Origin of the sequence: Pseudomonas sp. SJZ131, assembly GCF_007828705.1 — a bacterium.
In the GTDB taxonomy this organism is placed as follows: Bacteria; Pseudomonadota; Gammaproteobacteria; order Pseudomonadales; family Pseudomonadaceae; genus Aquipseudomonas; species Aquipseudomonas prosekii.
The window spans coordinates 1-57,671 of the sequence record NZ_VIVC01000002.1; the positions used below are offsets into that span (position 1 = coordinate 1).

A 57,671-nucleotide genomic window follows, 5' to 3' on the forward strand; every position below is an offset into this window, starting at 1 on the left:
CGATGGTAGTGTGGGGTTTCCCCATGTGAGAGTAGGTCATCGTCAAGATTAAATTCCGAAACCCCTATCTGCGTATGCAGGTAGGGGTTTTGTTTGTCCGCTAGAAAATTTCCTACAACATTCTCGGACGCCTTGCGGCTGTCACAGCCCCTCGACAGTGCTAAGGTTCGGCCCTAGCTTTTGTATTTACCCAAGGAAGCATTTATGCCGGACGCAGCGTCTCTCAATGCCGGGTTTATGGTGGTTCAAAGCAACAGTCTTGATGAACTGCGCAGCCTGGTGATCGGCGTAATGCGGCATTACCCGCTGGCCCCCCTGGAAAATGAAATAGCCTTGGTCCAGAGCAACGGCATTGCTCAATGGCTGAAGCTCGCACTCGCCGAAGATCCTGAAGATGACGACATGGGCGGCTGCGGTATCGCCGCGGCAATCGATGTGCAATTGCCGGGCAGCTTCATGTGGCAGCTCTATCGCATGGTCCTTGGCCGAGACGAAATCCCGGTCAAATCCCTGCTCGATAAAGCACCACTGACCTGGCGTTTGATGAGACTGCTGCCGCAGTTAATCGATCAACCTCACTTCGAACCTCTGCAGCGCTTTCTTACCCACGACACCGATCTGCGCAAACGCTATCAGTTGTCTGAACGTCTCGCCGATCTGTTCGACCAATATCAGGTCTACCGGGCCGACTGGCTCGAAGATTGGGCGGAGGGAAAACATCAACTGAGGAATGGCAGAGGCGAAGCGAAGCCGCTGACCCCAGCCAATTGCTGGCAAGCGGAGTTGTGGCGCGCGTTGCTTCTGGATGTCGGCGAGCAAGGCATGGCGCAAAGCCGTGCCGGTGTCCACCAGCGTTTCATTGAGCGCATTAACAGCCTCGATGAAGCGCCTGCCGATTTACCGTCCCGAGTAATCGTCTTCGGGATTTCTTCGCTACCCGCACAAGCACTTGAAGCTCTTGCCGGATTGGCGCGATTCAGTCAGGTCCTGCTCTGCGTGCACAACCCATGTCGTTACCATTGGGCAGACATCGTCGCCGATAAGGACTTGCTGCGGCATCAATACAAACGACAGTCGCGCAAAAGCGGGATGCCGGTTGTGCTCGATCCGCAAACCCTTCACCAACATGCACATCCCTTATTGGCGGCGTGGGGTAAACAAGGGCGCGACTACATCAGCCTGCTCGACAGCTACGATGACCCGAACAGCTATCGCGCGGCGTTTCGCGATGGTCGCATCGACCTGTTCAGCGAAAACAATCCGCAAAACATGCTCAACCAGTTACAGGACGACATCCTCGAACTGCGTCCATTAAACGAAACCCGCGAGCATTGGCCGGCAGTCAATTTGCAAAGCGACCACTCAATTCGCTTCCACATTGCCCACAGCGCCCAGCGCGAAGTCGAGATTCTCCACGATCAATTGCTCGAACGCTTCAGTGCCGATCCAGACCTGCGGCCTCGCGACGTCATCGTCATGGTTCCCGATATCGACAGCTACGCGCCGCATATCCGCGCGGTATTTGGTCAGCTGGAACGTTATGACCCGCGCTTCATTCCATTCACCTTGGCCGACCAGGGCCAGCGGGGCCGCGATCCACTATTGATCGCCGTCGAGCACCTGCTCAAGCTCCCGGACAGCCGTTTCCCGGTCAGCGAGATCCTCGACCTGCTGGATGTGCCGGCGCTGCGGGCGCGATTCGGCGTGGAAGAGCGTGACCTGCCGACGCTGCATCGTTGGATCGAAGGCGCTGGCATCCGCTGGGGTATGAACGCCGAACAGCGGGCCGGCCTCGGTCTGCCGCCAGAACTGGAGCAGAACAGTTGGCGTTTCGGCCTGCGCCGCATGCTGCTGGGTTACGCCGTCGGCAGCGCCAGTGCCTGCGAAGGCATCGAGCCCTACGACGAAATTGGCGGGCTCGATGCCGCACTGATCGGTCCTTTGGTCGCCCTGCTCGATGCCTTGGAAATCGCGCATCAGGAGCTCACCCAACCGGCGCCGCCGAAAGAGTGGGGAGGGCGATTGCAGGGCCTGGTGCAGTTGTTTTTCAAGGCCAGCAACGAACACGACGATTACCTGCTGGCTCAACTCGAAGAGCTGCGCGAAACCTGGCTGGATACCTGCGAGTCGGTAGGGTTGCAGGATGAACTACCGCTGACCGTAGTGCGCGAAGCCTGGTTGGCAGGTCTCGACCAAGGGCGCTTGTCTCAGCGCTTTCTCGCCGGTGCCGTGAATTTCTGCACATTGATGCCGATGCGCGCGATCCCTTTCAAACTGGTGTGCCTGCTCGGAATGAATGACGGCGATTACCCACGGGCGCAGCCGCCGCTGGACTTCGACCTGATGGGCAGCGATTACCGTCCCGGCGATCGTTCCCGGCGCGAAGACGACCGCTACCTGCTGCTGGAAGCGCTGTTGTCCGCGCGAAATCAACTGTATATCTCCTGGGTCGGCCGGAGCATTCGCGATAACAGCGAACGCCCAGCCTCGGTGTTGATCGGCCAATTGCGTGATCATCTGGCCAGCGGTTGGCGGCTGAATGACGAGGATGAATCGTTGCTTGAGGCGATGACCCAAGAGCATCCCCTGCAACCGTTCAGTGCCCGCTACTTCCATGAAGGCGATGCGCTTTTCAGTTATGCCAGCGAGTGGCAAGTACTTCACCAACCGAAAAAACCTGCAGCCGAAAACGAGGTCCTTGAACCCTATATTCAGGACGAACCACTGAGTCTCGGACAGTTGCAGGATTTCCTCCGCAACCCTGTCAGACATTTCTTCAGTCAACGCCTGAAAGTATTCTTTGAAGCCGCCGAAGTGCCGCTGGCCGACGAAGAACCGTTTGTCCTCGACGCACTGCAGCGCTACAGCCTCAGCGACAGTTTGCTCGAAGCCGCACTGGGCCAACTGGAGAACGCCGATCAAGCGCTGGAAGCTCACGCGCTGCGTCTGCAAAACAGCGGTCTGCTGCCAATGGCCGGTTTTGGCGAATGGCTGCAACGAGAGTTGATCGAGCCGCTCCCTGACCTGCTGCAACGCTACCAGCAACTTCTGACGTTATGGCCAACGCCGCTCACCAGTGCCTTGCCGGTGAGTCTGGAATTGCACGGCTTGCGCCTTGAAGGCTGGCTCAGTGGCCTGCACCAACGCGCCGACGGTGGTCTACTCTCGGTTACCACCATCCCCAACAGCATCGGCTCGATCAAGACGCGCAAGTGGCATCGACTGACTCGTCCGTGGGTCAATCACCTGGTTGCCTGCGCCAGTGGTTTGTCGATGACCACCGCGCTGGTCGCCAGTGACGACAGCCTTTTGCTCGAACCCTTGGAGAAGGGCGCCGCATTGCAAATGCTCGGCAACCTGCTGCTCGCCTGGCAAACCGGTATGCGCCAGCCATTGCCGATCGCCGTCAAAACCGCGTTTGCCTGGCTCGGTCAAACCGACCCGATCAAAGCCGAGGCCGCCGCGCGCAAAGCTTATGAAGGGGACGGCCAGACCACCGATGGCGAGCGCCGCGAAAGTCCGGCACTCGCCCGGCAATTCGCCGATTACGACAGTCTGGTCGCCGACGAGACATTCGCCGGATGGTGCGACTCTTTATACCGGCCATTGCTTGAAGCACCTTGGCGATCATTGACCAGCGAAGGTGCGCGCTCATGAACACGAACAAACCATTAGCGCTGGCCTTCCCGCTGCGTGGCAGCCAACTGATCGAGGCCAGTGCCGGGACCGGCAAGACTTTCACCATCTCCGCGCTGTATCTGCGGCTGGTCCTTGGTCATGGCGGCGAATCCAGCGGGTTTGGACGGGAACTACTGCCGCCGCAAATCCTCGTTGTGACATTCACCGATGCCGCCACCAAAGAGCTGCGCGAACGCATTCGAACCCGCCTTGCGGAGGCTGCCCGCTACTTCCGCGACGAAACGCCTGCCCCCGATAGCCTGATTGCCGAGTTGCGTGAGGAGTTTTCTCCCGAGCAATGGTCCGGTTGCGCCAATCGCCTCGACATCGCAGCGCAATGGATGGATGAAGCGGCGGTCTCGACCATTCACAGTTGGTGTCAGCGCATGTTGCGCGAACATGCGTTCGACAGTGGCAGTCTGTTTACCCAGACCCTGGAAACCGATCACAGCGATTTGCTCGGCGAAGTGCTGCGCGATTATTGGCGGCTGTTTTGCTACCCGATGCAGGACGATGCGCTGAGTTGGGTTCGCACCAATTGGGGTGGACCTGCGGCATTGCTGCCGCGGGTGCGTGGTCTGTTTGCCAGCGAGCGCGAGAGTATTCAGGGCAAAGAGCCTGCCGAGTTGATCGCCGAAAGTTTGCTCGAACGACGCACCGCACTGGTCGACCTGAAGATGCCTTGGCAGCAATGGGCAGACGAATTACTCGCGATCTGTCAGCAGGGCGTGGCGAGTAAAACCGTCGACGGACGCAAGATGCAGGCGCGCTACTTCGAACCGTGGTTCGAGAAAATCAAAGCCTGGGCGGCAGACGAAGCCCTCGAGCAACTGGACATCGGCACTGGCTTCACGCGCCTGACGCCCGATGGCATGGCAGAAGCCTGGAAGGGTGAAGCGCCTCGTCATCCGGGCCTGGACGCGATGCCCGGCCTGAAGCTCAGCCTCGATGGATTGCCGACACCCGACGCGGCGGTTCTGCAGCACGCCGCGCAGTGGGTCGGTGCTCGATTCGAAGAGGAAAAACGTCGTCGCGCAGAGATGGGCTTTGACGACATGTTATTGCGCCTCGACGCAGCACTGCAGGCCGACGGCGGCGAGCGCCTGGCCAGCCTGATCCGTGAACAGTTCCCGGTGGCATTGATCGACGAATTCCAGGACACCGACCCGGTGCAATACCGCATCTTCGAGAGCATCTATCGCATCGAAGAGAACAATCCCGAGTGCGGACTGTTCCTGATCGGCGACCCGAAACAGGCGATCTATGCCTTTCGCGGCGCAGACATTTATACCTACCTGCGCGCCCGCCAGGCCACCACTGGACGTTTGCATACACTGGGCACCAACTTCCGCTCCAGCCATGGCATGGTCAACGCGGTGAACCACGTTTTTGAGCGCGCCGAATTGCGAGAAACCGGACGCGGTGCGTTTCTCTTTCGCGAGGACAGCGGTGAAAACCCGGTGCCGTTTCTGCCGGTGCAATCCCAGGGCCGCAAGGAAGTTCTGCACGTCGATGGGCAAAACCTGGCGGCGCTGAACATCTGGCATCTGGTCGCCGATCAACCGCTGTCCGGCGTGGTTTATCGACAACAACTGGCCGCCGCGTGTGCCAGCGAAATCACCGCGCTGCTCAATAGCGGACAACAAGGTCTGGCGGGATTCACCCAGGACGGTAAAGCGTTCCGCGGACTGTTGCCGGCCGATATCGCGATTCTGGTCCGCGACGGCAAAGAGGCCCAAGCCGTGCGCGGTGAACTGTCTGCTCGTGGTGTGCGCAGTGTGTACCTGTCGGACAAGGATTCGGTGTTCGCCGCTCAGGAGGCGCATGACCTGCTGACCTGGCTCAAGGCCTGCGCCGAACCTGATGCCGAGCGCCCGCTGCGTGCCGCGCTCGCCAGCATCACCCTGAACCTCTCGTTGGCTGAACTCGAGCAGTTGAATCAGGACGAATTGGCCTGGGAAGCGCGGGTCATGCAGTTCCGCCGTTATCGCGAGACCTGGCGCAAGCAAGGCGTGCTGCCGATGCTCCGGCGCTTGCTGCACGACTTCCAGCTGCCCCAGGCATTGATCACCCGCAGCGACGGCGAACGGGTATTGACCAACCTTTTGCACCTCTCCGAACTGCTGCAACAAGCGGCTGCCGAACTGGATGGCGAACAAGCGCTGATTCGCCATCTGTCCGAGCACCTGGCGTTGTCGGGGCAGGCTGGAGAAGAACAGATCCTGCGTCTGGAAAGTGATGAACAACTGGTCAAGGTTGTGACCATCCACAAATCCAAGGGCCTCGAGTATCCGTTGGTGTTCCTGCCGTTCATCTGCTCGGCGAAACCGGTGGACGGCAGTCGTCTGCCGTTGCATTACCACGACGCAGCGGGCAAGGCGCAAGTAACGCTGAAACCGACTGCCGAGTTGATCGCTCTGGCCGATGACGAGCGTCTGGCCGAGGATTTACGCCTGCTCTACGTCGCGCTGACCCGCGCCCAGCATGCGTGCTGGCTGGGTGTGGCCGATCTCAAACGTGGCAATAACAACAGCTCGGTGCTGCACTTGTCGGCGTTGGGTTATTTGTTGGGCGGCGGCGCGGCACTGGCCGAATCCGCCGGTCTGACCCGTTGGCTCGAAGACTTGCAGCAAGACTGCCCCGCGCTCAGCTACAGCGAAATGCCCGAGGCGAAGTCCGAGCTCTACCATCCGCCGCGCAACGAGGCGACTTTGCTCGCGCCGTTGATCCCCAAGCGCAAGGCCAGCGAAAACTGGTGGATTGCTTCCTACAGTGCCTTGCGCATTGGCGACAGCATGAGCGTGGGCAGCGACGAAGCGCCGGAGAATCCGCAGGCGCAAAAGCTCTTCGACGATGAACGTCTGGATCCCGAAGCGCCACGCGAAGTGGCTACCGGCGGCGCCGACATTCACCGCTTTCCGCGTGGTCCGAACCCCGGGACATTCCTCCACGGTTTGCTCGAATGGGCCGGCGATGAAGGTTTTAATGCTTCGCCGAAAGCCGTGGAAGACGCGGTGGGCCGTCGCTGCAACCGACGCGGCTGGGAAGGCTGGATCGTCACGTTGAGCGACTGGCTGCAGCACCTGCTGCGCTCGCCGCTGCACATTGGTGGCGGGCAGCCACCGGTGGTCTTCGAGCAACTGAGCCAATATCGCGTCGAGATGGAGTTCTGGTTCGCCAGTCACACGGTCGACGTGCTCAAACTTGATGAACTGGTGCGCCAACACACCCACAACGGCGTGGCGCGCGTGGCCGCCGAACCGGTGATGCTCAATGGCATGTTCAAGGGCTTCATCGACCTGACGTTCGAGCACGAAGGCCGTTATTACGTCGCCGACTACAAGTCCAACTGGCTCGGCGTCGACGATGCGGCGTACACCGAACAGGCCATGGAACAGTCGATTCTCGACAACCGCTACGATCTGCAATACGTGTTGTACCTGTTGGCACTGCATCGCCAGCTCAAGGCGCGGTTGCCCGACTACGATTACGACCGCCACATCGGTGGCGCCTTGTACCTGTTCCTGCGCGGGACACGTGCGGCCAGCCAAGGCGTTTATTTCGCCCGGCCGCCGCGGGAATTGATCGAACGACTGGACCGGCTGTTCCAGGGCAAGGCCGAACCCAAGGCTGAGCCCGCCTGGGAACAGGGAGAACTGCTATGAGCCGCACCTTCGCCGATCTGCTGCCGACGCCGCTCGCGGCCGAAAGCCTGGCCGACCTGGCGCCACTGAGCCGCGCCGAGGATCTTCTGCTGTTGCTGACCCGCTGGGTCGAACGCGGCTGGCTGCGAGCGCTGGACAAAGCGTTTGTCGCGTTTCTCCACGAACTCGCGCCCGATGACGATCCGCTGGTGTTGCTCGCCGCTGCGTTGACCAGTCACCAGCTCGGTCACGGCCACGTCTGCCTGGACCTGTTCGAAACCCTGAAAGCGCCGGACTTTGCCTTATCGCTGCCGCCCGAAGGTGATGTGCAAAGTGGAGCGATGTTGCTGCCGTCGCAATTGCTCGAAGCGCTGGACGGCGCCCACTGGTGCAAGGCGCTGGCGGCCAGCAGTCTGGTGGCGTTGGCGGTCGATGGCAGCGAAGCGGCGCGCCAGCGACCCTTGGTGCTGTCGGGCAAGCGCCTGTATTTGCGTCGTTACTGGACCTACGAACGGCGCATCGACAATGCTCTGCGCCAGCGTTTGGCCGAGCACGAAGCGACGCCTGCGGATCTGCTGCAACGCTTGACCGGCCTGTTCGGTCCGGCCAAACCCGGCGAGGTGATCGATTGGCAAAAACTTGCGTGTGCCCTCGCTACCCGCAGCCCGTTCAGTATCGTCACCGGCGGCCCTGGCACCGGCAAAACCACCACCGTCGTGCGTTTGTTGGCGCTGCTTCAAGCGCCTGCCGTGGAAGCCGGCAAACCATTGCGTATTCGTCTGGCCGCGCCCACCGGCAAGGCGGCTGCGCGGCTCACCGAGTCCATCAGCCAGCAAGTGCAATCACTGGCAGTCGCCGAAGCCGTGCGCGAGAAGATTCCCTCCGAAGTCACCACCGTGCACCGTTTGCTTGGCAGTCGTCCCGGTACTCGGCATTTCCGTCATCACGCTGGTAACCGTTTGCCACTGGATGTGCTGGTGGTCGATGAAGCCTCGATGATCGATTTGGAGATGATGGCCAATCTGCTCGATGCCTTGCCGGCGCATGCACGACTGGTGCTGCTCGGTGACAAGGATCAGCTGGCTTCGGTGGAAGCGGGCGCCGTGCTCGGGGATCTGTGCCGCGATGCCGAGGGCGGTTGGTACAGTCCGCAGACGCGCCAATGGCTGCAAGCCGTCAGCGGTGAAAGCCTTGAGGCCAGTGGGCTGCACGAAGATACCGACGGCACGCACCCGTTGGCCCAACAAGTGGTGATGTTGCGCCACTCACGCCGGTTCGGCGAAGGCAGCGGCATTGGCCAATTGGCGCGATGGGTCAATCAGCAGCAGCCCGATGAGGCGCGCAAGCTGTTGGCTGAACGCAACTTCAAAGATGTGTTCTCTCTGCCGCTCAAGGGTGAGCAGGACAAAGCGCTGGAGCGCTTGCTGCTCGACGGCCACAACGACGGGCCACACGGTTATCGCCATTACCTGAGCCTGCTGCGCGATCAGCGGCCCGCGCTGGGCAGCAGCCTCGATGACCCGCGCTGGACCGAATGGGCGCGGCAAGTGCTGAACGCTTTCGACACTTTCCAGTTGCTCTGCGCCGTGCGCAAAGGGCCATGGGGCGTGGAGGGCCTGAATCAGCGCATCACCGAAGCCTTGCTCAAGGCGCGTTTGATCGACGGTGATCAGCAGTGGTACGAAGGTCGGCCGGTGCTGATGACGCGCAACGATTACGGGCTGGGCTTGATGAACGGCGACATCGGCATCGCCCTTAAATTGCCGGAACGCGATGGCCCCGAGGCCGGCAAACCGGTGTTGCGTGTCGCGTTCCCGCGCAACGACGGTCAGGGTGGCGTGCGGTTTGTCCTGCCGAGTCGGCTCAACGATGTCGAAACGGTGTACGCGATGACCGTGCACAAATCCCAAGGTTCGGAGTTTGCGCATACGGCGCTGATCCTGCCGGACGCTCTCAATCCAGTGCTGACCAAAGAATTGATTTACACCGGCATCACTCGCGCCAAAGACTGGTTCACCCTGATCGAGCCGCGCGCGGGTGTGTTCGAAGAGGCGGTGCAACGCAAAGTGAAGCGTCTCAGCGGGCTGATGCTGGAGTTGGACGAGGGCGTTGAGTCTAGCGCTTAATCTGCCAATCGGTTGACGACGTAAAACTGGCTGAAAGCGCCGTGTTTAGCGGCCTCGCGGGGTGTTCGGTGCTGTGCTATCGTTGCGGCATCATTGTGTTAGATCGACGAGAATCCCCCGCATGAAGTTGGCTGTCCGGGTGACAGAGAGCGTTCTCGGCTGCAGGCAGATATTGCTTGGCGCCTTGCTCTGTTTACTGACCGGCATCGCATATGCACAACCTGAAACCGCCGTCAGCATGGCCGATCAACGGGCCAGAGCGGTGACCCAGGTCGTGCTCGGGATTCTCAGTTATGCGCGGTGGCCGGTAGAGCCTGCGCAACTGCGCCTGTGCGTGGTCGGCCCGACGCAATACACCGACGATCTGGTCAAAGGCTCGACCCAAGCCACCGGACGTCCCGTCACCGTGCAACGCTTGCTTGCCGATAATCCCGCGATTGCCAGCGACTGCGATGCCGTATACATCGGCAAGCTGACCGGCGATGAGCGCAGCCGTTTGTTTGCTTCGTTGATCGGCCAACCGATATTGAGCATCAGCGAGGCCAGCGATCCGTGCACCGTCGGCAGCCTGTTTTGTCTGCGGGTCAGCGATGATCAAGTGTCCTTCGAGGTCAACCTCGATTCCGTCGCGCGCAGTGGCGTGCGCATTCACCCGAGCGTGCTGCAACTGTCGCGCCGCAAGCCGACGGCACCATGAGCCTATTCAAATCCAGTCATCGCCCCACGTTGCGTTCGGTCATTGGCCGCGGCCATTTGATTGTTGCGCTGGTCGGCGTGGCCATGGCCAGCGTATCGCTGACGCTGCTCGGTGTGTTGGCCCTGCGGGTTTACGCCGACCATAACCTGCATCTGATCGCGCGCTCGATCAACTACACCGTCGAAGCGGCCGTGGTGTTCAACGACAAAGTGGCTGCCACCGAAGCGCTCGCGTTGATCGCCTCTACCGAGGAAGTCGCCGACGCGCAGGTGCTCGACGAGCAGGGCGTGCTGCTCGCCCGTTGGCAGCGCCCGGAAACCGGATTTCTCTCTGATCTCGAAATGCAGATCGCCAAGGCGCTTCTGGAAAAACCGATCAGCATGCCGATTGTCCATCAGGGCCAGGAAATCGGCAGCATCGAACTCACGGGTCACGGCGGCAGCCTGTTGCGTTTCTTGCTCAGTGGGCTGGTGGGGATCATTTTGTGCACGGCCGTCAGTGCCTGGGTCGCGTTGTATCTGGCGCGCCGACAATTGCGCGGCATCACCGGCCCGTTGCGCAGCCTCGCCGCGGTGGCGCACGCCGCCCGCAGCGAACGCGCTTTCGACCGACGCGTACCGCCCGCCGACATCGCCGAGCTGGACAACCTCGGCAACGACTTCAATGCCTTGCTTGATGAGCTCGAATCCTGGCAAACCCATTTGCAAAGCGAGAACGAAACCCTCGCCCATCAGGCCAGCCACGACAGCCTCACCGGGTTGCCCAATCGGGCATATTTCGAAGGTCGGCTGATTCGTGCGTTGCGCAATGCCAACAAACTCAACGAACGCGTGGCGGTGTTGTTCCTCGACAGCGACCGCTTCAAGGAAATCAACGACAGCTTCGGCCACGCGGCGGGCGACGCGGTATTGGTCGCGGTGGCCACCCGGGTTCGTGCGCAATTACGCGAAGAAGACCTGGTGGCGCGGCTCGGCGGCGACGAATTTGCCGTGCTGCTGACACCGCTGCACCAGACCGAAGACGCCGAGCGCATTGCCGACAAAATCATCGCCAGCATGGAAATGCCGATTACCTTGCCCGGCAGTACCACGGTGCTCACCTCTCTGAGTATCGGCGTCGCGGTCTACCCCGATCACGGCGCCACGCCGGGTGCGCTGCTGAATGCCGCCGACGCCGCGATGTACCAAGCCAAGCGCCTGTCCCGAGGCGCCCAACAAACGGCCGGGTCGGAGCACCCAGCCCACGTTCAAACCAGGAGCTAATGTCCGTGTTTTCGATTCCCCAGCGTTCCCTGCGATTTTTCGCCGTCACCTTGTTCATGGCGTTATTGGCATTGACCGGCTGCCAGACCGCCCCACAAAAAGGCCTGACCCCGACGCAGATTGCCGTGCTCAAACAACAGGGTTTCGAGCTGACGGATGAAGGTTGGGCGTTTGGCCTGTCCGGCAAAGTCCTGTTCGGCAGCGACGTCGAAACCCTCAACGCGCAGAGCACCGAGATCGTCCAGGGCATCGGCAAAGCGCTGCAGGGCGTCGGCATCGAGCGCGTGCGGGTCGACGGTCACACCGATGGTTCCGGTAAAGAAACCTACAACCAGCAACTGTCCCTGCGCCGCGCGAAAAGCGTGGGCAACGTGCTGACATCAGTCGGAATGAAACAACAGAACATCAAGCTGCAAGGCCTCGGCAGCACCGAACCGGTAGCGTCGAACGACACCCCGGCGGGCCGCACCGAGAATCGTCGGGTAGCGATTGTGGTGATTGCCGATTAATCGGCAAACAGCATTTCCCGACTTTCCCCCATCAACAACCTGCGATTCTGCTCGGTGACTTCGCGGATGTAATCCCACAACAGGGTGATCCGCTTGAGCTTCCTCAGGTCCTCGCGGCAGTACATCCAGAACTGCCGGGTGATGTTGATTTCCGCCGGCAATACCGGCAGCAGCCGTGAGTCCCGCGCCGCCAGAAAGCACGGCAGGATCGCCAGCGACCGCCCTTGCTGCGCCGCGACGAATTGCGCGATCACGCTGGTGCTGCGCAAGTTGGCGCTGGCGCCGGGCAGCACGTTGGCCAGGTACAGCAGCTCCGAACTGAACGCCAAGTCATCGACATAACTGATGAACGAATGTTTTGCCAGGTCAGCCGGGCGGCGGATCGGTGGGTGTTTGTCCAGATAATCCTGGGTCGCGTAGAGCTGCAATTTGTAGTCGCAGAGTTTGCAGCAGACGTACGGACCGTGTTCCGGGCGTTCGAGGGCGATGACGATATCGGCCTCGCGTTTCGACAGGCTGATGAAGTGCGGCAGCGGCAGTATATCCACCGAGATCGCCGGGTAGGCATCGACGAAATGGCTGAGCTGCGGAGTGATGAAGAAACTCCCGAAACCTTCGGTACAGCCCATCCGCACATGCCCGGACAGCGCCACGCCGGAGCCGGAAACCTGCTCGCACGCCATGTGCAACGTGCTTTCAATCGACTCGGCGTAACCGAGCAGACGCTGGCCCTCGGCGGTCAGCACGAAGCCGCTGGTGCGCGACTTCTCGAACAGCAAAGTGCCCAGCGCGGTTTCCAGCGAACTGATGCGGCGCGATACGGTGGTGTAGTCCACCGCGAGGCGCTTGGCCGCGGTGCTGGCCTTGCGGGTGCGGGCGACTTCGAGGAAAAACTTGAGGTCGTCCCAGTTCAGCGAACCTAAAGACGTGATGTTTTTTTGCATGATGGACCGGCTTTTATGTGCGTTCTTATTAGAAGTTTGCACATCTATACTCCAAAAACCGTCCGACAACCAATTCGCGACACACGCCTCATCTCAAGGCGACTTGCACGCCTTGGCTCCCTGCATAGCTTTCCAGATAAGAATAAGTCCAGGAGACCAGCATGAACGCATCGCTCACGCCAAACGACACCACGGTCCAGAACGTCAAGTTGCTGATTGACGGCGAATGGGTCGAATCGCAGACCAGCGAATGGCAGGACATCGTCAACCCGGCGACCCAGCAAGTACTGGCCAAAGTGCCGTTCGCCACCGCGCAGGAAGTAGACGCCGCGATCAGCGCCGCCCATCGCGCTTTCCAGACCTGGAAGCTGACGCCGATCGGCGCGCGGATGCGCATCATGCTCAAGCTCCAGGCATTGATTCGTGAACACTCCAAACGCATCGCCGTGGTCCTCAGCGCCGAGCAGGGCAAAACCATTGCCGACGCCGAGGGCGATATTTTCCGTGGCCTCGAAGTGGTCGAGCACGCCTGCTCCATCGGCACTTTGCAGATGGGCGAGTTCGCCGAGAACGTCGCGGGCGGCGTCGACACTTACACGCTGCGCCAGCCAATCGGCGTGTGCGCCGGCATCACCCCGTTCAACTTCCCGGCGATGATTCCGCTGTGGATGTTCCCGATGGCCATCGCTTGCGGCAACACTTTCGTGCTCAAGCCGTCCGAACAGGACCCGCTGTCGACCATGCTCCTGGTGGAATTGGCGATTGAGGCCGGCGTTCCGGCCGGCGTGCTCAACGTGGTGCACGGTGGCAAAGACGTGGTCGATGCGCTGTGCACGCACAAAGACATCAAAGCGGTTTCCTTCGTCGGTTCGACCGCTGTCGGCACGCATGTCTACGACTTGGCCGGCAAACACGGCAAACGCGTGCAATCGATGATGGGCGCGAAAAACCACGCCGTGGTCCTGCCGGACGCCAATCGCGAACAAACCCTGAATGCTTTGGTCGGTGCCGGTTTCGGCGCCGCCGGTCAGCGTTGCATGGCCACTTCGGTGGTTGTGCTGGTCGGTGCGGCCAAGCAATGGCTGCCGGATCTGAAGGCGCTGGCGCAGAAGCTCAAAGTCAACGCCGGTAGCGAGGCGGGCACCGATGTCGGCCCGGTGATTTCGAAACGAGCGAAAGCGCGGATTCTTGACCTGATCGAAAGTGGCATCAAGGAAGGCGCCAAGCTTGAACTCGACGGTCGCGAGATCAGCGTGCCGGGTTTTGAGCAGGGTAACTTTGTCGGCCCGACACTGTTCTCCGGTGTGACCACCGAGATGCAAATCTACACCCAGGAAATCTTCGGCCCGGTGCTGGTGGTGCTGGAAGTCGACACGCTTGATCAGGCGATTGCGCTGGTCAACGCCAACCCGTTCGGCAACGGCACTGGCCTGTTTACCCAGAGCGGTGCGGCGGCGCGCAAATTCCAGACTGAAATCGACGTCGGCCAGGTCGGCATCAACATCCCGATTCCGGTGCCCGTGCCGTTCTTCAGTTTCACCGGTTCGCGCGGTTCGAAACTCGGCGACCTCGGCCCGTATGGCAAACAAGTGGTGCAGTTCTACACGCAGACCAAAACGGTCACCAGCCGCTGGTTCGATGACGACAGCGTCAACGACGGTGTGAACACCACCATTAACTTGCGTTAAGGAGCCGGACATGAAAATCGCATTTATCGGCCTCGGCAACATGGGCGCGCCGATGGCGCGCAACCTGATCAAGGCTGGCCACTCGCTGAACCTGGTCGACCTGAACAAAACCGTGCTCGCCGAACTCGAGCAACTGGGCGGCACCATCAGCGCTTCGGCCCGCGAAGCGGCGCAAAACGCTGAGCTGGTAATCACCATGCTGCCGGCCGCCGTGCATGTGCGCAGCGTCTGGCTCGGTGAGGACGGCGTGCTCGCCGGCATCGGCAAAGGCGTGCCGGCGGTGGATTGCAGCACCATCGATCCGCAGACTGCGCGTGATGTCGCTGCGGCCGCCGCCAAACAAGGCGTGGCCATGGCGGATGCGCCGGTGTCCGGCGGCACCGGTGGCGCGACGGCGGGGACGCTGACCTTCATGGTCGGCGCCACGCCAGAGCTGTTCGCAACGCTGCAACCGGTGCTGGCGCAGATGGGCCGCAACATCGTGCATTGCGGCGAAGTCGGCACCGGGCAAATCGCCAAGATCTGCAACAATTTGCTGCTGGCGATTTCGATGGTCGGCGTCAGTGAAGCGATGGCGCTGGGTGATGCATTGGGCATCGACACTGGCGTGCTGGCCGGGATCATCAACAGTTCGACCGGGCGTTGCTGGAGTTCAGAGATGTACAACCCGTGGCCGGGCATCGTCGAAACGGCGCCGGCCTCGCGCGGTTATACCGGCGGGTTTGGTGCCGAACTGATGCTCAAGGATCTGGGATTGGCGACTGAAGCGGCGCGTCAGGCGCACCAGCCGGTGGTACTCGGCGCGGTGGCCCAGCAGTTGTATCAGGCGATGAGCCAACGCGGGGAGGGTGGCAAAGACTTCTCGGCGATCATCAACAGCTACCGTAAACCGCAGTAACACCGCAAAAACTGTAGGAGTGAGCCTGCTCGCGATTGGGGTCAGACATTCAACAAGAGTGTTGATTGACCCACCGCCATCGCGAGCAGGCTCACTCCTACAAAGTAGGTGTTTCAACCGATCTCACCGCGAAACCACGTCGAGTGGTCTCGCGGTTTTTTGCATCAGGCAAACACGAAATACTTGCGCACGGTCTCGACCACTTCCCACGTGCCTTTCATCCCCGGTTCAACCACGAAAATATCCCCGGCGCGCAGGTGGATCGGCTCTTTCCCTTCCGGCGTGATGATGCAATAACCCTCGCGGAAATCGCAGTATTCCCACTTCACGTAGTCGACGTACCACTTGCCCGGTGTGCAAATCCAGGTGCCCATGATCTTGCTGCCGTCTTCGCTGGTGTAGGCGTTGAGGTTGACGGTGTGCGGGTCGCCTTCGAGTTTTTCCCATTTGCAGGCGTCGAGGACGGGCAGCGGATGGGTGTCGCGAAGGACGGTGATGGGTGCGCTCATGTGGACTCCGGGGCAGTGGGCTGGGGAACTGAAGTCGCACGGTATAGGGCGCCGCACTTGCGCAATTGTCTGTGCTCGACATTCAGATACCCAGCAGCGCTGTTGCGGTGTGCCCCGGTCTCGGCGAAATCCCTCAACTGCAGTAACTACCGCACGCTTGATATAGAGCAAAGGTTATGAAGTTATAACTGTTTACTTGTCCGGTTTTTGTTGCTTGTACGTCTGTGCTGTCTTTTGCAAGTTTGAACTTTCAGCCCTGTTCCGGTATTCATCCGCGACACCGCGCTCTTCCTACCTTACCCAGCGTTTGTTAAGCAATTAAGACGTCCTTTACCCATCTGCGCACCAATAGAGTGCGGCGCCAAGGTGATTTTTACACTCGTCCGAAGTTGCTGAAAAACTTCAAATAGTTCGTTGACTCTCCCCTTAAGGACAGAGTTTAGATTTCCGCCGCGTGAGAAGTTGCTGTGGGAATAGTTACTTCTCCCATGCCGAATTTATGAAGCAGTCACGATATATAGGGAGATAGCCATGAACAATCCATTGGAATTGGAAAACGTTATTGCCAGCACCCGCGAAATCCTCGCGCAACTGCTGGTGATGAGCGCCGACGATATCGACGAAAACAGCAGCATCGTTGACGACCTCAGCGCGGATTCGCTGGACATCGTCGACCTGAGTTTTCAGTTGGGCCGTCAATATGGCTGCACTTTGCCGAAAACCAGCGTGCTGGATCACGCCGTCGCCGTGTGTGGCGACGCCAGTGAATTCCTGGTCAACGGCCGCATCACCGAGAGCGGCAAACAACTGCTCGAACAGAGCCTGAGCGCTTACTCCCCGGAGCAACTCAAGGCTGGCATGCAACCGGCACAAGTGTTTGCCGCCACCACCGTGCGCAACTGGGCGCAACAGTGCCGCAACCTCTTCAACTATCTGCCGCAAGACTGCCCGGATTGCAGTTCCAGCCATGCGCTGTTGAACGAGCGTCAGCAAGTGGTCTGCGGGGCTTGCAGTGCGCGTCTGGTACCGGCGGACGGTGACGAAGTTTCGCGTCGACTGGTGGAGCAGTTTGTCGCCACTCACGTCAAAGAAACGGTGTAGGGAGTTCTCATGCGGGCACGAGAAGTCTATGTGACCGGATTCGGTCTGGTGGCGCCCATGGCGCTGGACGCCGCCACGTTGTTCGAGCGGATTTGCCAGAAGCAATCCTGTGTCCGCGAACATCCACGGTTCAAGGCGTTGGGCTTCAACAATTGCGCGGCCGGGTTTATCGATGACGGCCAATGGCAACAGATCGCCGCCGGGTTTGGCGGCAATGCTGCGCTGCATCCACGGCAAAGCGTGCTGGCCGATTACGTTGCCCGGCAAGCCTTGCAACATGCCGGCCTGACCCCGGCCGACGTCGCTCATGCGCGCAGCGGATTATTCCTCGGCGCCAACAAATACTGCGCCGACAGCGACGAGCTGCAGCGCGCCAGCCGCTGCATGGATGAGGCTGGGCGCGTTGATCTCGATCGACTGCTGGCGCACCCGGCGCCGGCGAGTTCGCCGTTCGCGCGGCGGGTCGATCAGCAGACTCAACACCTCGCCGAGCGACTCGGCATCCGTGACCACATTTCCACCCATTCCGATGCATGCGCCGCCGGCACCATGGCAATTGGCAGCGCCTACCGGGCCATCGAGCGCGGCGAAATCGACCTGGCGATATGCGGCGCCGTCGAATTGATGGCCAACGAACTGCCTTATTACATGTTCAACAGCCTCGGCGCGCTGTGCCAGGCCGACCTGCCGGCCAGCGAGCAGAGCCGCCCGTTCATGCCTGACCGTTGCGGTTTTGTCATCAGCGAGGGCGCGGCGCTGGTCATCCTTGAATCCGCCGAACACGCGCAACGGCGCAAAGCCACGGCGTTGGGCCGCGTCTTGGGTTACGCGAATGTCTGCGAGGCGCAAAAAATGACCTCCAGCAGCCGCGACGGCAGCAAATACGAGGAATGCATGGAAGCGGCCATCGAAGACGCCGGGCTGCTCGGCAGCGCGGTGCAACACGTCAACACTCACGGCACCTCCACGCAGGCCAACGACAGTTGCGAAGCGCTGGCGCTGCAACGGGTGTTTGCTCAAGGGCAGCACCACGTGACGTTCACCGCCAACAAATCGGCGATCGGCCACTCCCTCGCGGGCAGCGGCGCAATTGAAGCGGTTCTGTCGCTGATCAGTTTGCGCGACGGCGTGCTGTTGCCAACGTTGAACTACGACCACGACCGCGCCGAATACCCTGCGCTGAAATTCCTCAGCGAACCGGTGCGCCAGTCGATCAACGTGGTGATGTCCAATTCGTTTGGTTTCGGCGGCGTCAACAGCTCGCTGATTTTGGGGAGGGCATGACATGAGCATTGCCGTTTACATCCATTCGGCGGCGGTTTTGAACGCTGCCAGCGACCCTTGCGGCGACCTGCTCGGGACGCCGCCAGCGCCGCAACCCCTGGCATTCGACCCAACGCGCCGGGCCTTTGCCCTGGCCACGCCGAGCCTGGCCCGCGACCTGTTTGACCGCAAGATCCAGCGCAGCGTCGAGCCGCAAGGCCTGCGCCTGTTGCATTGCGTGGCCAGCCTGGCGCCGTCACTCGCGGCGCTGCAATTGCCGCCGACACGCATTGCGTTGACGGCGGCGATCCCGGAAGTCGACGCGCCGAGCCCTTGTTGGGAAGCGGTGCAGGCGATCAGCGAACAACCACAAAAAGTGCTGGCACCGTTGTTGGCCAACACGCCGCCGCTGCACGCGCTGACACTGCTCAACAGCAGCGTGATGGCCTACGTCGCCGAAGCTCTGGAATGCCACGGCCCGATGGCGGGTTTCTGTTCCCAGGACAACGCCGGGCTCGACGCGTTGATCGAAGCTGTGCAGCAAATTGCCGAACAACGCGCCGACGCCGCGCTGGTGGTCAGCAGCAGCCCGAACCTGACGCCGGCCCTGTATTTGCGCGAACCCAAGCCGCCGGCCGAGGTGATTTTCGGTGAGGGCGCGGCCGCGTTGCTGCTGGCAGCGACACCGGCGCCGAACAACACCAATGCGCTGCGGATCGTCGGTTTTACTCGCGGTTATAGCGCCGATCCGCAACGCGCTGCGGCGGTCGGTGCCAAGGTCATCGAGAAGGTCCTGAATGCGCAGAAACTTCGCCTCAGTGATGTGCAGAACATCGTCGCCAATCTCGATGATCCGCTGCTGGAAAACCTCTTCGCTGAACATCCTCAAGGCACTCGAAGCAGCCGTAGCGTGACCGGCGAACTCGGTGCCAGCGCTCTGCTGACGGAAATCGCCCTGACCCTGCAGCAGCGTCAAGCGGCAGTGCCGACGCCCGGTCATACGCTGTTGGTCAGCCACAGCCGCGCCGGACATTGGGGCGCCTTGCTGTTGCTCAGCGAAACCATGGAGAAGCACACATGAGTGCAACACGGATTGTGATTACTGGCTTGGGCGCCGTGACCGGATTCGGTTTCGAGTGGCAGACCCTCTGGGAAAAAATGCTCGGCGCCGAACACTGTGTGCGCCCGTGGCAGCCCGACGGTTTGCAGGACGAAATCTTCCCGGTGCGCTATGCCGCCGCCGTCGACATGGCGTTGTTACCGGACACTCTGCGCGACCATCCAGCCTGGACCGTGGCGCTGGAAAAACGCAGCCGATTTGGCTGGGTCGCCGCCACCCAGGCCGTCAACGACAGCGGCCTGAGCGTCGCGCAAATGCGTGATGCCGCGGTGCTCTGCGCCTCCGGGGCGCCGCAACACATGCTCGCCGACATGCTGCTGACGCAGAGTGCCGACGGTGCCGCACCGGGCTGGGAAAATCTGCTGCCGCGTGCCGCCGAAGTCAGCGCCGACGGCTCGCTGCGCCAGAGTAATGATCGGCTGGCGCGAGTGATTGCCGACGGCTTGGGTTGCGAAGGCCCGGTGATCAATATCAGCAGCGCCTGCGCTGGCGCGTCCCAGGCAATCGGCAATGCGTTCCAGATGATTCGTCGCGGCGAAGTCAGCGTGGCGATTGCCGGTGGCGCCGATTCGGTGTTGAACCTCGACACCATGGCCGCGCTGTACCTGCTCGGCGCGGCCTCCAGCGAACAGCGCTGGGGCGCTGACGTGTGCCGGCCGTTCGACCGTGATCGCAGTGGCTTGATTGCCGGCGAGGGCGGCGGTTTTGTGGTGCTGGAAAGCCTCGAACACGCCTTGGCGCGCGGCGCCACGCCGTATGCCGAAGTGCTCGGTTTTGGCAGCAGCCTCGACGCCTACAAAGTCACCGCACCGCAACCCGAAGGACGTGGCGCAGCGCTGGCGATGCAAGCGGCGCTGGACGACGCCGGTTTGCGCCCGCAGCAGATTGATCTGGTGAACGCCCACGGCACTTCGACGCCGCTGAATGACGTCGCCGAGACGCTGGCGATCAAAAGTGTGTTCGCCGAACACAAGCACTATCAGTCGCTGGCGGTCAGCGCCAACAAGTCGCAATTCGGCCACTTGATTGCTGCTGCCGGTGCGCCGGAATGCATCGTCACTGCGCTGGCCTGTCTGAATGATCTGGTGACGCCAACCGTCAACCTGCATGCCGTCGATGAGCAATGCGACCTCGACTATTGCGCCGGGCAAGCGGTCAGCCGTCGAGTGGATTTTGCCTTGAGCAATTCGTTTGGTTTCGGCGGGCTCAATACCTCGCTGGCGCTTGGCAAATACCGGGAGCACGGACAATGACTGGCGCCAATGTACGTGTCGCGATTGCCGGCAGTGGCTGCGTGTTGGCCAGTGGCTGGGGCGTGCAGCGTTTCTGGTCGGCGGCCAGTGAAGCGCGCAGCGGCATCGCGCTGCTGCAATCGAAACTGTTTTACAGCGAGCGCGTCGCCGCGTTCGGGCATGTCGCCGAGGAAGACCATCAACGCAGTCGGCAGGACGTCGCGCAAAACTTGCAGCGTTACTGCCCGCCGGCGGTGATCTGGGGTGTCAGCGCGGTGCGCCAGGCACTGGAAGACGCCGGGCTGCAACCGGGCAACGATGGCGTGCGTTATGGCCTCTATTGCTCCCAGGGCGGCTACACCCATCCGTCGATTGCCGCGTATGGCGAGCTGCTCCACGAATGCCGCGACCAGCGCCGCGCCGAGCCCGGCGATGAAAGCGGGGCCGATATGCAGCGCCTCGCTCGACGGGTATTGCAGGAGCGCGCACTCGATCCGTTCCTGGTGCTGAAAAGTCTGAGCAATGGTTTGCTCGGGATCATCAGCCTGGCGCTGAAACTGGAGTGCGAATGCAACGCCTACATGCAAGGCGTGGCGGGCAATCTGGCGGCCATGCGCGAAGCCTGCGCGGCGCTGCAAAGCGGTCGTATCGATGCGGCCATTGTGGTCGGCGCCGGCAGTGAACTTGACCCGTTGGCGTTGGCCGCACTGGCCGAGGCCGGGGTGATCAGCACCGACGGCAGCCACGACATGCTGGCGTTTGATCGCCGGGGCACGGGCGGCATTGCCGGGGAGGGCGCGGCGGCGTTGATTCTGCGCCGCGCCGACGATCTGCCGCCAGGGCCGAAAACCTGCGTCGCGGGACTTTACGCGCATGCACGGCTGGACGCGTTGAGCCTGCCGGACAAACAGGCCGATCTGCTGATCAGCAGCGCCAGCGGCGATCCGCAGAAAGACGCCGACCTCGCACGCACGCTGGCCCGCGTCGGCGCCGCGCACATCACCAGTGCGGCATCGGTGACCGGCATTCTCAGCGGTGCGCCGAGCCTGGTCGATATGATCCTCGCCCATCACGCGCTACAGGCGCAAAGCGTGCCGCCGATCATCGGGCTGCAGCAATCAGTCGATGCGCATCTGCCGTTTGTGCTCGGCGAACGCCGCGACGCAGTGCTGCACGACTGCCTGATCATCAACCGCGACAGCAACGGTTTCAGCGCCTGTTACCAACTTGACTATCAACACGAACATCAACACGAGCATCAGCACGAGCATCAGCTGGCCCGCTAGCCGCCGGCGCGCACTCAAACATTTTTTCTACTCAAGGGATGTCACTGTCATGGATTACCGCGATTACGTACGGCCAAAATTTGTCGAGCTGATGCAGGCGCTGGGCCTGGAATGCCAGTTCCACCGGGCGTTGGGCAGCAAGTTGTTCTACCGCGACAAAAGCGGCGCGGAAGTCACCGTCACCGATTTTCTCGGCGGCTACGGCGCAGCGCTGTACGGCCACAATGACCCGCAATTTGTCGATCAACTGTGCAACCTGTTGCGCGCCGACGTGCCGTTCAATGCGCAGATGTCGGTGCGCGGTGCTGCCGGGCAATTGGGGCGTGAGCTCAGCGAAGCGTTCAATCGCGAACTGAACAACAGCGAGCGCTACATTTCGACCTTCTCCAACAGCGGCGCCGAGTCCGTGGAAATCGCCGTCAAACATGCGGAATACCGTCGGCAGAAAAACTTGCAGAAGCAGTTCGATGAACTGGATTTCGCTTTGGCCAGCCTGACCGCCAGCGACAAGGCTTACGTCGAACTGGACCGTGATGAGCTCGACTTGCCCGCCGGATTGCTCCCGGACAATCTGTCCTGCGTGACCGTGCGCCAAGTGGTTGAAGCGGTCCGTCAACACAACCTCGCGCAGTTGCACGTCGAGCCGGTTTTCGTCGCGCTGCGCGGCAGTTTCCACGGCAAATTGGTCAACACCGTGCAGCTGACTTACGGCAAACAATACCGCCAGCCGTTTGCCCGTTTTGGCCTCAACGTCGAGTTCATCGACCCGCAACAACCGCAGCAACTGCACGACCTGCCGGCGCGTCACACGCGGCATTGGTTGAGCCTGGCGTGGAGCGGCGAAACCTTGCAGGTGCGCCGTGAAGCGTTCAGTGCAATCACCGCTGTGCTGGTCGAGCCGATTCAGGGCGAGGGCGGCATCAACGAGTTCGCCAACGAGTTCTATCTGGGGCTGCGGCGCTTGTGCAACGAGCAGCAATGCCCGCTGATCATCGACGAAGTGCAATCGGGTTTTGGCCGCACCGGCACCTTGCTCGGCGCCAGCCACTTCAACTTGCAGGGCGATTACTACTGCCTGTCAAAAGCGCTGGGTGGCGGCCTGATGAAAATCGCCGCGACGGTGATTCGCGCCAGCCATTACGACAACGATTTCAGCTACATCCACAGTTCGACCTTCGCCGAGGACGATGCTTCGTGTCATATCGCTTTGGCAGCGTTGCGCCGTTTGTTCGAGAACGACAGCGCGATGCTCAAGGACGTGAACAAAAAAGGCCAATACCTCAAGTCATCGCTGCTCGAACTCAAAGCGGCTTATCCGGATGTGATTGCCGATGTGCGCGGGCGCGGCTTGCTGCTCGGTTTCGAACTGCATGACCTGACCGGCAGCAGTTCGCTGGTGCAGGCCTCGGCGCAGTACAACGATGCGCTGGGTTACATCATCGCCGGCTACCTGCTGCAATTCGAAGCGCTGCGGGTCGCGCCGTCGGGCAGCAACGCCAACGTGATTCGCCTCGAACCGCCGGTGTGCATCACGTTCGAAGAAATCGACGGATTGATCGCTTCGTTGCAGAAAGTCTGCGACATGCTGCGGCGTCGCGATGCGTTCCCGTTGGCGGCCGGTATCTGTGCCGAGAGCATCCAAGCCGTGCCGGCGCGCGAGGTCAGTTTCGAGGCGACTGAAAACCTCCCAAAGCCTGACGAAAACGTGCGCGTGGTGGCGCGCGTGGCGTTCATCAATCACCTGATCGACGCGGACATGCTCAGCGATGTCGACCCGTCGCTTTCGACCCTCAGCGCCGCGCAGAAACGCGAGTTCATCAAACGCATGGCCCCGGAGCGGCGTGCGGCGCCCATCGGTCCGGCGCTGATTCGCTCGAAACTCGGCACAGCGGTGGAATTCACCTTGTACCCGTTGTGCATGGACTCCGACGCGATGGCCGAATACATCGCCAGCGGTGACCTGGAAAAGATCCGCGACGAAATCGCCCATCGCATCCGTGATGCCCGCGCCGACGGCTACAGCGTTGCCGGGCTGGGCATGTACACCTCGATTGTCACCAACAATTGCCAGGCGCTGAAGATTCCCGACATGGCGCTGACGTCGGGCAACGCGCTGACCATCGGCATGGGCCTCGAAGCCATCGAGCAGGGCTGCAAACAGCAAGGCCTGGAACTGCGCGAGCAGACGGCGGCGGTGGTCGGTGCGGCCGGCAACATTGCGTCAACTTATGCCTCGTTGCTCTCGGTCGAAGTCGAGCACCTGATCCTCATCGGCAGCGGTCGCGACGGTTCCCTGCGGCGTCTGGAGAAGACCGCGCACTTGATCTACGCCGAAGCGGCGCGGGCGATTCTCAAGGGTGTCGCCGAGCATGACCGGCTCGCCAGCCGCTTGCACAAACTTGAAGGCATCGACGCCTTGTTGCAGGCGCATGGCAACGCTGCCGACCTCGGTCAGCGGGTGATGCGCCTGGTCGAAGAACGCCTGGGCGCGAACGCCTTTATCACCGTCAGCAACGACCTTGATGTGCTGAAACAGGCGCGCATCGTGCTGTGTGCGGCGAACGCGCCGCAGCCGTTTCTCGGCGCCGAACACTTTGCCGAAAACAGCGTGATCTGCGACATCGCGGTGCCGTTGAACGTCGATCAAAACCTCGCGAGCCAGCGCCCGGACGTGCTGTACATGCACGGCGGAATCGTGCAGACGCCGCTCGGCGATGGTCTGGCGCCGAACGTGCGCGCCTACCTCAAGCAAGGTCAGTTGTACGCGTGCATGGCCGAGTCGGTGCTGATGGGGTTGTCGGGGATGAAACAGCATTACTCCTACGGCGATATCAGCCGCGAACAGGTGCAGCAGATTCGCGCACTGGCGGCGACTCACGGCTTCAGCCTCGCGCAGTTCAAGACCAACAATTCCCTTTGAAAAAATCTTAAACAACTCTCTCTAAGGAATGGTCATGCCGAATAAAGTAGCAGTGGTGACCGGCGGCAGTCGCGGCATCGGCCGGGCGATTGTCCTGGCGTTGGCGGGCGCCGGTTATCAGGTCGCGTTCAGTTATGTGCGCGACGAAGTGGCGGCGATGTCCCTGCGCGAAGAGGTGCAGGCGTTAGGGCTGGATTGTCTGGCGTTGCAATGCGACGTCAGCAGCGGCGACAGCATCAAGGGCTTTTTCCAGCGCGTCGAAGCGCATTTCGAGCGCATCGACGTACTGGTCAATAACGCCGGGATTACCCGCGACGGCTTGCTTGCAACGATGCCGGAGCGCGACCTCGTCGAGGTGATCCAGACCAATCTGATCGGCACTTTGTTGTGCTGTCAGCAAGTGGTGCCGGGCATGCTGCGCCAGCGCAGCGGTTGCATTGTCAACATCAGCTCGGTGGCCGCGCAAAAACCCGGCAAGGGCCAAAGCAACTATGCCGCCGCCAAGGGTGGCGTCGAAGCGCTGACCCGCGCGCTGGCGGTGGAATTGGCGCCGCGCAACATCCGCGTCAACGCGGTAGCGCCGGGCATCGTCAACACCGAAATGAGCACCGCGCTGATCGGCACTCAGGAGCAGGAAATCCAGGCGCGATTGCTGATCAAGCGTTACGCCGAACCGCAGGAAATCGCCGAAGCGGTGCTGTACATCGCCGATCGTGGTTTGTACCTGACCGGCGAGGTCTTGCCGGTCAACGGCGGGTTGAAAATGCCATGAGCCGAACCATTCTGATCACCGGTGCCGCCAAAGGCATCGGCCGCGCCGTCGCGGAAAACTTTGCCAGCGACGCCGATCACCGGTTGATTCTGCTCGATCTGGATCTGCCGCAATTGCAGCGCTGGGTGGACGAGCAGCAAGGGCAAATCAAAGCCCAGGTCGAAACCCATGCGGCGAACATTGCCGACCTGCCGAGCATGCAGGCGTTGTTCAAAAACCTCGGCCAACAGGTGCAATACGTCGATGTGCTGGTGAACAGCGCCGGCATCTGCAACGAGAACGAACCGGAAGATTTGCACAACTGGCACAAGGTGATTTCGGTCAACCTCAACGGCACGTTTTACGTGACTTCGTTGTGCCTGCCGCTGATGCCGGATCGTGGGCGGATCATCAACATGTCGTCGATCCTCGGGCGCGCCGGCAAGGTGCGCAACAGCGCGTATTGCGCGTCCAAACACGGCATCGTCGGCATGACCAAAGCCTTGGCGATGGACCTGGCGCCACGGCAAATTACGGTCAACGCGATTCTCCCGGCGTGGATCGACACGCCGATGCTGCAAGGTGAATTAGCCGCGCAAGCGGCGATTGCCGGGCTGACCCAGGAACAGATCCTGCGCAACGCGAAAAAGAAATTGCCGATGCGCCGCTTCATTCAGAGTGAAGAAGTCGCGGCGATGGTGCGTTACCTCGCCAGCCCGGAGGCGGGCGCGGTAACGGCGCAGAGTCTGGTGATCGATGGCGGTGTCGGGTTGGGAATGTAGCCATGACCGGATCACCTATCAGCTGCGCCGCGTGGGCGGCGCTGGCGTGCATTGCTGCGCAACCGGCGTCGGCGGCGTTGAGCATCGAGGATTTGCAGCCCAATTACGCCGATGCCGAAGTCGGCGTGGCCAGCGCATTGCGTTTGCACGGCGATGACCGGATCACCCAGAAAGCCGTGTATTTCAAGGCCAACCTGGAAGGCAATTGGGACGGCGGTTACTACAAGGCCAAGGGTCGCGTGCGTTACGACGCCCGCTACGATGGCAATAATCCGTACAGCGAACGGGCGCGCGACAGGTACCGTTTCGACGCCGACTGGCGGCATTTGTATTGGGGGCAGTCGGTCGGTGACGGCGAGGTGACGGTCGGTTGGCAGCAAGTGGTGTGGGGCCGGGCCGATGAGTTGCGGGTGCTCGATCAGGTCAACCCGCTGGACTATCGCGACGGCGTCACGCCGCTGCTCGAAGACAGCCGCATCGCCGTGCCCATGGTGCGGTATGCGCAACCGGTCGGGGAGTGGGAACTGGAGGCGTTGTGGATCACCGATTTTGTCAAAAACCAGGCACCGGTGGCCGGCAGCGAGTTCGATGCGCCGCTGTTTGCCAGGCCTGACCCGGAGTATTTTCTGCTCGACTCCAAGCCCGATTACGACGGCGACAAGGGCTTCGCTTATGGCCTGAGCGCCAACGGCCGGATCGGTGCGGTGGACACCAGTTTTGTCGCGCTGAATGCGCGCCAACAGGACCCGGTATATGCCGTCGAAGGCTTGGCCGAGGATGGACGCACGCGCCTCGAACGGCAATTTGCGCGCTACACCATGGGCGGCGCGGGGCTGGCGATCGATGCCGGCCACAGCATCGTCGTGCGTAGCGAAATTGCCTGGTTCGACAACTGGCGCGTGACCAACCCGACCCGCGCTTACGGCGCCGACAGCAGCTCGATGGTCAAGTCGCTTCTGGGCGTCGATTACCTGCTGCGCGACTGGCTGATTTCCGCGCAATGGCAGCACCAGCAATTGCTCGACTGGCAGGACGGCATGGTCCAGGACGAGCGCGAAAATCTGTTCACTTTGTCCGCCGAGGGCACGCATTGGCAGGACCGCTTGAAAAGCCGTCTGGTGGTCGCCGCGTCGCCACCGTTCAAGGACGACGCGCTGCTGCAAGGCATCTTCACTTACAAACCGGTGGACTGGATCAAGCTCGGGCTGGAAGTGGACGTGTTCGTCGGCAAATCCGATAAAACCTTCGGCGAGTACAACAACCGCGACCAAGTGCGGCTGTCCGCCGGCTACCTGTTTTAAACCATGATCAAAAAGGAATTTTCCATGTTGCCAATCTTTGAAAAGCAGACGTTTGAAAAGCAGACGTTTAAAAAGCTGATGCTTAAAAATCTGACCGCTGCGCTGATCTTGAGCGCTGCTTGCGCCGCTGTCGCTCACGCCGCCGACGGCAAGAATGCCGACGAGATCCTCAGCCAGGTGCGCGACCGCAATGACGGCAGCAGTTTCATGTCCCAGGTGTCGCTGATCCTTCACGACAAGAAGGGCAATACCCGCGTGCGCGAGTTCACCTACCTGCAAAAGGATTACCCGGACAGCGACAAATTCAGCATGTATTTCTCCGCGCCGACCGATGTGCGCGACGTCGCGTTCCACATCGAAAACCCGCACGAAACCCTGGGCCTGGAAGACAGCCAGTGGATGTACCTGCCGGTCAGCCGTCAGACGCGACGCATTTCCACCACTGACAAGCGCGGCTCGTTCATGGGCAGCGAGTATTCATACGCCGATCTCGACAAGATCCGGGTCAAGGATTACACGCAAACACTGCTCGGCGAAGAATCGGTCAAGGGCCGCGACTGTTACGTGATCGAACGCGAACCGGCCTCGCCCGAAGTGTTGGCCAAGACCGGTTACAACAAGCTGAAAGTGTGGATCGACAAGCAGAATTTCCTGGTCATGCGTCAGGACTTCTTCGACGTCAAAGGTGTGCTGGTCAAGCAGATGCGCACACAGAAAGTCGAGACCATCGACTCGATCGACAGCATCGTGCTCAGCGAAACCGAGCATTACATCGACGGCACACGCTCGGAAATGCGCTTCAACCACCTGCAATACAACGTGCAACTGGAAGACCGCCTGTTCACCCAGACCGCCATCAAGCGCGGGCTGAAAACCGGCGACGTGCCGGAATTTGCCGTGTCCGCCCGCTAAGCGCTGACCCCGACGACTGGAACGCATGCTCATGGAAAGATACCTGAACTTCGTCGAGCGCTATGCGCGGGCGATCGTTTTCCTGCTGGTGGCGATCACCGCGTATTTCACCTATACGCTGGGCTCACTGATCTCCGACACCAACCCGTACCTGCTCAAGGAAAGCCATCCGGCGCGCAAAACCATCATCGACCTGCAAGGCGAATTCACCGGTACATTCGACTCGGTGATGGTCGCGATCAACAACCCGCAAACGGTGTTCAACAAGCCGACCCTCAATGCACTTTTTGCGTTGTCGCAGTCGGTGCGCAAGATGATTCTGGCCAACGACGCCGACAAGGAGCAACTGGCGCAAATCGTCGCCAGACATCCCGACGACAGCCGGTCGCAGTTGCTGACCCGGGACATTCTCGAAGGCGGGTTTTCCCAGAACGACTACGCCCAGGCCAAAGCGCTGCGTGATTACGCCAAGGAGCACAACTGGGACAGTTACGACCAATTGTTCCTGACGTTTCTGGCCGAGCGGATCAACCCGATCCGCGAAATGGCGTCGATGGGCGACCTGGAAAACATCGTCCTGACCAACGATGGCGAGCTGCTGATTCACAAGACTTTGAACGCCTACGACATGGACCCGGCGCTGGTCGAATCGCAGATCATGGGCAACGAGCTGATGGTCGACGGCGTGGTCTCCAAGGACAAGAAAGTCGCGATGCTGGTCGCCGAACTGGGCACCAAGCAGGACGATGCCCAGGCGCAATTACGTGCTTATCAGATCGTGCGCGGCATCGTTGCCGACTATCAGGCGGCGCACCCCGAATTCACCGATGAGATTTTCATTGCCGGGATGCCGATCTTCATCGCCGCCCAGCAAGAGATCATCGACCACGACTTGGCGGTGCTGTTTCCGATTGTCTTTCTGCTGATCACCGTGCTGCTGATTTTCTTCTTCCGCAAACCCTTGGGCGTGCTGCTGCCGCTGTTCAATATTCTGTTCTGCACCATTTGGACGCTGGGGTTGATGGGCCTGCTGCGGGTGCCGTTCGACCTGTTGACCAGCGTGCTGCCGGTGTTTCTGTTTACCATTTGCTGCTCGGACGCGATCCATGTGATGGCCGAGTATTACGAGCAGAAAAACGCCGGCAAAAGTAACCGCGAAGCCAATCGGCAAACTCAGCGCCTGATGGTGGTGCCGGTGGTGTTGACCACCGTGACGACCATTGCCACGTTCATGATTTCCACCACCAACAACATTGTCAGCATCCGCAACTTCGGCGTGTTCATGTCGATCGGCCTGACTGCTGCGCTGATTATTTCGCTGTTGCTGATTCCGGCGTGGATCTCGATCTGGGGCAAGGACCAGACGCCGAAAACCCTGGCGGCGGTGCACAAGGAATCGATCATTTCGCGCTACCTGGTCGCGTTTTGCGCGCGGCTGATTCAGTGGCGCAAACCGATTTTGTGGGTGGCGTTGCCGCTGCTGGCGCTGATGACGGTGTTCACCTTTCGCGTCGATATCGAGGATTCGGGCATCGCCTATTTCAAGAGCGAAAGCCATATCCGCGTCTCCGACCAATACATCAACCACGCCGGAGTAGCAGGCACGGCGCCGGGCTGGATCGCCATCGACAGCAAGGAGCCGCGCGGCGTATTGACCACCGAAGTGGTGCAGTTCATCGACAAGCTCGACCAGTTCATCAAGCAGCAACCGCACGTCAGTTACGGCTACTCGCTGGCCACATACGTCAAGCGCATGAACCTGGTGCTCAACGACATGAATCCCGATTACCTGCGCGTGCCGCAAGCACTGGAGCAGGTCACGGCGGTTAACGACGAAGGGCAAACCGAGCGCTTCGAGGTGCCGGGCAATTCGTTGATCGAGCAACACGTGATGCTCTTTGAAAACGGCGGCGGTTCGGACCTGAACAACGTGCTCAACGCCGACTATTCCAAGGCGCTGACGCTGTACACCATGACCTCATCGGTGGCCAGCGATTACCAGAACATGCTCGATCGGCTGGACGCCTGGCTGCTGGTGAACAAACCGGCCAACCTCGAAGTGACGCACGCGGGCACGCCGTTGATCTGGACCGGGGTGTTGCAGGAGATCACTCAAGGGCAGGTGTTGAGTTTTTCCCTGGCGCTGATCGTGGTCACGCTGATGATGATGTATTGGCTGAAATCGGTGCGTCTGGGCGTGCTCGGCATGCTCACGCTGCTGACCACGTCGGTGACGGTGTACGGCTTCATGTTCCTGTTCGGCATCGAGCTGAATATCGGCACCACGCTGGTGACTTTCCTGGTGGTGGGCGTGGTCGATTACGCGGTGCATTTGCTGTCGCGGATCAAACTGCTGGTGCAGCAAGGGGTGCACATCGACGCGGCGATCTTGCAGGCGATGCACACCGTGGGCCGCTCGACGGTGGTCAACGTGGTGATTTTCTCGGTGGGCTTCATGGCGCTGCTGTTTTCCGACTTCAAGCCGATTGTCGACCTGGGCGCGCTGGTGGCGATGGCGCTGTTCTCCAGCGGGGTCATGACCATTCTGCTGGTGACGCTGGTGTCGCCGTGGTTTTTCGCGGCGATTGTGCCGGTCGCGCAGACGCCTGAACGTACCGCTGTGGCGGGCGAACCTGCGCTGAGCTGAACCGGCGAGCGTGTCCGCAATGACCCGACGGGTTTGCGGGCACGCTCGCCCGGCGCAGCAAGGTGCTCAGTTCAGCGTGGTAACCGGATTTTTTTTGCCGTAACGAGCGATGCGCTCGAACTGGCATTCTTCCCGAGCGTCGTTGAGGCTGCTTTCAAACGCTTCGAGGCCATCGTGCAATTGCTGCAAAGCGCCGATCTGGGACACCAGTTCGGCTTTTTTTTCGTCGATGGCTTTTTGCGCCATGTCCCACGGGAATGCTTCGCCGTCGTACTGGTTCAGCATCACTTGCAGCTCTTTGAGCTTGAAACCCAGTTGTTGGGCGCACTTGATGAACGTCAGCACTTCGACGCTCTGTTGGCTGTAAATGCGGTATTTGCCTTCGCGTTTGGGCACGGGCAACAGGCCGATTTCTTCGTAGTGGCGAATGCTTTTGACTGTGGTGCCCGATAGCTGGGCGGCTTTGCCGATATACATAAAGGTCCGTCTCGATGATCAAACAGGGCGTAGCGCTGTCAGGCCTCATGCCTGACAGGGGGGAATAATATAGGGGATAAATGGCAAAAATTGCAGCGCCGATCAAATGACGCGCGCAGCCGACGAACGACCGCTTTGCAGGGGACGGGAGCGAGGCTGACGGCGTCGGCGCGCCGTCAGCGCATAGCGAGGTGAATCAGCTGCCGGCAGTCACTCGCGCCTGTTCGAGCCAGGCGTCGCGCTGGGTCGATTTGGAGCCGAGGATCGGCCCGAACGTCAGGGTTTTCAGCGGTTTTATCCCGCAAAACTCCAATGTGGTTTTGCGCATCTGATGCAGGCCCGGCATGCGGTAAATCCATTTGTAGTACCAGGGCGGCGTGTCCATGGTCACCAGCAAATGCGCGGTGCGGCCCTTGAGCAGTTTGTCGGGGAACGCTTTGCCTTCGCGGTACTTGAAGGCGAAACCGGGGAGGAAAATCCGATCGAGAAAGCCCTTCATCAACGCTGGAATACCGCCCCACCAGATTGGATAAACGAACGTCAGGTGTTCGGCCCACAGGATGTCGGCCTGGGCTTGCAGCAGGTCCGGCTCCAGCGGCTGGATGACGCGATAACCTTCGTGCAGCACCGGGTCGAAATCCAGCGCGTCGAGGCGCAGCAAGCGCACGTCATGTCCGGCGGTTTTGGCGGCCTGGACGTAGGTATCGCTCAGCGCCGCGCAGAAACTGTCGGAGGAGGGGTGACCCAGAATCACGAGCATTCGTTTGCTCATCGCATGTACTCCCGAAATGAAGCCCGCAGCATAGAGTCTGCCCCTAGCGGTAGAGTCAAGGCGTGGTCGGGCTCAATGCCTGCAGCAAGGCGCGGGCGTAAGCGGGCAGCGTGTCGAAGTCGCGGGCGCAGAGTTTCAGCGAGCGCTTGGCCCAGTCTTCGCCAAGCGTTCGGCTGATCAACGTTTGCGGTGCCTGCCAACGTTCAAGGGCGATGCGCGGGACGATGGCCAGCCCGGCGCCACGCGCGACCATGCGCATGACGCCGTCGAAGCCATCGGCACGAATGCGGATTTGCATGCGCTGGCCGATGTGCAATGCCTGTTCTTCAAGGTGAATGGCCAGCGCGCTGTGGGCGCCGAGCGCGACGTAGTCATGCTGCAACGTGTCGGCGAAAGTTAGTGAGGGTTGTTCGCCGAGGGGATGGCCGGGCGGCAGGATCAGCACCAGCGGATCGTCGCGAAACGCTCGGGTTTGCAGGCCTTCAGTGTCCACGGCGTTGGACACGATGCCGAGGTCCGCCGCACCCTGGCGCAAGGCGTGGGTGATGCGCGCGCTGGGCAATTCCTGCAAATCAATGTCGAGGTTGCGGTGCTCGCGCAGGAAGTCGGCGAGCAGTTCGGGCAGGTATTCGGTGATGGCAGTGGTGTTGCACAGCAGGCGCACCTGACCTTTGACGCCGTTGGCGTATTCGGCCAGATCCTGTTGCATGCGCTCGGCCTGTTGCAGCAACGTTCTGGCGTGTTGCGCGAGGGCTTTGCCGGCCGGCGTGGGGGTGACGCCACGGCGATTGCGTTGGAGGAATTCAATGCCCAGCGACGCTTCCATCGCCCGGATGCGTGTGCTGGCGGCAGCGAGGGATAAATGGCTGCGGGCGGCGCCAGCGGTGATGTTGCCGGTGTCGAGGATGTTCAGGTAGAGGCGCAGGTCGGTCAGGTCGAAGTGCATGGTTCTATCTTCTGTTGGCGCTCGTTTCCACGCGAAGTATGGAAGCGTTCAGTTTTTGCATTGATCAGGCGGGCCTCTTCGCGGGCAAGCCTCGCTCCTACAGAGGTCCGGTGTTCACAGAACCTGTAGGAGCGAGGCTTGCCCGCGAAGGCGTCATCAGCCTCAATCCATTTAAGAGGCAAGCTCAGTATATGGCGCATTTTCAACCCGGCCAGCCGCGCGCACGATAGCCGCATGAACACACTCGTCTCGTATTATCAAAACCTCGGCCTAGCCCTGTCGCTGTTGGTCATCGGCACTTTCCTGCTCGCCGGCATGATCAAAGGTGTGATTGGCCTCGGTCTGCCGACCATCGCCATGGGCCTGCTCGGCCTGGCTATGGCCCCAGCGCAGGCAGCCGCGTTGTTGATCATCCCGGCAACTCTGACCAACGTCTGGCAACTGGCATTCGGCGGACATTTGCGAGGGCTGAGCAAACGTCTGTGGCTCATGCTCCTGGCGATTTTCATCGGCACCGGCGCGGGCACGTTGTGGCTCGGTATGGCTGGCGGGCATTGGGTGGTCCGGGGTTTGGGCGCGGCGCTGTTGATCTATGCGCTGAGCGGATTGTTGCTGCCGACCTTGCGCGTCGGCAGCCACACCGAACGCTGGCTCGGCCCGGTTTGCGGGGTGCTGACGGGCGTCATCACCTCCGCCACCGGGGTGTTCGTGATTCCGGCCGTGCCGTACTTGCAAGCGCTCGGTCTGAACAAGGATCAACTGGTGCAGGCGCTGGGCCTGTCGTTCACCGTCTCGACCCTGGCGCTCGCCGCCGGCCTGCTCTGGCGCGGCGCACTGGGCGGCGGCGAGTTGAGCGCGTCATTGCTGGCGCTGGTCCCGGCGGTGCTCGGCATGTTGCTCGGGCAATGGCTGCGCCAGCGGATCAGCGCGGTGTTGTTCAAACGGGTTTTCTTCATCGGCCTCGGCGTGCTCGGCGGGCATTTGTTGATCAGCGGGTAATGTTCCACTAACCCTCGGCGCAAGTTCGCAGCAACAATCCGCGGTCGATTCGTGCGTTTTGGTCAAATGATTTTTGTGAATTCGACGCTTACTCCGCGCGAGGCGGATGGTTAATCTGCCGCCATCGAATTCCCAACCTTCCGAGATCGCTGATGAAAAAAGTCCTGTTGCTCAATGGCGGCAAAAAGTTCGCCCACTCCGATGGCCGCTACAATGCGACCCTGCATGAAACCGCGCTGAGCGTGCTGGATCGCGGTGGCCTGGACGTCAAAACCACGTTCATCGACGGGGGCTACGACCTTGCCGAAGAAGTGGCGAAATTTGTCTGGGCCGACGTGATCATTTATCAGATGCCGGGCTGGTGGATGGGCGCGCCGTGGACGGTGAAAAAGTACATCGACGAAGTCTTCACCGAGGGCCACGGCAGCCTCTACGCCAGCGACGGCCGCACCCGGTCCGATGCCTCGCAAAAGTACGGCAGCGGCGGTTTGTTGCAGGGCAAGCAATACATGTTGTCGCTGACCTGGAACGCGCCGCAGCAAGCCTTCGACGACCCGAGCGACTTCTTCGAAGCCAAAGGCGTCGACGCCGTGTACTTTCCGTTCCACAAGGCCAACACCTTCCTTGGCATGAGCGGATTGCCGACGTTCCTCTGCGTGGACGTGATGAAACGCCCGGATATCGAAGGCGATATCAAGCGCTACGAGGCGCATTTGACTGAGGTGTTTGGCCTCAAGGCGTAACGCTCAGCTACTATCGACAGCCTGAAGCTGTGACGAGTGATCTGCCAGAGACAACTCATAACCTGTAGGAGTGAGCCTGCTCGCGAAGACGTCCAGTCAGTCGATATTTGCATTGGCTGACCCAGCGATTTCGCGAGCAGGCTCACTCCTACAGGAGATTTGCGCTGTTTTGACTGACAGACGTGGCGCAGGACAATCGATAAGGGACTCACGTGAAAGCCAGATCCGATGAATTGCAGATTTTCGTCTGCGTGATTGAATGCGGGTCGATTTCCGCCGCCGCCGAGCAGGTCGGGCAAACGCCTTCGGCGGTCAGTCGCACCTTGTCGCGCCTCGAAGCCAAGCTCGACACCACGCTGATCAACCGCACCACGCGGCGCATGGATTTGACCGAGGAGGGCAAGTATTTCTTCGAACACGCCAAGCGGATTCTCGATCAAATGGACGAGCTCGAAGAACGCCTCAATTCCCGCCAGCAAACCCCGTCGGGGCGCCTGCGCATCAACGCCGCGTCGCCGTTCATGCTGCACGCCATCGTGCCGTACATCGACGAGTTCCGCCGGCTCTACCCGGACATTCAGCTCGAGCTCAACAGCAACGACCTGATCATTGACCTGCTGGAACAAAGCACCGACATCGCCATCCGCATCGGCGCGCTGGCCGACTCGACGCTGCACGCGCGTTCGCTGGGTTGCAGCCCGCTGCACATCGTCGCCAGCCCGGCGTATCTGCAGCAACACGGCACGCCCCTCGCCGTCGCAGACCTCACGCAACACGCGCTGCTCGGCTTCACCCAAAACGACGGCCTCAACCAATGGCCGCTGCGCCATGTGCACGGCGACCGCTGGCCGATCAACGCAGCGATCAACGCCTCCAGCGGCGAAACCGTGCGCCAATTGGCGCTCGAAGGCCAGGGCATCGCTTGCCTGTCGGACTTCATGACCCACGCCGACATCCGCGCCGGGCGCCTGCAAGAAGTCCTCGCCGATTTCAACAGCGGTTATCGCCAGCCGATCAACGCCGTTTACTACCGCAACTCGCAACTGGCCCTGCGCATCCAGTGCTTCCTCGACTTCATCCAGAGCAAATTGGCGGTGTACGCCAACTCGGATTTCAACGGCTGATTCGTGACCCCTGCGCAACAGTGATTTGGCTCACCGGGGATTTTTCGCCAGAGTCAGCCGGTTGATACTCGCTGCATCACTTATCCACGCAGGGAGTTTCTCCATGAACGTATTTGTTACCGGCGCTGCCGGATTTATCGGCGGCTCGATCGCCACAGGTCTGGTTCAGGCCGGCCATAACGTCACCGGTCTGGTGCGCAGTGCCGAACAAGCGCAGGAACTCAGCGCCCTGGGCATCAACCCGATCATCGGCACCCTCGACGACAGCGCCCTGCTGGCCGAACAGGCGCGCGCCGCCGATGCGGTGATCAACGCCGCCAGCAGCGACCATCGCGCCGCCGTCGAAGCGTTGCTCGACGCCCTTCGCGGCTCCAACAAAGTATTCCTCCACACCAGCGGTTCGAGCATCGTCGGCGATGCCTCGGGCGGTAAATCCAGCGACGTCATCTATTACGAAGACAAACTGCCGGCACCGACCGTCGACAAAGCCGCCCGCGTCGCCATCGACAACCTGATCCTCGCCGCCGCGCAGGACGGGGTGAATTCGGCGGTGATCTGCAACACCTTGATCTACGGCCACAGCCTCGGCGTCAAACGCGACAGCGTGCAATTGCCACGCCTGCTCAAACAGGCGCGCAACAGCGGCGTCGTCCGCCACGTCGGCACCGGCCAGAACATCTGGTCCAACGTGCACATTGAAGACGTCGTCGCCCTGTACCTGCTGGCGCTGAGCAAAAATGTGCCGGGGACTTTCTACTTCGTCGAAAGCGGCGAGTCGTCGTTCATCGACATGACCACCGCCATGGCCGAGGCACTGAACCTCGGCGCACCGCAAGACTGGCCACTCAAAGACGCTGAAGCCGAGTGGGGCTACGAAATGGCCAACTACGGCCTCGGCTCCAACAGCCGCGTGCGCGGCAAACACGCACGCGAACAATTGGGCTGGGCGCCGAAACGCACGTCGGTGGTTGAATGGATTCGTAACGAAATGGTGTAACCGGCGTTTTAACCACGCCTGGTTGGGATATGAGCGAAACGAACGGCTGCCTGAGGGTGGCCGTTCTGGTTTGTGCGTTTGATCAAAGTCTGCACTCGCACCTATGGTTGTTGCTTCAATAGCAAACTTATCCGCTATGGGCGAAAAAATGATCAATCGCTATGACGCTGAAGGTTCGCAAAGTAGCTATGAACCTGGCTCGGACGAACAGGTGTTAGCCAACAAGCTTGGTATTACCGATCCGCAAGACATGGACGACGCCGAACTTGTACTGCTGGAGAAACTGTATCTTTCGGTGCTGATCGAAGATCTGCCCGATCGCCAGCTTACGATCCAGGATCTGGCGGACTGGCATCGACGCTGGCTCGGTAATCTTTACCCTTGGGCCGGCGACCTTCGCTCGGTGAATATGGGCAAGGGAGGCTTCACTTTCGCGGCGGCACCACAAATCCCTCGATTGCTTGCTGATTTTGAGCGCGACTGTTTAGGCAGATTCACCCCATGCAATGACTGCACCGATGAAGAGTTGATCAAGGCAATTGCCTTGAGCCACGTCGAGTTCATCCTGATCCACCCGTTTCGGGAAGGTAACGGGCGGCTCTCCAGATTGCTTGCGGATGTGATGGCGGTTCAGGGCGGTCGCGTGCCGCTGGATTACAGCGCGTGGGAAGAGCACAAGGACGCTTGCTTTGCTGCGATCAACCAAGGGTTGAACTGCAACTATGAGCCCATGGAATATTGGGTAAGGCAGGCATTGCTCGATTGACTCAGACCTTGCCCGACAGCGTCATTGCGCAAGATTGAGATGCGCAAATTTAGCACTTTTGTTTTTGAGCTTGCGCTCGATCTCTTCGACGCTTTGGCCGGTTTCGATTGCGGTCGAACTGGCGATTGTGCGAATCAAAGCATCTGCACTGAGTTTTTTGCCATTGCGGCGCGCTGGTGCCATAACGTTGGCTCGATTTGGTGACGAGTGCCGAGTATAGCCGCTAAAGCGGCGCTGAGAACTGCTCACACCCGCAATGAAAATCCCCACCCCAAACTTTCATAACCCACCTCCCGCCATGCCTCTGCGCGACACGCCTTATCTGTGCACGAAAATTACTTTCACCTCGTTTGAATATCACGCTCTGAAATGATTTATGAGTTTCACAAATCAATCGACGTGACCCTTTCGAGGAGTACCGCATGACGCCTTCCTTTGGCTATTGGCTGCTGGTTTATGCCGCTGTCGCCATCATTGCGCTGATCGTTCTGATCGCGCGTTATCGACTCAATCCGTTCATCGTCATCACCCTGGTTTCGATTGGCCTAGCGCTGTTGGCGGGGATGCCGCCGTCGGGGGTGGTGGGCGCTTATGAGGCGGGCGTTGGCAAAACGCTGGGGCATATTGCGCTGGTGGTGGCGTTGGGGACGATGCTCGGCAAGATGATGGCCGAGTCGGGTGGCGCGGAGCAGATGGCGCGCACGCTGATCGACCGTTTTGGCGAGAAGAACGCGCATTGGGCGATGGTGTGCATCGCGTTTCTGGTCGGGTTGCCGCTGTTTTTCGAGGTCGGTTTTGTCTTGCTGGTGCCGATTGCATTCACCGTGGCGCGGCGCGTCGGGGTGTCGATTCTGATGGTCGGTTTGCCGATGGTCGCGGGGTTGTCGGTGGTGCACGCGTTGGTGCCGCCACACCCGGCGGCGATGTTGGCGGTGCAGGCGTATCAGGCGTCGGTCGGGCAGACGCTGCTGTACGCGATTTTGATTGGTATTCCGACGGCGATTATCGCCGGGCCGCTGTACGCCAAATTCATCGTGCCGCGCATCCACTTGCCGGCAGATAACCCGATGGAACGGCAATTTCTCGACCGCGAGCCGCGTGATCGGTTGCCGGGTTTCGGCATCACCATGGCGACCATTCTGCTGCCAGTGGTGCTGATGCTGATCGGCGGTTGGGCCAACCTGATTTCCACGCCGGGCAGCGGTTTCAATCAATTCCTGTTGTTCATCGGCAACTCGGTGATCGCCTTGCTGCTGGCGACGTTGCTGAGCTTCTGGACCTTGGGCTTGGCGCAGGGTTTCAACCGTGAATCGATCCTCAAATTCACCAACGAATGCCTGGCGCCGACCGCCAGCATTACCTTGCTGGTCGGCGCTGGCGGCGGTTTGAACCGGATTCTGGTGGACGCCGGCGTCACCGATCAAATCGTCAGCCTGGCACAGGTTTTTCATCTGTCGCCGCTGATCATGGGTTGGCTGTTCGCCGCGTTGATGCGCGTTGCCACTGGTTCGGCGACCGTGGCCATGACCACCGCGTCCGGCATCGTCGCGCCGGTGGCGATTGGTCTGGGTTATCCGCATCCGGAGTTGCTGGTGCTGGCGACGGGCGCCGGCTCGGTTATCTTTTCCCACGTCAACGACGGCGGCTTCTGGCTGATCAAGGAATACTTCAATATGACGGTCGCCCAGACTTTCAAGACCTGGACGGTCCTCGAAACGCTGATCTCGGTGGTCGCTTTCGGGCTGACCCTGGGTCTTTCTTACCTGCTTTAGCCGGAGCCCCCGCGCCATGGACATCCTCTACCAGATCCGCGCTCGCCAGGATTCGTTCAGCGCCGGCGAAGGCCGCATCGCCCGGCTGATGCTCGACGACGTCGGTTTTGTCGCATCCGCCAGCCTCGACGAATTGGCTCTGCGCGCCGAAGTCAGCACCGCCACGTTGTCACGGTTCGCGCGCACGGTCGGCTGCCGCGATTTGCGCGATTTGCGCCTGCAACTGGCGCAGGCCAGCGGCGTCGGCAGGCGTTTCCTCGACCCGGCAGGCACGCCGGAACAGTCGGGGTTTTATCGGCAGATTGTCGGCGACATCGAATCGACCTTGCACGAGCATCTGGCGGCGTTCGACGAGTCGCGGTTTACCGATGCAGTGAAATTGCTCGACAAGGCGCGGATGATTCATGCGTTCGGCATGGGCGGTTGCTCGACGCTGTGCAGCGATGAATTGCAAGTGCGCCTGGTGCGTCTCGGCTATCCGATTGCGGTCTGCAGCGACCCGGTGATGATGCGCATCACCGCCGCCAGCCTCGGCGCCGAACACGCGGTGATTGCCTGCTCGCTGACCGGCATCACCCCGGAGCTGCTCGAAGCCGTGGAACTGGCGCGCAGCTACGGCGCGCGGATTCTCGCGATCACCCGCGCCGACTCGCCGCTGGCGCAATTGGCCGATGTATTGCTGCCGCTGCAAGGCGTCGAAACCTCGTTTATCTACAAACCGACGGCTGCGCGCTACGGCATGTTGCTGGCGATCGACGTGCTCGCCACCGAGCTGGCGCTGGCCAATCCTGAAGACAATCAAGAACGTCTGCGGCGGATCAAACTCGCCCTCGACGATTACCGTGGCGGCGACGATCACCTGCCGCTGGGAGACTGACATGCTATACGACACGCTGATCCGCAATGCCTTGGTTATCGACGGCAGCAACGTGCCCGGTTATGCCGCCGACGTGGCGATTCTGAACGGGCGCATCGAGCGCATCGGCGACTTGCACGACGCCCGCGCCAGTGAAGAAATCGACGCCGCCGGCCGCGTGCTGGCGCCGGGTTTCATCGACGTGCACACCCACGACGACACCGTGGTCATCCGCCAACCGCAGATGTTGCCCAAGCTCAGCCAAGGCGTGACCACGGTGATCGTCGGCAACTGCGGGATCAGTGCGGCGCCGGTCAGTCTGCGCGGCGACCCGCCCGATCCGATGAACCTGCTCGGCACTGCGGCGGCGTTTGTTTACCCGACATTCCGCGATTACCGCGAAGCGGTGGAAGCTGCGAACACCACGCTGAACGTCGCCGCGCTGGTCGGCCACACCGCGTTGCGCAGCAATCACCTCGACGACTTGTTGCGCACTGCCAGCGCCGAGGAAATCGCCGCGATGCGCGAGCAATTGCGCGAAAGTCTGGAGGCCGGCGCGTTGGGGTTATCCACAGGTCTGGCGTATGCGAGCGCGTTCTCGGCGTCCACCGATGAAGTCATGCAATTGACCGAAGAATTGACGGCGTTCGGCGCGGTGTACACGACCCATTTGCGCAGCGAATTTGCGCCGGTGCTGGAGGCCATGGACGAAGCGTTTCAGATTGGCCGACACGCGCAATCGCCAGTGATCATTTCCCACCTCAAATGCGCCGGCGTCGGCAATTGGGGGCGCAGTCCGCAGCTGCTGGCGGCGCTCGAAACCGCTGCGCAAAGCCATCCGGTCGGCTGCGATTGTTATCCCTACGCGGCGAGTTCTTCGACGCTCGACCTCAAGCAGGTTACCGACGCTCACCGCATCACCATCACTTGGTCGACGCCGCATCCCGAGTTGGGCGGCCGCGACTTGATCGACATCGCCGCCGAATGGAACGCGCCGCTGCTCGACGCCGCGCGACGCCTGCAACCGGCCGGGGCGGTGTATTACGGCATGGACGAGGCGGACGTGCAGCGAATTCTCGCGCACCCGTTGTCGATGGTCGGCTCCGATGGCCTGCCCGAAGACCCGTTCCCGCACCCGCGTTTGTGGGGCGCATTCCCTCGCGTGCTCGGCCATTTCAGCCGTGACGTCGGGCTGTTTCCGCTGCACACCGCCGTGCACAAAATGACCGGGCTGTCGGCCGCGCGTTTTGGCTTGAAGCAACGCGGCGAGATTCGCCCCGGACATTGGGCGGATCTGGTGTTGTTCGATCCGCTGACCATCCGCGACGTCGCTGATTTCCACGACCCGCAACGCGCGGCGCAAGGGATTGACGGGGTTTGGATCAACGGCGTGCTGAGCTATGTCGACGGCAAGGCGAACGGGCGCCGGGCCGGGCGATTTCTGGCGCGGGAAGGGGATTTGCGTGACGGTTTTTAGCCGTCGCGCGCCGCAGTGATCGCGCGGTGAGCTTGAAGAAATTTCGGATAATGCCCAAGCGCTGAGATCCAGCCCGGCTACACTGCGTTTTTTTGATCAGGGAGATAATTATGAGCTTCGGCAAAACCACACCGATCCTGCGCATTTTCGATGAAGCGAAAGCGGTCGAATTTTACGTCGACTTCCTCGGTTTCCAAATCGACTGGCAGCATCGCTTCGAAGCCAATTTCCCGCTCTACCTGCAAGTCTCGCGCGGCGAATGCGTGCTGCACCTCTCCGAACACCACGGCGACGCCACCCCCGGCTCGGCGCTGCGCATCGAAACCGACGAACTCGAAGCGTTCCAGCAACAACTGCAAAACAAGGACTACGCCTACGCCAAACCGCAAATCCAGGCAACGCCATGGGGCAGCCAGGATTTGACCGTGACCGACCCGTTCGGCAATCGGTTGGTGTTCACGGATGCGATTTGTGTTTGAAAGCCGCTCGGCGGTCAGCGAGTTTTAACTGAAAAACCTGTGCTAGCCTGCAATCAATGATTTCATTGATTGCGGGGGCATTATGGCCAGTATCACCATTCGAAACCTTGACGACCAGATCAAGGAACAACTGCGCATATCCGCCGCTCACAACGGGCATTCGATGGAAGAGGAGGCGCGCCTGATTCTGGCAAGGGCGCTGGCAACTGTTGACCGTGCTGGTGGACTGGGAAGCCGGATTCGCAACAGGTTCAGTGAAAGTGGCGGAGTGGAGCTCGAACTTCCGGCGCGGGACGCGAAAGCCGTGGCGGTGGATTTCTCCGAATGATCGTGCTCGATACCAATGTGCTTTCCGAGTTCATGCGATTGAAGCCCGATGTAAAAGTCTTGGCTTGGGTCGATGCTCAGCCGGTAATGGAGTTGGCAATCAGTGCTGTCACTGTCGCGGAAATTCTCCATGGCATTGCCAGGCTGCCCGTCGGCAAGCGCAAACAAAAGCTTGAGGCGCATGCGATGGCGATGTTCGAAGAGGACTTCGCTGGAAGGATATTTTCTTTCGATGCGCACGCTGCCGTTGAATACGCAACGCTGGTCGCGAACTGTGAAGCGAACGGCCGAGCAGCATCAATGGCCGACGCTCAGATAGCTGCGATTTGTCGAAGCCATGGAGTACCGATCGCCACCCGCAATGTTCGGGACTTTGCGTTTTCCGGGGTAGAGGTCATCAACCCTTGGGAGGCGTGATATTGGCGGCTTTAGCGTGAGGTCACTGATGACCGCATTCCGCTGGTGAAGGTGACGCAGAGTGTCACGGGATGCATTCCCACGCAGAGCGTGGGAATGATCAGTTCTGCTGTCAGACCCGGAAGTGGCTGACCATCTGTTGCAGCTGGCCCCCTAGACGCGCGAGTTCGACGCTGGATTTTGCGGTTTCGTCGCTGGCTGCGGCGGTTTGTTCGGAGACGTCGCGCACGTTGACGATGCTGCGGCTGATCTCTTCGGCCACGGCGCTTTGCTGTTCGGCGGCTGCGGCGATCTGCTGGTTCATCGACTGGATGTTGGACACCGTGCGGGTGATGTTTTCCAGCGAGACGCCAGCCTTGCGGGTCAGCGCGACGCTGCTGTCGGTCAGCGAGCGGCTGTTGTTCATCACCGCCGACACCTGTTGCGTGCCGTTCTGCAGACCGGCGACCAGGCCTTCGATTTCTTCAGTGGACTTCTGCGTGCGCTGAGCCAAACCACGAACTTCGTCGGCAACCACGGCAAAACCACGACCGGCTTCACCGGCACGGGCCGCTTCAATCGCGGCGTTGAGCGCGAGCAGGTTGGTCTGTTCGGCCACGGCTTTGATCACGTCCATGACGCTGCCGATCTTGTCGCTTTCCTGTTGCAGTACGCTCATGGCTTCGGTGGAACGCGCCACTTCGGTGGCCAGGCGTTCGATCTGCGCAATCGCTTCGTTGACCACTTTGTCGCCCTCGCGCGCTTCGCCATCCGCGGCGGCCGCGGCTTGCGAGGCTTCTTCGGCGTTGCGCGCAACTTCCTGCACGGTGGCAGTCATTTCGTGCATCGCGGTGGCGACTTGATCGGTTTCGATCTTCTGACTGTTCACCCCGGCGCTGGTCTGCTCGGTCACGGCCGACAACTCTTCTGCGGCGCTGGCGATTTGCGTGACGCCGTCGCGGATCCCGCTGATCAACTCGCGCAGGGTTACGCCCATGCGGCCGATGCCTTGCTGCAACACACCGAGTTCGTCGCGGCGAGTGACTTTGACGTCCTGGGACAAATCGCCGCTGGCGATACGGTCAACCACGGTCATGGTTTCGCGCAACGGGCCGGTGATCTGGCGCGTGATAAGCACCGCAGCAATCACGCCAACCAGCAATGCCAGCAACGTGCTGATCAGTTGCAGAGTGCGCGCCTGGGCGCTTTCGATGTCGCGACGGTCGAGCTGGAATTGATACAGCTTGTCGCTCAGGGTGACGATCGCGGCGCCCTGGTCGGTCATGTCCTTGCGCACGCGCACGGCGTCGCTGGTCGCAGTTTTGAACGCCATCAAAGCGCTGCGGTAGTTGGTCAGCGCCGTGTCGAGTTGGCGCAGCGCGTCTTGCTGAGTGTCGGCGAAATGCACGTTCAGCGGCTTCAGGCTGGCAATCGCCGCGTCCAGTTGGCTGATCGCTTTCTGCTCGGTTTCGGCGTTAGCGGTGGCGGTGTAACCGCGCACTTCGTAACGGGCGAGCATGAACGCTTCTTTCGCTTGCGTGATGGCCTGGAATTCTTCGAAACGTTGATCGCTCAGGGGCATTTGCTGCACCTGCGTACTGATCGAATTGATCAGTGTGTAAGCGTTTTCAGCGTTGACGGCCATGGCGTCGCGGGCACTGTTGCCGGTGCGGTAAGCGGCGCGCATTTCTTTGAGCGAGGCCTGATAAGCGGCGATGACGCCAGCCTGCTCTTTGAGCATTTTGACGTTTTCGGCATTCTTGAAACTGCCCAGCAGCGCGGTTTGTTGCGCGGCAAAACTGTCGAGGGTGGTTTGCACATTCTGCGCGGCGGTTTCGTCGCCATTCGTCAGCATGTATTGCAGGCGCACCACGCGCAATTTGGTCAGGCCAGCGTTGAGCTGGGTGATGTCGCTCATCCAGTTGCTGCGGTCAATCAACCCGCCCAGGCTCGTCCAGCCGGTCAGGGCGAGGACGCAGGTCAGTGCCAGGACGAGGCCAAATCCCAGGCCCAGTTTCAGGTTCACGCTGATGTTGCCGAACCAGCTATTCATCACAATTCCTCCAGGAACGTTGTGCTTCTTGATCGTCAGTTGGCTGGAAGATTGTTGTTTTTAGGCGCCAGCAAGGTGTGTTGCAGACCTGTATCGGCAGCAATCGCGAGAGCTGAAAGGTTTTTCCCTTGGAGGTGGAATGCGGATCAGGCGAGCGGTTTCGACCAGCGCTGTTCCGGTGTTTCAAAACGCTCATTGATCAGCGCCGTCAGCACATGGTCCTGCCAGCGCCCGGCAATGCTCAGGTAGGCTTTGGCGTAACCTTCGCGCTCAAAACCGAGGCGTTCGAGCAGCCGCGCGCTGCGGTCGTTGCCGGGGATGTAATTGGCCATGATCCGGTGCAATTGCTGGACGTCGAACATGTAACTGATCGCCGCTTGTAGCGCTTCCTGCATCAAGCCTTGGCCCTGATGCTCGGCGTCAATGTGGTAACCGAGGTAACAGGCCTGGAATGCGCCGCGGGTGATGCCGCTGAAATTGCAGGCGCCGATCATCTGGTCGTTGTCCGGGTCGAGCAACGCGAAATGCACCGCCAGACCGGCCGCAAACGCGCTGGCCTGAATCTCCAGGCGCGGGCGCACGCGTTCGGTGCTGTGGTAATCGGCGGGGCGGATCGGCGACCAGCGCGCCAGATGCCGCTGGTTGCGCCGGTAGAAATCGCTTTCCAGCGGCGCTTGATCAGGGTCGAGCACCGCCAGGGTCAGGCGTTTGCACGGCAGGGACAACAGCGGCATGGGGCGCTCCGGTTGGCGGGATGTTTGCGCAAGCATTGCGTGGCCAGCGGAAAAACTCAATCCGCTGCCGGAAGCGGGACCAGCGGTAGCGTGACGATAAACGTGCTGCCCAGACCATCACCTTCACTGGTGCCGACGACCGTGCCGCCATGCGCTTCAACCAATTCGCGCACCACCGTCAGGCCGATGCCGAGGCCGGCGCCGTTGAAGCCGATGGCGTGAACGTCTTGCACAAAAGGCTCGAAGATAAACGGCAACGCCTCGGCGGAAATACCAATCCCGTCGTCGCGAATGTGCATGTGCAACACGTCATCCCTGGCCGTTACCGACAGCGTGACATTGCCGCCGGCCGGAGTGTACTTGGCCGCATTACCGAGCAAGTTGCCGAGGATTTGCGCCAGCCGCACCGGATCGCCGTCCACTGCCAATGCGCAGGACGGCAGGTCGGCATTGAAGCGCAGATGGCGGGTAGTCATCAGCGGGCCACAGATTTCGATGGCCTCGTGGATGATTTGCAGCATGTCGATAATCTGGCAATCGAGGCGCAATTTGCCGGTGCTGGCGCGCGACACATCAAGCAAATCGTCGACCAGCCGCGACATGTGTCGCACCTGGCTTTCGATCAGCGCCTGCATGCGCGGCAGCTCTTCTTTGGGCACTCGCACCAGACGCCCGGCAATCATGCTGATCGGCGTCAGCGGGTTGCGCAGTTCGTGGGCGACGAGGGTGAGGATGTTGCGCTGCTGCGCCAGCGTGTGTTCCGCCGAAGCTTGCAGGTTTTGCGCGCTGAGCGCGGCGATGACCAATTGCGCATTGGCCTCGCGCATCTCCAGGAACAGCCGCTGTTCTTCCTTCGAACGCTGGGGTTTTTCCGCGTCCGATTGCGCCAGCAGAATGGCCAGGACCAATTGCTGATTGGCCTCGACCAGTTGCTCGATCTGCTGCGCATCGACCAGGCGGTTGTTGGTGTCGCTCAGTTCTTTTTGCAGCGCCGCCAGCACTACGCGCGCTTCGGCAGTTTTCTGGCCAAGCACGAACAACTCACGAGCGGCGGTCGCCATCGCTTGTGCATTCGTGCCATTGGCCTCGGTCATTGGGTTGGTTTACGCCTCGTCGCTGCCGAGCCGCCGGGTCGGCCGGCCCCCGAGCAAGCCTTCCTGGTCCGGGAGCATTTCGCCGATCTGCAAGCCGTTATCGTCGATGCGGTACAGGCGCAATTCGTCGGAATGCGCGCTGGCGCGGACCTTGACCACGGCCATGATGCGCAGCAAACGGCTCTGCACTTCGATGTAGCGCTGGACGATGATCGCATCGGTCAGAAACGCCGTGCCGTAAGGGCTGAAACGCAGGTCGGTGTAGCGGTCTTCCAGTTCCGAAGTCATCAGCACGCTGACGCCGGCACCGGTCAGCGCCGTGACCATGCGCGACAGCGACTCGCGGAAGTCTTCGCGGAAGGTTGGCGCCAACGCCAGTTCGAAGCCCGATAACGAGTCGATGACCACGCGAGTGGCTTTCAATCGGCTGATTTCGCAAAGCAATAGCTGGACGATTTCGTCGATCGACAAGTCCGGCGCGCGGCTGTCGACCAGGCCGACCTGACCACTCTGAATGAGTTTGGTCAGCGTGGCGTTTTGCGAGTGATTGGGCCGTTGCTCGAACACCGCAATCACCCCGGTTTCGCCATTGCGCACGCCTTCGGCGAGGAAGGTTGCGGCGAGAATGCTCTTGCCCGAACCCGACGGCCCGGCCACCAGCAACGAATAACCACGAGGCAAGCCACCGCCGAGCATCTCGTCGAGCTGCGGAACGCCCATTTTCAGGCGTTTGATCGGGAATTCCAGTGGCGCTTCAATCGGGTTGAGCGGCGCGGGTGCGAAGACCTTGATCCCGGAGGTGGAAATACGAAATGTGTGCAGCCCCGGCAACGTCGGTTGGCCGCGCATCTTCATGATTTCCATTTTGCGCACCATCGAATTGCGCTCGACGCTCTGGCGCAACCAGATCAGGCCATCGGCCACAGTGAAAATCGGGTTGGTGTCGGTTTCGGTGAAGTATTCGCCAATCAGGAAAGTCGTTGCCTGCCAGGTAGTCATCAACATGCCCAGTTGCTGAATGAACTGCGGCAGGTTGTTGTTCGGGTTGTCTTCAGTCTGGCTGGCCAGCACCACGGAGCGGAACGAGTCGACAAACACCAGCGCCGGGGCGTGGGTTTCGACTTCGCTGACGATGCGCCGGAGTACCTGATCCAGATCGCCGGCCAAGGTATCGTCGGCGAGGTTGATGTAGCGGATCGACTGGTTGATCGCTTCGCTGTCGAAAAAATCGAATTGCTGCTGATAACGCAGCATCTTCAGCGGCGGCTCGCCGAGCACGGTAAAGAACAACGCCGGGCGTTCAGGCGTCGCCAGGGCAAACATCATTTGATGCGCCAGGGTGGTTTTACCGCAGCCAGGAGGGCCGGCGATCATGTTGAACGAAAATTCCGGTAATCCTCCGCCCAGCACCTCGTCCAGGCCTGGCACGCCGGTGGCCAGACGGTTGATAGTCACTTTGGTGCTCATGGCGAAGTTTCCTGCGAAGGGGTGTCGCTCAAAGAAGGTTCCCACACGCAACGAAGCAAACGTGCGGTGAGCGAGGGCCCGATCAGCGTGGTCAGTAGCTCATAAAACGTGGTCAGCAACACTTCACCGAAAAGCAGCGCATCGACCTCGTTTTGCTTGACGAGTACGGATTGGAGGGCAATCAGATCCCACCCGGTCTGCACGCTGTCGTAAATGCTGGCCAAACGCGGCTGATTGGAGGCGCACAGGTGAATACTGCGGCGGTACAACGCGACAACCCCTTGCTGGCCAATGATCGGCGTAAGGGCTGCGTTCATCTCCTGCAAGGTCGAAACAATCGCCTGGGCGATGCTTGCAGTGTCAGCGCTGGGGCCAACACGGTGCGCCAGAGAAGCTACGATCTGGCGGCTCTCTTCGCTTAGCGTGGGCATGGCTAACTGATATCTGATTGACAGGCGCCGATGGTACACCCAATGCGCGCGCGGGTCGTGATTTGCATCAATTCTGATTAATCATGCCAATTGATAAAAGTCGCTGTCTTAAACTGCGCCAGCCGCAGGTCGTTGAGTGAGTGAGGATGAACCGAGTTGGAAGGATGAAATATGGACGTTTTGTTAACTGAATGCCGGTCTCCAGTAAGTTTGCGAGCGCCGGACCCTGCGTTGTCCGTGGCGCTGACGGCGTTGATCGCTGATTTGCCGGCGATGTTTTTTATCTGACGACGTCTTCGGCGAACCGGGCGAGTCAGCGGTTGGCAGAGGCGGCAGGATTTGCGTTGATCCGCGTATTCAAGCGCGCGCGGCACACGGAGCGGCACGGGGTTCAGGATACATATCTGTATCGCCTGAAAGGGGCGTAGGTGCGGAGGTTGATCGCGGGCAAAAAAAAGCCCGCGGGAGGGCGGGCAAACCGTAGTTTCTTGAATGAGCGAGGGCAATGTATCCGATGGGGCGGGCAGGTGGGGTGAAGAAAAATTCATGTGGTTACCACTCGTTCCCGGTACTTGGCCAAGCAAAATGTGGGTAGTCCACATTCGCAGAATACTTTTTCAGAGCTTGCCTGTTGTGAGGTCGGCAGACAGTTGATGGTTATGAAACCTTCAATAGAGTCCAATCCTTGAATGTTCCGAATACGTGACATTCGGCTTCAAATGTCACGTATGCGTAACAACGCTTTGGGTCCAACAAAGTCATGGCAGCTGTTCTGAGCAAGCCATCAATGAAAAACCGGCGTTCGCCCCCGAGCTTCAAGATTCCTCAACGCCCGGTTGATCAGGATCTCGCTCAACATGGCCAACTTGCCGATCACCACGACCGTGTTGCGGTCCCGGCCTTCCATTTGCGTCATCAGCTCTCTCACCAAAGCTTTGACCAGCGCCAGATTCTGGCTGGCGTGATCGAGCATCGTGATCGCATCGGCGTCCGGCTGGACCTCGAAAATGCAGGTCATCGGGTCAACCAGTCGCGGGGTCTGCACGCGAGCGCTGGTCGGAGGTTGAGCGGCGGCGGAGGGCGCGCTCTGGTCGGCAGTGTCGGGATCTGCAGGCACGGTATTTTCAGTTGAATCTGGGCTGATCTTTTTCAAGGAAGAACTCCGGAAGTCAGGTTTCCTGCGCTTTTCGGCCTGCCGGTTGGCAGCAAAAAATCAGACTATCTGCTCTCAAGGGCGCTCGGTAGTTCATGGAGTTCGCCGCAGCTTGAAGGAAATTTCCTAGGACGTGTGTTCGCGGTTCATCGCACTGAAAAAATCCGGGCTCTAGCTCAGAAGCTCTCTATTCTCACAGGACCCATTCAGGCCCGGTGAGAGAAATGGATTTCACGGTTATCGATGTCGAAACAGCCAACCCCAACCTCGCGAGTATTTGTCAGGTAGGAATTGCGGTATTCAGAGGTGGGAAACTTCACCAGACCTGGAGCTCGCTGGTCAATCCAGGTGACTACTTTCATCCCATCAACACCTCCATCCATGGCATCGATGAAAGCATGGTGGCGTCAGCGCCATCGTGGGCGCAGGTTTATCCCCAGATATTGCCGTTCGTTACCCATCAAATCGTCGCAAGTCACATGCCCTTCGATCGAACTGCAACGCTGCGAGCCTGCCAGAGCGCAGGTTTGGCTCATTTCGACTGCGCTTGGCTGGACACCGCGAGAGTCGCGCGCCGCACTTGGAGCGAGTGTTCGCAATCAGGCTACGGGCTGAAAAACCTCGCGGCCAAATTGGGCATTTCATTTGAGCACCATGATGCTCTGGAGGACGCGCGTGCAGCCGGAGAAATTCTGGTCCATGCAATGACTCACACAGGTTCGACGGCGGCGGATTGGTGTTCGCTCGCTAACCAGCCACTGGCAAATGTTCTGTGCTCGTTCAACCAACTGGTCATCAATCCGAATGGGGAATTGGCCGGCAATGTCTTGGTGTTCACTGGGGCGCTGTCCATCCCGCGCAGAGAGGCGGCTGAACTGGCTGCTTCTGGGGGGTGTGAAATCGGGAGTGGAGTGACGAAGCACACCACTTTGCTGGTCGTCGGCGATCAGGATATTGGGCGATTGGCGGGGAAAGACCGGAGTTCGAAACATGTGAAGGCTGAGGAGCTGATTGCGAAGGGGCAGAACATTCGCATTTTGGGCGAGAGTGATTTTCAGGTGTTGTTGGGATTTGAATCTTTGGGGCGTTGAGCTGACCGTGATTGACCGGTGCATAGACCGTTAAAGCCTCACGCGCAGCACGGAGCGAAGTAGCCGTATCCAATTGGCGGTAAAAACTAAAAAGGACCCATCTGGGCCCTTTGTCAGGTGAAGCTTTTACTTCTTCAGCCAGCCTTCGACGACGTCGGCACCGTGCTCTGCTTTCCACTCTTTCAATGCTTTGTGATTACCACCCTTGGTTTCGATGACCTCACCGGTCTTCGGGTTTTTGTACACCTTGAGTCCGCGTGGTTTGCGCGTCTTGGCCGCAGGTGACGCAGATTGGCGGCGGGCCGTGGCCTTCGGCTCCAGCAGATTGATGATGTGATTCAGACTAAAACCGTACTGTTCGAGCAGCTTGCGCAGCTTGGTCTCGAACTCGATTTCCTTCTTCAGGCCGTCATTACCCTTCATCGCCTCCAATGCCTTGAGTTGCTCGGCAAGATGTTTTTCCAACTGACGAAATTCTGCGAGTTTGGACATCGTATTTCCTCTACTCAATTCAATGTGTTGTACGTAGTTATTGAGATAGGCGCAGATGCTTGCAAGTTCAGCGCTATTTTTTGGCGTGTCAGTTGGCTTTGGATAGGCGTCATTTGTGCTCTGGTCGCGTTGTCGGTGGGGGTGAAACGAATGCACAGACACGGCCCGAGCTGTTGTAGGGCAGGTGAAAGCCAACCTAGGTCGTGGCCAAGCATGTGCGGCAACGGCTCTGAAGCGTGAAGATATTGGACAAGAGCGGATTGCCAGAAACAAGAAAGCCCGCACTAGGCGGGCTTCTTGAGGTGTTTCGTAGACTGTCTGAGACAGGTCTAAACAGCTATTTGGTGGGCCGGGGTAATCTGAACTGATTATCTAAGTAATTGATTTAAAATGAAAAATATCGGTTAAAAGATTCTTTGGAATACCATTTGGAATACCAAGGCTTTGGGCTGGCGGTGCAGAGGAAAGGAGTGTGTTCGGCTCGTTCCATCACCTAAGGTTTCCTAGCCACCTTTCAGCCTGCCTGTGAAGTACACGCCATCTTCAGACTCCGTCGTTATCAGAAGCTCCAAGACTTGAGCTCGTTTCAGCTCGTGCTTTTTTGCCAGTGTATCGAGTAGCTCGATCGCGGTTTTCGATAGCATGACATTAACCTGTTTCTTGTCTGCTGTGCGTTCGTCGAACTGTTTACGGTTCCATCGTTTCTTGATCGTCTGGATGATGGCTTTCAGCTCATTGCGGCCGAGCTCTGCTTCATCAAAGTACATGAGCAGCTCTTTGTAATTGTTGATAGGGCTCTGGCTTTTAAATATGGATACATGGTGCTTCTCTAGCCACTCCCAAGCGCATTTGCAGCGTTTGAGGCCATCCTTTTTGTCTTCGAACCACTCGAAAGCTTTGTCCCCAGCCTTGTGTCTAAGCCAACGATTGTGAAGGCGCTCGATTTCGTCTGCTTTTTTTGCGATATCCACATCCCAGAGATCAAGGATGGCGATGAGATGATTCCTACCATTAAGTCGTACCAGTCCGCTAGGCAGTCCCTGGGTAGGTCTCAACTTAGTGAGGTCTTCAATCCTGCGAATTAGCCATCGATGCTGCCGCTCATCTCCCTCAATCCACTTGAGATAGTCATGCGGTACCAGGAGTCTGTCCTTTTGGGAGCCTATGTCTTTAAGGTTTTCGGTCTTGCGTCTCAGGAATCTTGCGATCACGTCCCGCATAGTCGAACCATTACATGTACTAGCGTCAAACCTAGCCCGCTTGTGTTGGTTCAGGTACAGCCATAGCCAGATGTCATGACGAGTGTTTTGCCGTGGTTCCTTGAGTAGCTGGCTCAGCTCGTCAAGCCCGCTATCGTCAACAATAAAAGTCTCATCCATAGTCACGCTCTATCAATTATAGAATATTAATATTATTAATTTGGTCTGGTTCTATTAGGATTCTATAAGCCTTCTATGTGCGTTCTACTTAGATTCTATTGAGGGTCAATCGCGATTATATGTTTATTCTATGGATATTCTAGAATGATTTTTATGATGGTGGCCAGTAAATATAGGCTCTGTAGCCATAAGTGGTTGGTTTTTTAGCGGTGCCTTCACCCTGTGAATCGATCATGACGTTCAGGGTGCCATGACAGTGACGTTTTTGTGGCGTTCCTGGAGTTGGTGATGCATATGGCGTTAAACGTCTCTTAGTAAAAACGGGGCTTTGTGAGTGCTGATATCGAGTGGCGGCGAGATTGTCAGCCACTTGTTGCTGATGCTTATAGGTTGCCCACGTTAATTTCGGCAAAGCGCGGATGCACAGCGAGTGCGGTTGTTTCGAACGACTGACCGAGACTGCTTCGAGTATTTGGTGTGTGGCAAAGGTGGTTGGCCGGAGTCGGGCGCGTGCAGAGGTGAGTAATGCTCTATACAAGGTCGAATTGATTCGTCGTCGGGCATCTTGGGTAAGATATTGGCGAAACTCCCTAGGCTTGCATCTCCGCTTGGCTGAGTGGCGTTGGTCGAATTTTAGGTTGATAAGGCTTCAACTGAGTGGCGCAGGCTATTCCGTTCTGATGGGATTCCCTGCGAAGCCTGAGCGGTCAACGTTAAGCAGTAGGCGTGGTGCGTATTTATTTACAGACCTTGCGAATCCTCTGAACGATACGAGAGGAGCCCGTTCATGAGGATCATCCGTCTGAAAGAAGTTATCGACTGCACCGGCCTGGGCCGGTCCACCATCTATAAGTACATCAGTGAAGGAGCTTTCCCAAAACCGGTCTCACTGGGTGATCGGTGCGTTGCCTGGGTTGAAAGTGAAGTTCACGACTGGATCCTGGCTAGGATTGAGGCGCGCGACTTGGCCGAGGGGGAGCCGTGTAGGCATCAGGGGTGAGCTTTGGATGCTCGTTCCAAGCAGTCTTAATACGCCATGGCTGGGGCTTCCCCCGGTCATGGCGCTTTATGCTGCGTACGCCGGTTGCCGTGGCGACACCTCAGACAATTCCCGCGGTAGGCTCCTAGCAAAAGTATCGGTATGCGGGGCAATATCGCTTTCCATTGCCCCGCTTCTCTGGGCAGTGCCTTGCTTGGTTAAGCTGGTTTTATTGATATAGCCATCTCCAATCAATACTACTTTCCAATAGTCTCAAGCAGGGAATTGTCTCAGCAGTAAAAAATTACTCAGTGAGTACTTGGTGTGTTCATCACCCAACCAGGTACTCAACAATGCACTCACTCAACCCTACCTGCTGCACCAGCTTTTCCCAGTCTCAAGCCTCGATCAGGATCGAGCGACTTGTTGAATATATTGAGCGTACTGACAGGCCCGCCTTCGAGGTCATTCAGTCTCCATCGGGAGACGAACAGGTACATAGGACCAAGCTCTCCAGATACTTCGACTCGATGCAGCAGATGCTTGATCTCTTCTATGATGATCAAGCCTACGCCTACAGCGAGCACCTGCGAGCCTTCTGGCAAGCGTGTCAGGACATTGGCTTGGAGCGTAGTCCTATAGGTCTGACCTGCCTGAATAAGCAAGGGACGGGATACCTGGATTTCCACCACGCCATGAACGTGCTGGTCGCTCGGATTCGTCAGATAATCCGAAGCAAGAAGTTCAAGCGTAAGGAGAATGACCGCCGCTATGAGGCCAGCCAGAAGCAGGCCATGCTTACTGAGTACGTGGGACGAGTACTGGATCGCTATTCCCGAACGGTTGTGGTGCGTGTGGACCTGCACTACCAAGCGATAGCACAAGCACGTCTGCGTATCGAACATGTGTTCGAGGACCTGGATTTGCTGGTCCGTGCAAGGGAGCGAAATCCGATCTTCAAGCACGAGACGGGCTATATCTGTTCAGTCGAGCAAGGAGAGGATAAGGGTTTCCACATCCATGCGGCCTTCTTCTTCAATGGTGCTGAGGTGCGTAGCGACTTTAATAAAGCTAGGGAGATTGGGGGGCTGTGGGAGCAGATCAGCCGTGGGCATGGGTACTGCTACCGCTGCAACGATGACAAGGACCGTTACGGCGATGAAGTAGGTGTCGGGACGATCCGGCGAGCTGACACTCAGGCGTGCGGCAAGGTTATCAAGGCCATGCACTACCTCACCAAGGACACTCAGCATTTACGTATCAAGCCGGCAGGGGCACGAATCCTTCGCACTGGTCGCGTTCGACGGGCAACTGCTTGAGTGCTATCGATCAGCATCATCGTTCTGGTTCTGATTTGCCGAGGCGGTTATCTGCTATCTGAATAAGACAGCGTAATCAGTCATCTCCAGATTCGTCGATTCTTTAACCGTCAGAACCCAATCAGCACGGGAGCGCTCCAAGCACCTAAATGGCTCTGCACATCAGACACAGGTGCGTTGGTGCTGGGTCAGTAAAATTGGGCGAGAGGGGCGGCCGCATTACCACTTCGTCTGACTGCTCAACAAAGATGGGTACCACACCGTGGGGCGCTTTCAATCAGCACGAGAGAATACATACCGCCGTCTTCGAGCTGCATGGGCCAGTGCAGCAAATGGTTTGCGATCAGTGCGAGACATGGCCACCTGCGAGTATTCGTCATCACGGTGTGATGGCGGCAATCAGCGTGTCGCCGCGTTGGATGGTCGCCAGCTTGGTCTCAGGATCCACCGCGCCGATCTCAAACCACCAGTTATCGCAAGAAGCGGCAATGTTTCCTTGCGGGCTGACGCGATTTGGGAGCGGAGATTAAACGTCGGCTCGGCCTTGCAGTGCCGCGTCGAGACCTTGAGATGGGTGTCGACGAAGTTCCGCGTGGAGGCTCCTCGCGGCATAACTCAATTAGGTAATCAAAATGATCACCACTATATAAATAAAATGCGACCGTGGACGGATTTTTAAGCATTCAATATACTTTGCTCGACTATTCGTATCAGGCTTCGCTAACTCGTATGACGATCATGAACCTGCTTGCTGAGCTCACTCAGCCACAGCGTGACCGCTTGGCCTTTATTGAACTGCGTGTGCGCTTCGTCGGGGAGATTCGGAGACAGGATCTAGTAGACCGGTTCGCCATCCAGTCCGCTGCGGCTACCCGAGATCTTGCGCTCTATAGAGAGCTGTCCCCGGGCAATATCGACTATGACTCAAAGGGCAAAACCTATGTCTTGGGCGATGATTTTCATCCGCTGTTCGACTACCCTGCCGAAAGAGTAATGTCGTGGCTGACACAGGCCTTCGGTGATGGTGAACCGCTGCAGCTCAAAACCTGGATCCCCAGTGAAATCCCGTCCCGCTTGACCAATCCCGATCTGGATGTGCTGTCGAACGTAACCCGTTCCATCCATCTGGGCTGCCCTTTGTCCATCGAATACCACTCCATCTCCAGGGGTAAATCGAAGCGAGAGATTGTGCCTTTCGCCTTGCTAGACACCGGCCTGCGCTGGCATGTACGGGCTTTTGACCGCAAATCCCAAGAGTTTCGTGACTTTGTGATCACCCGGATCAAGCGCCCGCGTTTGCTCAAGGGGGAGTCGTCCGCACCACATGAACTGAGCAATCAGGACATACAGTGGACGCGGATTGTCGAGTTGGAGCTGGTTCCGCACCCGGACCGGCCGCATCCGGAGATTACTGAGATGGATTACGGCATGCAGGGCGGCGCATTGCGAATGAGACTGCGCGCTGCAACGGCGGGCTATGTGCTGTGCAAATGGGGCGTGGACTGTACTCCGGATCATAGTCTGCGAGCGGCAGAGTACCGTCTTTGGTTAAGGGACTCATTGGCTATCTACGGCGTGAAAAACGCTACGCTGGCTCCGGGTTATTCGGAGCCTGGGCGCGCGGCTGGAGCAAAGAAATGATTACTTCCTATCACGCTAAGTATTATGCGCACGAACTGACAAGACGCCATGCTGCCGATGGTGTTGGCCGCCTCTCTCAGTCTCTGTTCGACGCGAGTGTCGATCTAAATCCCCACCAGATCGAGGCAGCATTGTTCGCTTTACGAAACCCCTTGCAGCAAGGGGTCTTGCTCGCTGACGAAGTGGGTCTGGGCAAAACTATCGAAGCCGCGCTGGTTGTATGTCAGCTATGGGCGGAGCGCAGTCGCAGACTGCTGATCATCGCACCGGCCAGCCTGCGCAAGCAGTGGGCGCAAGAGTTGTCAGAGAAGTTTGCCGTGCCGAGCACTGTGCTGGATGCCGTGGCACTCAAGAAACAGTCAGCCGGCAATGCACTTGAAACCTTGCAGCATCTCGTTGGTAAGTCAGTCCTCATTATGTCCTACCAGTTTGCTGCC

General features: G+C 59.6%; 50 protein-coding genes and 1 pseudogene (1 of these 51 running past the window's edge). 36 read left to right on the forward strand and 15 right to left on the reverse strand.

Annotation, left to right across the window (positions count from 1 at the left end; translation table 11 throughout):
- The first annotated feature begins 204 nt into the window (after positions 1 to 204).
- The 6 genes from recC (at position 205) to FBY12_RS06945 (ending at position 11,916) form a co-directional block, all read left to right on the forward strand.
- Positions 205 to 3,657, forward strand: coding sequence for an exodeoxyribonuclease V subunit gamma (gene recC, locus FBY12_RS06920; protein ID WP_145252354.1), 3,453 nt, complete (start codon positions 205 to 207; stop codon positions 3,655 to 3,657).
- Entirely contained in the window at positions 3,654 to 7,343 is a 3,690-nt protein-coding gene (recB, locus tag FBY12_RS06925) for an exodeoxyribonuclease V subunit beta (RefSeq protein ID WP_145252356.1), read from the forward strand. Before recC ends, recB begins: the two co-directional genes overlap by 4 nt.
- Positions 7,340 to 9,448 carry an exodeoxyribonuclease V subunit alpha gene (gene recD, locus FBY12_RS06930; RefSeq protein WP_145252358.1) on the forward strand — a complete coding sequence of 703 codons (2,109 nt, stop codon included), beginning with the start codon at positions 7,340 to 7,342 and terminating at the stop codon, positions 9,446 to 9,448. The genes recB and recD overlap by 4 nt, the downstream gene beginning before the upstream one ends.
- A 121-nt stretch (positions 9,449 to 9,569) precedes the next feature.
- Complete coding sequence (locus tag FBY12_RS06935) at positions 9,570 to 10,145, forward strand: YfiR family protein (protein ID WP_145252360.1); 576 nt, start codon at positions 9,570 to 9,572, stop codon at positions 10,143 to 10,145.
- Complete coding sequence (locus FBY12_RS06940) at positions 10,142 to 11,407, forward strand: diguanylate cyclase domain-containing protein (protein WP_145252362.1); 1,266 nt, start codon at positions 10,142 to 10,144, stop codon at positions 11,405 to 11,407. Before FBY12_RS06935 ends, FBY12_RS06940 begins: the two co-directional genes overlap by 4 nt.
- Positions 11,407 to 11,916 (forward strand): OmpA family protein, encoded by a 510-nt coding sequence (locus FBY12_RS06945; protein WP_145252364.1) that lies wholly within the window; start codon positions 11,407 to 11,409, stop codon positions 11,914 to 11,916. The genes FBY12_RS06940 and FBY12_RS06945 overlap by 1 nt, the downstream gene beginning before the upstream one ends.
- Here the strand turns inward: FBY12_RS06945 and FBY12_RS06950 are convergent.
- Positions 11,913 to 12,860, reverse strand: coding sequence for a LysR family transcriptional regulator (locus tag FBY12_RS06950; RefSeq protein WP_145252366.1), 948 nt, complete (start codon positions 12,858 to 12,860; stop codon positions 11,913 to 11,915). The two genes, FBY12_RS06945 and FBY12_RS06950, sit on opposite strands and share 4 nt — an antisense overlap.
- 161 nt (positions 12,861 to 13,021) lie before the next feature.
- Here FBY12_RS06950 and FBY12_RS06955 point away from each other — a divergent pair, with 161 nt between their 5' ends.
- Positions 13,022 to 14,548: a CoA-acylating methylmalonate-semialdehyde dehydrogenase gene (locus FBY12_RS06955; protein WP_145252368.1), complete on the forward strand. Its 1,527-nt coding sequence runs from the start codon at positions 13,022 to 13,024 to the stop codon at positions 14,546 to 14,548.
- Between the two features lie 10 nt (positions 14,549 to 14,558).
- Positions 14,559 to 15,446 (forward strand): 3-hydroxyisobutyrate dehydrogenase, encoded by an 888-nt coding sequence (gene mmsB, locus FBY12_RS06960; RefSeq protein ID WP_092273685.1) that lies wholly within the window; start codon positions 14,559 to 14,561, stop codon positions 15,444 to 15,446.
- Positions 15,447 to 15,610: 164 nt separating this feature from the next.
- On the opposite strand, the gene FBY12_RS06965 is transcribed toward mmsB, so the two are convergent.
- Entirely contained in the window at positions 15,611 to 15,955 is a 345-nt protein-coding gene (locus FBY12_RS06965) for a cupin domain-containing protein (protein WP_145252370.1), read from the reverse strand.
- A 531-nt stretch (positions 15,956 to 16,486) separates the two neighbouring features.
- Between FBY12_RS06965 and FBY12_RS06970 the strand changes: the two genes are divergently transcribed.
- The 11 genes from FBY12_RS06970 to FBY12_RS07020 are packed head-to-tail and all read left to right on the forward strand — an operon-like array spanning position 16,487 to position 31,270.
- Positions 16,487 to 17,056, forward strand: coding sequence for an acyl carrier protein (locus FBY12_RS06970; protein WP_145252372.1), 570 nt, complete (start codon positions 16,487 to 16,489; stop codon positions 17,054 to 17,056).
- A gap of 9 nt (positions 17,057 to 17,065) precedes the next feature.
- The gene (locus FBY12_RS06975; protein WP_121731832.1) at positions 17,066 to 18,340 is read left to right on the forward strand and encodes a beta-ketoacyl-[acyl-carrier-protein] synthase family protein; all 1,275 of its coding nucleotides are present in this window, start codon (positions 17,066 to 17,068) and stop codon (positions 18,338 to 18,340) included.
- A gap of 1 nt (position 18,341) precedes the next feature.
- Positions 18,342 to 19,400: a beta-ketoacyl synthase gene (locus FBY12_RS06980; RefSeq protein ID WP_145252374.1), complete on the forward strand. Its 1,059-nt coding sequence runs from the start codon at positions 18,342 to 18,344 to the stop codon at positions 19,398 to 19,400.
- Positions 19,397 to 20,692 (forward strand): beta-ketoacyl synthase, encoded by a 1,296-nt coding sequence (locus FBY12_RS06985; protein WP_145252376.1) that lies wholly within the window; start codon positions 19,397 to 19,399, stop codon positions 20,690 to 20,692. The genes FBY12_RS06980 and FBY12_RS06985 overlap by 4 nt, the downstream gene beginning before the upstream one ends.
- On the forward strand, positions 20,689 to 21,957 hold the full coding sequence (locus tag FBY12_RS06990) for a beta-ketoacyl synthase N-terminal-like domain-containing protein (protein ID WP_145252378.1): 1,269 nt from the start codon (positions 20,689 to 20,691) through the stop codon (positions 21,955 to 21,957). Before FBY12_RS06985 ends, FBY12_RS06990 begins: the two co-directional genes overlap by 4 nt.
- 49 nt (positions 21,958 to 22,006) lie before the next feature.
- Positions 22,007 to 24,877 (forward strand): aminotransferase class III-fold pyridoxal phosphate-dependent enzyme, encoded by a 2,871-nt coding sequence (locus FBY12_RS06995; protein WP_145252380.1) that lies wholly within the window; start codon positions 22,007 to 22,009, stop codon positions 24,875 to 24,877.
- A 34-nt stretch (positions 24,878 to 24,911) separates the two neighbouring features.
- Positions 24,912 to 25,649 carry a 3-oxoacyl-ACP reductase family protein gene (locus FBY12_RS07000; protein ID WP_145252382.1) on the forward strand — a complete coding sequence of 246 codons (738 nt, stop codon included), beginning with the start codon at positions 24,912 to 24,914 and terminating at the stop codon, positions 25,647 to 25,649.
- Positions 25,646 to 26,410 carry an SDR family NAD(P)-dependent oxidoreductase gene (locus tag FBY12_RS07005; protein WP_145252384.1) on the forward strand — a complete coding sequence of 255 codons (765 nt, stop codon included), beginning with the start codon at positions 25,646 to 25,648 and terminating at the stop codon, positions 26,408 to 26,410. Before FBY12_RS07000 ends, FBY12_RS07005 begins: the two co-directional genes overlap by 4 nt.
- 2 nt (positions 26,411 to 26,412) lie before the next feature.
- A complete protein-coding gene (locus FBY12_RS07010; protein WP_145252386.1) occupies positions 26,413 to 27,711 on the forward strand; it encodes a DUF1302 family protein in 1,299 nt (432 codons plus the stop codon).
- Between the two features lie 24 nt (positions 27,712 to 27,735).
- Positions 27,736 to 28,623, forward strand: a complete 888-nt coding sequence (locus FBY12_RS07015) for an outer membrane lipoprotein-sorting protein (RefSeq protein ID WP_371927390.1) — start codon at positions 27,736 to 27,738, stop codon at positions 28,621 to 28,623.
- Between the two features lie 31 nt (positions 28,624 to 28,654).
- Entirely contained in the window at positions 28,655 to 31,270 is a 2,616-nt protein-coding gene (locus FBY12_RS07020; protein WP_145252388.1) for an RND family transporter, read from the forward strand.
- 66 nt (positions 31,271 to 31,336) lie between these two features.
- Here FBY12_RS07020 and FBY12_RS07025 read toward each other — a convergent pair whose 3' ends face one another.
- The 3 genes from FBY12_RS07025 to FBY12_RS07035 form a co-directional block, all read right to left on the reverse strand.
- The gene (locus FBY12_RS07025; protein WP_145252390.1) at positions 31,337 to 31,747 is read right to left on the reverse strand and encodes a MerR family transcriptional regulator; all 411 of its coding nucleotides are present in this window, start codon (positions 31,745 to 31,747) and stop codon (positions 31,337 to 31,339) included.
- A gap of 196 nt (positions 31,748 to 31,943) precedes the next feature.
- Positions 31,944 to 32,519 (reverse strand): NAD(P)H-dependent oxidoreductase, encoded by a 576-nt coding sequence (locus FBY12_RS07030; protein WP_145252392.1) that lies wholly within the window; start codon positions 32,517 to 32,519, stop codon positions 31,944 to 31,946.
- A 55-nt stretch (positions 32,520 to 32,574) separates the two neighbouring features.
- A complete protein-coding gene (locus tag FBY12_RS07035) occupies positions 32,575 to 33,465 on the reverse strand; it encodes a LysR substrate-binding domain-containing protein (RefSeq protein ID WP_145252394.1) in 891 nt (296 codons plus the stop codon).
- A 234-nt stretch (positions 33,466 to 33,699) separates the two neighbouring features.
- Here FBY12_RS07035 and FBY12_RS07045 point away from each other — a divergent pair, with 234 nt between their 5' ends.
- The 5 genes from FBY12_RS07045 to FBY12_RS07065 all read left to right on the forward strand — a co-directional run bounded on the left by FBY12_RS07045 (position 33,700) and on the right by FBY12_RS07065 (position 38,094).
- Positions 33,700 to 34,464: a sulfite exporter TauE/SafE family protein gene (locus FBY12_RS07045; protein ID WP_145252398.1), complete on the forward strand. Its 765-nt coding sequence runs from the start codon at positions 33,700 to 33,702 to the stop codon at positions 34,462 to 34,464.
- Between the two features lie 152 nt (positions 34,465 to 34,616).
- Entirely contained in the window at positions 34,617 to 35,207 is a 591-nt protein-coding gene (locus FBY12_RS07050; protein ID WP_145252401.1) for an NAD(P)H-dependent oxidoreductase, read from the forward strand.
- 212 nt (positions 35,208 to 35,419) lie between these two features.
- Positions 35,420 to 36,331, forward strand: coding sequence for a LysR family transcriptional regulator (locus tag FBY12_RS07055; RefSeq protein WP_145252403.1), 912 nt, complete (start codon positions 35,420 to 35,422; stop codon positions 36,329 to 36,331).
- Positions 36,332 to 36,434: 103 nt separating this feature from the next.
- Positions 36,435 to 37,328, forward strand: coding sequence for an NAD-dependent epimerase/dehydratase family protein (locus FBY12_RS07060; protein WP_121731817.1), 894 nt, complete (start codon positions 36,435 to 36,437; stop codon positions 37,326 to 37,328).
- A gap of 148 nt (positions 37,329 to 37,476) precedes the next feature.
- The gene (locus tag FBY12_RS07065; RefSeq protein ID WP_145252405.1) at positions 37,477 to 38,094 is read left to right on the forward strand and encodes a Fic family protein; all 618 of its coding nucleotides are present in this window, start codon (positions 37,477 to 37,479) and stop codon (positions 38,092 to 38,094) included.
- Between the two features lie 21 nt (positions 38,095 to 38,115).
- Here FBY12_RS07065 and FBY12_RS07070 read toward each other — a convergent pair whose 3' ends face one another.
- The gene (locus tag FBY12_RS07070; RefSeq protein WP_145252407.1) at positions 38,116 to 38,364 is read right to left on the reverse strand and encodes a hypothetical protein; all 249 of its coding nucleotides are present in this window, start codon (positions 38,362 to 38,364) and stop codon (positions 38,116 to 38,118) included.
- Positions 38,365 to 38,516: 152 nt separating this feature from the next.
- Here FBY12_RS07070 and FBY12_RS07075 point away from each other — a divergent pair, with 152 nt between their 5' ends.
- The 6 genes from FBY12_RS07075 (at position 38,517) to FBY12_RS07100 (ending at position 43,422) form a co-directional block, all read left to right on the forward strand.
- A complete protein-coding gene (locus tag FBY12_RS07075) occupies positions 38,517 to 39,866 on the forward strand; it encodes a GntP family permease (RefSeq protein WP_145252409.1) in 1,350 nt (449 codons plus the stop codon).
- 16 nt (positions 39,867 to 39,882) lie between these two features.
- Positions 39,883 to 40,743 carry a MurR/RpiR family transcriptional regulator gene (locus FBY12_RS07080; protein ID WP_145252411.1) on the forward strand — a complete coding sequence of 287 codons (861 nt, stop codon included), beginning with the start codon at positions 39,883 to 39,885 and terminating at the stop codon, positions 40,741 to 40,743.
- Between the two features lies 1 nt (position 40,744).
- Entirely contained in the window at positions 40,745 to 42,199 is a 1,455-nt protein-coding gene (locus FBY12_RS07085; RefSeq protein ID WP_145252413.1) for an amidohydrolase family protein, read from the forward strand.
- A 110-nt stretch (positions 42,200 to 42,309) separates the two neighbouring features.
- On the forward strand, positions 42,310 to 42,678 hold the full coding sequence (locus FBY12_RS07090) for a glyoxalase superfamily protein (RefSeq protein ID WP_145252415.1): 369 nt from the start codon (positions 42,310 to 42,312) through the stop codon (positions 42,676 to 42,678).
- An 82-nt stretch (positions 42,679 to 42,760) separates the two neighbouring features.
- Positions 42,761 to 43,006, forward strand: a complete 246-nt coding sequence (locus FBY12_RS07095; protein ID WP_092273618.1) for a plasmid stabilization protein — start codon at positions 42,761 to 42,763, stop codon at positions 43,004 to 43,006.
- Complete coding sequence (locus FBY12_RS07100) at positions 43,003 to 43,422, forward strand: type II toxin-antitoxin system VapC family toxin (protein ID WP_121731813.1); 420 nt, start codon at positions 43,003 to 43,005, stop codon at positions 43,420 to 43,422. The genes FBY12_RS07095 and FBY12_RS07100 overlap by 4 nt, the downstream gene beginning before the upstream one ends.
- Positions 43,423 to 43,534: 112 nt before the next feature.
- Here FBY12_RS07100 and FBY12_RS28120 read toward each other — a convergent pair whose 3' ends face one another.
- From FBY12_RS28120 to FBY12_RS07135, 7 genes and pseudogenes are all read right to left on the reverse strand, one after another.
- Entirely contained in the window at positions 43,535 to 44,398 is an 864-nt protein-coding gene (locus FBY12_RS28120) for a methyl-accepting chemotaxis protein (RefSeq protein ID WP_371927426.1), read from the reverse strand.
- Positions 44,399 to 44,440: 42 nt separating this feature from the next.
- Positions 44,441 to 45,454: pseudogene (locus FBY12_RS28125) on the reverse strand (methyl-accepting chemotaxis protein); the annotation flags it as partial.
- A 146-nt stretch (positions 45,455 to 45,600) separates the two neighbouring features.
- Positions 45,601 to 46,188 (reverse strand): ribosomal protein S5-alanine N-acetyltransferase, encoded by a 588-nt coding sequence (gene rimJ / locus FBY12_RS07110; RefSeq protein WP_145252419.1) that lies wholly within the window; start codon positions 46,186 to 46,188, stop codon positions 45,601 to 45,603.
- 56 nt (positions 46,189 to 46,244) lie between these two features.
- Positions 46,245 to 47,282 carry a HAMP domain-containing sensor histidine kinase gene (locus tag FBY12_RS07115; RefSeq protein WP_145252421.1) on the reverse strand — a complete coding sequence of 346 codons (1,038 nt, stop codon included), beginning with the start codon at positions 47,280 to 47,282 and terminating at the stop codon, positions 46,245 to 46,247.
- Between the two features lie 9 nt (positions 47,283 to 47,291).
- The gene (locus FBY12_RS07120; RefSeq protein WP_145252423.1) at positions 47,292 to 48,749 is read right to left on the reverse strand and encodes an ATPase domain-containing protein; all 1,458 of its coding nucleotides are present in this window, start codon (positions 48,747 to 48,749) and stop codon (positions 47,292 to 47,294) included.
- Complete coding sequence (locus FBY12_RS07125) at positions 48,746 to 49,180, reverse strand: hypothetical protein (RefSeq protein ID WP_256663285.1); 435 nt, start codon at positions 49,178 to 49,180, stop codon at positions 48,746 to 48,748. The genes FBY12_RS07120 and FBY12_RS07125 overlap by 4 nt, the downstream gene beginning before the upstream one ends.
- 784 nt (positions 49,181 to 49,964) lie before the next feature.
- A complete protein-coding gene (locus FBY12_RS07135) occupies positions 49,965 to 50,333 on the reverse strand; it encodes a DUF6124 family protein (RefSeq protein WP_145252425.1) in 369 nt (122 codons plus the stop codon).
- 224 nt (positions 50,334 to 50,557) lie between these two features.
- Between FBY12_RS07135 and FBY12_RS07140 the strand changes: the two genes are divergently transcribed.
- The gene (locus FBY12_RS07140) at positions 50,558 to 51,424 is read left to right on the forward strand and encodes an exonuclease domain-containing protein (RefSeq protein ID WP_145252427.1); all 867 of its coding nucleotides are present in this window, start codon (positions 50,558 to 50,560) and stop codon (positions 51,422 to 51,424) included.
- A 126-nt stretch (positions 51,425 to 51,550) separates the two neighbouring features.
- On the opposite strand, the gene FBY12_RS07145 is transcribed toward FBY12_RS07140, so the two are convergent.
- Together FBY12_RS07145 and FBY12_RS07150 are read right to left on the reverse strand one after the other, a co-directional pair.
- A complete protein-coding gene (locus FBY12_RS07145) occupies positions 51,551 to 51,916 on the reverse strand; it encodes a histone-like nucleoid-structuring protein, MvaT/MvaU family (protein ID WP_145252429.1) in 366 nt (121 codons plus the stop codon).
- A gap of 503 nt (positions 51,917 to 52,419) precedes the next feature.
- A complete protein-coding gene (locus FBY12_RS07150; protein ID WP_145252431.1) occupies positions 52,420 to 53,295 on the reverse strand; it encodes a hypothetical protein in 876 nt (291 codons plus the stop codon).
- Between the two features lie 787 nt (positions 53,296 to 54,082).
- Between FBY12_RS07150 and FBY12_RS07155 the strand changes: the two genes are divergently transcribed.
- The 5 genes from FBY12_RS07155 to FBY12_RS07175 all read left to right on the forward strand — a co-directional run.
- On the forward strand, positions 54,083 to 54,295 hold the full coding sequence (locus FBY12_RS07155; RefSeq protein WP_145252433.1) for an AlpA family transcriptional regulator: 213 nt from the start codon (positions 54,083 to 54,085) through the stop codon (positions 54,293 to 54,295).
- 332 nt (positions 54,296 to 54,627) lie between these two features.
- Entirely contained in the window at positions 54,628 to 55,593 is a 966-nt protein-coding gene (locus FBY12_RS07160) for an inovirus-type Gp2 protein (RefSeq protein ID WP_145252435.1), read from the forward strand.
- An 82-nt stretch (positions 55,594 to 55,675) separates the two neighbouring features.
- A complete protein-coding gene (locus FBY12_RS28130; protein ID WP_145253268.1) occupies positions 55,676 to 55,828 on the forward strand; it encodes an inovirus-type Gp2 protein in 153 nt (50 codons plus the stop codon).
- A gap of 494 nt (positions 55,829 to 56,322) precedes the next feature.
- The gene (locus FBY12_RS07170) at positions 56,323 to 57,234 is read left to right on the forward strand and encodes a WYL domain-containing protein (protein WP_145253270.1); all 912 of its coding nucleotides are present in this window, start codon (positions 56,323 to 56,325) and stop codon (positions 57,232 to 57,234) included.
- Positions 57,231 to 57,671 carry the start of an SNF2-related protein gene (locus tag FBY12_RS07175; RefSeq protein WP_145252437.1) on the forward strand. It continues 2,460 nt past the right edge of the window, so 441 of the gene's 2,901 nt are visible here — the first part of the coding sequence; the start codon lies at positions 57,231 to 57,233; its stop codon lies beyond the right edge, outside the window. The genes FBY12_RS07170 and FBY12_RS07175 overlap by 4 nt, the downstream gene beginning before the upstream one ends.

Coding starts and splice junctions, on each gene's coding strand:
- FBY12_RS06985 (WP_145252376.1), top strand. CDS start 19,397: ATGAGTGCAACACGGATTGTGATTACTGGCTTGGGCGCCGTGACCGGA.
- FBY12_RS06945 (WP_145252364.1), top strand. CDS start 11,407: ATGTCCGTGTTTTCGATTCCCCAGCGTTCCCTGCGATTTTTCGCCGTC.
- FBY12_RS07010 (WP_145252386.1), top strand. CDS start 26,413: ATGACCGGATCACCTATCAGCTGCGCCGCGTGGGCGGCGCTGGCGTGC.
- recC (WP_145252354.1), top strand. CDS start 205: ATGCCGGACGCAGCGTCTCTCAATGCCGGGTTTATGGTGGTTCAAAGC.
- FBY12_RS07140 (WP_145252427.1), top strand. CDS start 50,558: ATGGATTTCACGGTTATCGATGTCGAAACAGCCAACCCCAACCTCGCG.
- FBY12_RS06965 (WP_145252370.1), bottom strand. CDS start 15,955: ATGAGCGCACCCATCACCGTCCTTCGCGACACCCATCCGCTGCCCGTC.
- rimJ (WP_145252419.1), bottom strand. CDS start 46,188: ATGCCGCTGTTGTCCCTGCCGTGCAAACGCCTGACCCTGGCGGTGCTC.
- FBY12_RS07025 (WP_145252390.1), bottom strand. CDS start 31,747: ATGTATATCGGCAAAGCCGCCCAGCTATCGGGCACCACAGTCAAAAGC.
- FBY12_RS06995 (WP_145252380.1), top strand. CDS start 22,007: ATGGATTACCGCGATTACGTACGGCCAAAATTTGTCGAGCTGATGCAG.
- FBY12_RS07000 (WP_145252382.1), top strand. CDS start 24,912: ATGCCGAATAAAGTAGCAGTGGTGACCGGCGGCAGTCGCGGCATCGGC.
- FBY12_RS07035 (WP_145252394.1), bottom strand. CDS start 33,465: ATGCACTTCGACCTGACCGACCTGCGCCTCTACCTGAACATCCTCGAC.
- recB (WP_145252356.1), top strand. CDS start 3,654: ATGAACACGAACAAACCATTAGCGCTGGCCTTCCCGCTGCGTGGCAGC.
- FBY12_RS07170 (WP_145253270.1), top strand. CDS start 56,323: ATGACGATCATGAACCTGCTTGCTGAGCTCACTCAGCCACAGCGTGAC.
- FBY12_RS07020 (WP_145252388.1), top strand. CDS start 28,655: ATGGAAAGATACCTGAACTTCGTCGAGCGCTATGCGCGGGCGATCGTT.
- FBY12_RS06975 (WP_121731832.1), top strand. CDS start 17,066: ATGCGGGCACGAGAAGTCTATGTGACCGGATTCGGTCTGGTGGCGCCC.
- FBY12_RS06950 (WP_145252366.1), bottom strand. CDS start 12,860: ATGCAAAAAAACATCACGTCTTTAGGTTCGCTGAACTGGGACGACCTC.
- mmsB (WP_092273685.1), top strand. CDS start 14,559: ATGAAAATCGCATTTATCGGCCTCGGCAACATGGGCGCGCCGATGGCG.
- FBY12_RS07085 (WP_145252413.1), top strand. CDS start 40,745: ATGCTATACGACACGCTGATCCGCAATGCCTTGGTTATCGACGGCAGC.
- FBY12_RS07080 (WP_145252411.1), top strand. CDS start 39,883: ATGGACATCCTCTACCAGATCCGCGCTCGCCAGGATTCGTTCAGCGCC.
- FBY12_RS07095 (WP_092273618.1), top strand. CDS start 42,761: ATGGCCAGTATCACCATTCGAAACCTTGACGACCAGATCAAGGAACAA.
- FBY12_RS07150 (WP_145252431.1), bottom strand. CDS start 53,295: ATGGATGAGACTTTTATTGTTGACGATAGCGGGCTTGACGAGCTGAGC.
- recD (WP_145252358.1), top strand. CDS start 7,340: ATGAGCCGCACCTTCGCCGATCTGCTGCCGACGCCGCTCGCGGCCGAA.
- FBY12_RS28120 (WP_371927426.1), bottom strand. CDS start 44,398: ATGGGCGTAACCCTGCGCGAGTTGATCAGCGGGATCCGCGACGGCGTC.
- FBY12_RS07125 (WP_256663285.1), bottom strand. CDS start 49,180: ATGCCCACGCTAAGCGAAGAGAGCCGCCAGATCGTAGCTTCTCTGGCG.
- FBY12_RS07155 (WP_145252433.1), top strand. CDS start 54,083: ATGAGGATCATCCGTCTGAAAGAAGTTATCGACTGCACCGGCCTGGGC.
- FBY12_RS07045 (WP_145252398.1), top strand. CDS start 33,700: ATGAACACACTCGTCTCGTATTATCAAAACCTCGGCCTAGCCCTGTCG.
- FBY12_RS07060 (WP_121731817.1), top strand. CDS start 36,435: ATGAACGTATTTGTTACCGGCGCTGCCGGATTTATCGGCGGCTCGATC.
- FBY12_RS07075 (WP_145252409.1), top strand. CDS start 38,517: ATGACGCCTTCCTTTGGCTATTGGCTGCTGGTTTATGCCGCTGTCGCC.
- FBY12_RS06970 (WP_145252372.1), top strand. CDS start 16,487: ATGAACAATCCATTGGAATTGGAAAACGTTATTGCCAGCACCCGCGAA.
- FBY12_RS07145 (WP_145252429.1), bottom strand. CDS start 51,916: ATGTCCAAACTCGCAGAATTTCGTCAGTTGGAAAAACATCTTGCCGAG.
- FBY12_RS06990 (WP_145252378.1), top strand. CDS start 20,689: ATGACTGGCGCCAATGTACGTGTCGCGATTGCCGGCAGTGGCTGCGTG.
- FBY12_RS06940 (WP_145252362.1), top strand. CDS start 10,142: ATGAGCCTATTCAAATCCAGTCATCGCCCCACGTTGCGTTCGGTCATT.
- FBY12_RS07015 (WP_371927390.1), top strand. CDS start 27,736: ATGTTGCCAATCTTTGAAAAGCAGACGTTTGAAAAGCAGACGTTTAAA.
- FBY12_RS07065 (WP_145252405.1), top strand. CDS start 37,477: ATGATCAATCGCTATGACGCTGAAGGTTCGCAAAGTAGCTATGAACCT.
- FBY12_RS07120 (WP_145252423.1), bottom strand. CDS start 48,749: ATGAGCACCAAAGTGACTATCAACCGTCTGGCCACCGGCGTGCCAGGC.
- FBY12_RS07100 (WP_121731813.1), top strand. CDS start 43,003: ATGATCGTGCTCGATACCAATGTGCTTTCCGAGTTCATGCGATTGAAG.
- FBY12_RS07050 (WP_145252401.1), top strand. CDS start 34,617: ATGAAAAAAGTCCTGTTGCTCAATGGCGGCAAAAAGTTCGCCCACTCC.
- FBY12_RS07115 (WP_145252421.1), bottom strand. CDS start 47,282: ATGACCGAGGCCAATGGCACGAATGCACAAGCGATGGCGACCGCCGCT.
- FBY12_RS06955 (WP_145252368.1), top strand. CDS start 13,022: ATGAACGCATCGCTCACGCCAAACGACACCACGGTCCAGAACGTCAAG.
- FBY12_RS07160 (WP_145252435.1), top strand. CDS start 54,628: ATGCACTCACTCAACCCTACCTGCTGCACCAGCTTTTCCCAGTCTCAA.
- FBY12_RS07005 (WP_145252384.1), top strand. CDS start 25,646: ATGAGCCGAACCATTCTGATCACCGGTGCCGCCAAAGGCATCGGCCGC.
- FBY12_RS07090 (WP_145252415.1), top strand. CDS start 42,310: ATGAGCTTCGGCAAAACCACACCGATCCTGCGCATTTTCGATGAAGCG.
- FBY12_RS06935 (WP_145252360.1), top strand. CDS start 9,570: ATGAAGTTGGCTGTCCGGGTGACAGAGAGCGTTCTCGGCTGCAGGCAG.
- FBY12_RS07030 (WP_145252392.1), bottom strand. CDS start 32,519: ATGAGCAAACGAATGCTCGTGATTCTGGGTCACCCCTCCTCCGACAGT.
- FBY12_RS06980 (WP_145252374.1), top strand. CDS start 18,342: ATGAGCATTGCCGTTTACATCCATTCGGCGGCGGTTTTGAACGCTGCC.